The organism is Streptomyces sp. NPDC001480 (genome assembly GCF_042894725.1).
Taxonomy (GTDB): domain Bacteria; phylum Actinomycetota; class Actinomycetes; order Streptomycetales; family Streptomycetaceae; genus Streptomyces.
Genome location: NZ_JBIAVX010000037.1, coordinates 1 through 43,068, shown reverse-complemented (window position 1 = coordinate 43,068; position 43,068 = coordinate 1). Strand labels below are relative to the sequence as shown.

Here is a 43,068-nt window from a genome sequence, read left to right as displayed (position 1 = left end):
GCTCTTCAAGATGCTCGAACACCCCAGTCGCGGCATCGGAGCGAATCCTGACGATCTTCCTCAAGCAGCTTGACGCGATATAGCAGCCTCGGGGAACCACCGATCTGACGAACCGGACGATCACGCCCTCGGCCGATCCCGAGGCGGACTGACCACCAAAATCCACCTCGCCTGCGACGGCAAAGGACGCCCACTCGCCATACTCCTGACACCGGGCCAGCGCCACGACAGCATCTGCGCACGCCCTCTGCTGGAACGGATCCGTGTCCCCCGCATCGGCCCCGGCCGACCGCGAGGGAGCTGCAGCGCCGGATGAACGGCGGTACCTCCTGATCACCGCTCCAGGCCCGTGCCGAACCCATGCCCGCCCCACCGACAAGGATGGCACCGCCAAGTGACCACTCCCGTCTCACGTTCGAATGACGTCGCACCACGTGCCGCCCTGTCCGCAGGGCACCACGCCGTCCCCCGGCACACGGTGTGGGTCGGCTCCGCCGCGCTCGTCACTGACCAAGTCGGCCGCGTCCTGCTCGTTCACCCCACCTACCGCGAGGACGACCGGTGGCTGCTGCCCGGAGGAGTCGTCGAACCGGCGAACACCCGCACGTCGCCTGCCGGCGCGTGATCACCGAGGAACTGGGCCTGACGAGCCTGCCCCTGTCGGGCGTGCTCGCCGTCCACTCCCTCTCTCCGCACCACCCGGACAGCCAGCACAGCACGCGTTTCCCCGGAGAGATCCGGTTCGTTTTCGATGGCGGAACGCTCACTGCTGACCAGGCGGAGGCCATCCGCCTCCCGCGCGAGGAGCTGTCCGAGTATGCCTTCCTGGAGACCCGGGACGCGGTGCAGCAGCTGCGTCCCATGGACGGGCAGATCATGCTCGCCGCCTACCGTGCACGGCTCGGGAACACAGCCACCGCTCACCTCGCGGATGGCCGGCACATCCTCGACGTCCCGGTGCTGGACCGCCATGACGTGCACGTTCGCTACCGGCCTCTGTGGGAGAGCCCCTTCAACCGCGACCCCCTCGCCGAACGGCTCCCCGTTCAGCAAGCCTGGGCGTGGTGCTTCGTCCCCGACCGTCGGGTCATCCTCTTGGCCGACCCCGGCCCGCGAGGCGCGCTGCCGATGCTGCCCGGCGGCACGGTGGAGAAGACCGACGCGACTCCCGAAAAGGTGGAGGAGCGCTGGAGTGCCCGCGCCGCGCAGAGCGGCTGACGGCACAGTGGCCGTCGCCGCGACCCCCGCCTGATCAGTTGTGCTCAAAGTGGCTGGGCCTGCCGTCGCGTTGGATCAGTCGGCCCAGTCGAGCCGCCGTCGCTCGGGGCACAAGCGTCCAGGTGCCGTCGGCGCGGTGGAGTGCGGCGGAGTGCCAGGGGGTGGTCCAGGCGTCGGGGGCGTCGAGGAGGCGGATGCCGAATTTCGGCGCGCCGACGGGTTGCGGGTGGATCGAGAGGCGTACGGCGTTGGGGTGGTACTCAGCGATCAGGTCGCCCCAGGCGCGGCTGCGCTGGATGACGCCGTAGGCGCGTTGCCGGCATTCGCGTTGGAGGGCGGAGCGGGTGCCGGTCCAGTCGGCGGTGTCCTCGACGAGGAAACGCGTGATGCCCCGGTAGAGGGCGAGAGTCTGGTCGTCGGTACGGGCCTCGGCACGCAGTGCGTCCAGGGTGGGGGCGTGGCGGTCGTGGACGTGGGCTCGTTTCGTGTCGTGCGGGAGGTCGCCGAGGATGTCGCGGAGGTCGAAGACGGACAGTCTGTCCAGGCCCAGTCGGGCTATCTGTATGCGCAGGTCGTCGGCGTACAAGTCGATGTGGTGGTCGGGGACGTGGATGAGGTCGCCGAAGACGTGGCCGTCGGAGCAGATGATCACCCGGGCGCCGGGCGGGTAGATCCGCTCGATCTCGGTGCACAGGGTGTTCAGGAAGGTGAGGGAGAGGCGTTCACCTTGGTCGGGGAGGTGGCCGAGGACCTTGGCGGGGTTGGGGGACTTGCAGGGGAAGGCAGGCAGGGTGAAGACGACCGGGGCGCCCTCGTGTACGAAGTCGGCGATGCGGCGCAGCTGATGGGGGAACGCTTCGGCGGGGGCGGGAACGGGAGCGCGATCGGTCGTGCGGTGATACGGCAGGAGCAGGTTGAGGAGCTCGGTGCCGATGCGGGTGGGGAGGGCGTCTGACGCGGTCGTCAGGGGCATGTCGTTCCTCCTGGAGTACGAGGGCGTGTCGACATGGCGCCGTGGCGGGAATGCACGCCAGGCGCCAGTGGTCAGCGGGTTTGGGTCAGCCGGGACCGGTCCGGCCGGTGTGGCCGGACACGGTCAGCGGTACGTCGGTGTCAGCGGCGTCGGTCGTAGCCGACGGGCAGGCTGTTGGTGCCGCGACCGAGGACGGCGGGGATCCACTCGATGTCCTCGACTTTGATGGCGAGTTGCAGGCCGGGCAGCCGGGCGAGCAGGGTGCCCAGGGCGATTTGGAGTTCGGCGCGGGCGAGGGCGGCGCCGGGGCAGAAGTGGATGCCGTGGCCGAAGGCGAGGTGGGGGTTGGGGTTGCGGTCGAGGTCGAGGGTGTCGCGGTCGGGGAAGCGGCGCGGGTCGCGGTTGGCGGCGCACAGTGACACGATCACGGAGTCGCCGGCCGGGACCTCGGTGCCGTGCAGGTCGCTGTCCTTGTCGAAGAAGCGCCAAGTGGTCAGTTCGAAGGCACTGTCGTAACGGAGGAGTTCCTCGACCGCGCGCGGCAGCAGGTCCGGTTCGTCGCGGAGCCGGGCCAGCTGGTCCGGGTTGCGGAAGAGGGCGATCAGGGCCGTGGTGATCTGGTTGGTGACCGGTTCCTGGCCGGCGACGAGGAGCTGGAAGATCATCGAGTCCGACTCTTCCTGGGACAGTTCGCGGCGGTCGCGGGCCACGACGAGGCGGCTGAGCAGGTCGTCGTCCCAGTGTTCGCGCTTGTGGGCGACGACGTCGGCAATGTAGCTCTGCAGGCCGTGCAGCCGCGCCTCATACAGCGGGCGTCCGGGGTCGGTGGGGCCTACCGGCTGGACGACCTTGCCCCAGTCGCGGTCGAAGCGGGCCGCGAGTTCCTGCGGGAGGCCGATGACTTCGGTGAGGACCTGGAAGGGGAAGTGGGCGGCGAAGCCGGTGACGAGGTCGGCGGGGCCGGTTTCGGGCATGGCGTCGATCAGCGCATCCGCCAGTTCTTGGAAGCGGGGGCGCAGGCTCTCGATCCGGCGTGGGGTGAAGGCGTCGGTGACGAAGCGGCGCATGCGCGTGTGCTTGGGCGGGTCCTGGTGGAGGAGGTGGACCTGGAGCTGGGAGTGCTGGGGCTCGGGCATGATCGAGGCGCGGGCGCGCCAGCGGTCGTTGCCGCGGTCGTGGTTCTTGCCCAGGCGCTCGTCGTTCAGCGCGGCGTGGGCGGCGTCATAGCCGGTGACGAGCCAGGCTTGCACTCCGCTGGGGAAGAGGACGCGGTGTACCGGGCCGGCCTCGCGCATCTGCTCGTACAGGGGGTAGGGGTTGGCCTTGTAGGGGCAGCCCATCAGCGGGACCGGATCGGGCAGGACGTCCGGATCGGTGCCGGGCATCGGCTCCTGGATGGTCATGCGAAGGCTCCTCAGAGGGCGAGTTCGGGGCGGTGGTGGTCCAGCCACAGTGCAAGGTCGATGACACGTTCCAGACGCAGGCGGTGGCCCCACTCCAGCCGGTCGGGCAGGGTGTCCAGGCAGGGCTTGATCCGGGTCTCGTCGGCCAGGGCCCGGACCTGTTCGATGGCGAGCGCGTCGCGGGCCATGTCCTGCAGGCCGCGGTTGTAGTCGGGGTGGTGGGTCGCCGGGTAGTGGTTCTTGGGCCGGTACAGCACCGAGTCCGGGGCGAGGCCCGTGCCGGTGGCGCGGAGCAGGCTCTTCTCACGGCCGTCGAAGCTCTTCAGCGCCCAGGGCGTGGAGAATGCGTACTCGACGAGCCGGTGGTCGCAGTACGGTACCCGCACCTCCAGCCCCTGAGCCATGCTCAGCCGGTCCTTGCGGTGCAGGAGCTGGCGCAGCCAGCGGGTGAGGGACAGGTGCTGCATCTCGCGCTGCCGGTGCTCGGCGGGACTCTCGCCGTCGAGGTGCGGTACGGCGGCCAGTGCGCTGCGGTACGTGTCGTCGCGGAACTCGCCGATGCGGAGGTCGAGTTCGGGGTTGAGAGGCATGGCGGCCTCGTCGCCGGTGACCAACAGCCACGGGAAGGTCTGCGCGGCGAGGGCCTTCGGGTTGTGGAACCAGGGGTAGCCGCCGAAGACCTCGTCTGCAGCCTCGCCGGACAGAGCGACAGTGGAGTGCTGCCGTATCTCGCCGAACAGCAGGTACAGCGAGGTGTCCATGTCGCCGACGCCGATCGGCGAGTCGCGGGCGGCGACGACGGCCTTGCGGTGTTCGGGGTCGAGCAGAGCACGCGGGTCGAGGACGACGGTGCTGTGCTCCGTGCCGATGAAGGCGCCGGCCTCGGTGGCGTACGGGGTGTCGTGGCCGGTGCGCAGGACGTCGCCGGTGAACTGTTCGGCCTGGTCGCTGTAGTCGACGGCGTACGAGCGGATCCTCGCTTCCGTCCCCTCTCGCAGCCGTAGTTCGTCGGCGAGCAGGGCGGTGAGGACAGTGGAGTCGATGCCGCCGGAGAGCAGGCTGCAGAGCGGGACGTCGGCCTCCAGCTGGCTGCGGGCCGCCGCGCCGACCAGCGCACGGATCCGCTCCACCGTCACGTCCTGATCGTCGGTGTGGTCCCTGGCCTCAAGCTGCCAGTAGCGGCGTTCGCGGATGCCGTCCCGGTCGAGGACCAGCAGCCCGCCGGGCTCGACCTCCCGTACCCCGGACCACATCGTCGGCCCCGTGTTGAACAGCAGGCTGTACGCCTCCCGCAGCCCGACCGCGTCCACGCGGGGCCGTATCTCGGGGTGGGCGAACAGGGCCTTGGGTTCGGAGGCGAAGGCCGCGCCGCCGTCGACGGCCGCCCAGAACAGCGGCTTCACGCCGAGCCGGTCACGCACCAGCAGCAGCCGCTGTGCCCGCTCGTCCCAGACCGCGAACGCGAACATGCCCTCCAGGTGGTCGGCGACGTCCTCGCCCCACTCCGCGTAGGCGCGCAGCACCACCTCGGTGTCACTGCGGGTGCGGAAGACATGGCCCCTGCCACGCAGCTCGGTCCGCAGTTCGTGGTGGTTGTACACCTCGCCGCTGTAGGTGAGCACGATGTCCGGCTGCTCGGGACGGTCGGCCATCGGCTGCACGCCGCCCTCGAGGTCGATGACGGCCAGGCGGCGATGGCCGATCGCGGCACGCTCGCCCAGCCAGACGCCTCCGGCATCGGGGCCCCGCGGGGTGAGGGTGGCGGTCATGGCCTCGATGACCGGGGCCTCGGTGCGGGCGTCCTGGTGGAAGCTCGCCCAGCCGGTGATTCCGCACATACGGGTGACTCCTTGCTCAACGATGGGCGGCGGACGCCGCGTCGGTGGTCTTGTCCGGCACGGCGGCCGGACGTCGGGCGGGCAGCGCCAGCAGAGGTACGGGGAGACAGGCGGCGGTAGCGGCCACGGCGAGGGCGGCGTGCACGCCGTCGGCAGGTCCGGCAAGGCCCCAGGCGGCGGCGGCCAGGGCCGGGCCCAGGGTGAAACCGAGACTGCGGGCGAACTGGACGGTCGAGCCGACGGTCGCGGTCCACTCCGGCGGGGCGGCACCCATCACCAGGGCCTGGGTCGGACCGCCGTTCAAGCCCATGCCGATGCCAGCCAGCGCCAGCCGCCAGGCGACGTCCACCGGTGACCAGTCGCCGCCCAGAGGAACGAGGAGAACCAGGCCGGCGGCGGTGAAGGCAGCGCCGATAACCGCTATCGGCCGGGCGCCGTACCGATCAGCGAGGCGTCCGCCGAGCGGTCCGGCCAGGCCCATACCGAGCGGGAAGGCGAGCACGGTGAGCCCGGTGGTCGTGGCGCTGACGCCGTCGTCGCGCTGGAGGTGCAGGGCGACGACGTAGTGCATGGCCGCGAAGCCGGCCGCCAGCGCCAGTACCGCCCCGTGTGCCCGGAAGAGTCCCGAGACGCGCAGCACGCCGGTCACCGGACGCCCGCCCGGACGGCGCAGCCACCACCACAGCGGCGGGACTGCCGCGAGCGCAAGTACCAGCCCCGCCGGACGGTCCGAGGCCAGGGTCAGCGCCAGCAGCAGGGCCGCCACACCGGTGGCCACCAGGAGGGCGTCTGCTGCCGAACGCCGCTCGGGCCGGCGTAGGGCGCCGTCCGGCGGCATCGCACGCCAGGCCACGACCAGGGCGAGCACGCAGAAGGGGATCTTGACGAGGAAGACGGCGTGCCAGCCCAGATGGTCCAGGAGCAGCCCGCCCACGGCCGGCCCGGTCACCGCCCCCAGCGGGCCCAAAGTCGCGGGCACGCTCATCGCCCGCCCTCGCTTCTGGGGCCGTACGGAGCGGATCGCGAGGACCGGCATCAGCACGAACAGCACCGCCCCGAACGCGCCCTGCGCGATGCGGGCGACGATCAGCCAGGCAGCCCAGGGAGCGGCGGCTGCCAACGCGCTGCACAGTGCGAAGCCGGCGGTCGCGACGAGTACGACGGAGCGCATTCCCACGCCGTCCAGCCAGCGGCCGACGGGCAACAGCAGTGCAACGACGGCAAGCTGGTAGCCGAGCACGGCCCACTGGGCGGTCGCGGCGGAGACGTGCAGGCCGTCGGCGATGTCCGCGAGAGCCACGTTGACGATGTTCATGTCGAGCATCGCCACGAACGAGAGCATGCCCGCCACGGCCACCAGCAGCCAGCGGTCCTCGCCGGCAGAGCCGTCGGGTATGCGCCCGGGCTGTTCCGAACCGGGTCTGTGGTCTGTCACCTTTCCGCCCCTCACCTTCGTGGGCGGGCTGCCGGAAGGCAGCCTCGTCCCACAAGTCGGGAGGGATCGCACGTGAGTTCCCGGACCTGTCCCAAAAAATGTGGCGGGAAGGCTGGAAGTAGCCCCGCCGGCCAGTTGAGCCCCACGAGGAGCATCGGAATCAGCTTGCTCGCGGCGGAACTTCAGGCTCGGCTCATCCGACTACTGAGGTGACGGCGACAGCCTGAGCATCCGTGTTCACGCGAACGTACGTCATGCCGAACCCCCCATCAGCTTCCAGGAGTTGCGTCATGGCTCAGAAGCAGTACAACGTCACCGGAATGAGCTGCGAGCACTGCGCGGCGAGTATCAGGGAAGAGGTCTCCGAGGTGCCCGGGGTGAGCGAGGTCGTGGTCGACCTCTCCGCCAACGCCGTCACCGTGCACGGCACGGAACTCGAAGACGAACGGCTGCGCGCCGCGATCGTCGAGGCCGGGTACGGCATCGCGGACCCGGCCGCCGCCTGACCGGGACCCGCAAGGCCAGGAAGGACGGCACCACCCCCGCCGTCCTTCCCCACCGTGTTCACGCGCCGGTGTGCGTCTCCACTGCCACAGCCGGCTCCCCGTCGGCGGGTGCCCGGTGGTCGAAGGCGATCAAGGGATCCCCGGTGAGGGGGTGGTGGACCACGGCCGCCCGCACCCCGAAAACCTCCGCCATCAGGGCGGGCGTGAGCACCTCGCGCGGCGGGCCGGAGGCGACGACAGATCCGGCGTGCAGGACGTGGAGGCGGTCGCAGACGGAGGCGGCGGCGTTGAGGTCGTGCAGCGACACCAGCGTCGTACGGCGCTGGGCGCGGAGCAGGGCGAGCAGTTCGACCTGGTGGCGGATGTCGAGGTGGTTGGTCGGCTCGTCGAGGACCAGGACGTCGGGACTCTGGGCGAAGGCACGGGCCAGCAGGACACGTTGGCGTTCCCCGCCGGACAGGGCCGTGAACCGGCGACCCGCCTGTTCGTCCATGCCGACGTCGGTCAACGCGCGGGCGACGCTGTCCCGGTCGGCGGCGTCCTCACCAGCGAAGGCTCGCTTGTAGGGGGTGCGGCCCATGGCGACGACCTCGCGCACACTCAGCTCGAAGTCGCTCCCCCGCTCCTGCGGGAGAGCGGCCACGTGCCGCGCCGACTCGACCGGGCTCAGCTCGCGCAGGTCGGTGCCGGCCAGAAGTACTCGCCCTGCGGTGGGCTTCAGGTGCCGGTAGACGGTGCGGAGGAGCGTGGACTTGCCGCTGCCGTTCGGCCCGACCAGGCCGGTGATCTCACCCTCGGCCGCGACCAGGTGGGCGCCCGCGACGACTGTACGGCCGGCGTAGGCGACGTGCAGGTCATCGATGTCGATCCTCAACTACCGCTCCCCAGGCGCCGGTCCAGCAGATACAGCAGGGCCGGAGCCCCCAGCAGCGAAGTGACCACGCCCACCGGCAGCTCCTGCGTGTCCATGGCCGTACGGCAGACGATGTCGACCACCACCAGCAGCACCGCCCCGAACAGGGCCGAGACCGGCAGCAAGCGCCGGTGGTCGCCGCCGACGACCAGGCGGCAGACGTGCGGCACCATCAGGGCGACGAAGGCGATCGCGCCGGAGACGGCGACCAGGACGCCGGTCAGCACGCTGGTGACGGTGAAGAGTTCGCGGCGCAGGCGGGTGACGTCGATGCCGAGGCCGGCCGCGGTCTCGTCGCCCATCAGCAGGGCGTTCAGTGCGCGGGCGCGCGCCTGCAGCCAGAGCAGAGCGATGGGGACGGCGACGGCGGGGACCGCGAGCATCTGCCAGTTCGCTCCGCTGAGGCTGCCCATGAGCCAGAACAGCACGCTGTGGGTCTGCTGCTCGTCCCCGGCCTGCAACACCAGGTAGCTGGTGAAGCCGGACAGGAACTGGCCGATCGCCACTCCGGCGAGCACCAGCCGCAGCGGTGCGAAGCCCCCGCCGCGCCGGGCCACCGCCCACACCAGTGCAAAGGTGGCCAGCGCACCGGCGAAGGCCGCTCCGGACAGGCCCAGTCCCAGCGCCCCGCCCGCCCCGACCCCGAGCACGATCGCGGCGACCGCACCGAGGGAGGCCCCGTTGGAGATGCCCAGCAGGTAGGGGTCGGCCAGCGGGTTGCGCACCAGCGCCTGTACGGCCGTACCGACGAGACCGAGCCCGGCGCCGACGAGCGCGGCGAGCAGGGCGCGCGGAACGCGAAGTTGCCACACGATCAGGTCGTTCGTGCCGGGCCGTGGTGCCTCGCCGGACAGTCTTCGCCACACCACGCCCCACACCTCGCGGGGCGGGATGGACGTCGAGCCCCAGGCCACCGCGGCCGTCAGCGCGGCCAGCAGCACCACTGCGAGGACTACCGCCAGCGGTGTCGCGGGCAGACTGCGCTCTTCCGAGGCTGAGGCTTTTTGGCGCACCAGCGTGGAGGGCATGGTCAGCCGACCTTGCCCGGGTAGAGGGCCTTGGCGATCTCCTCGACCGTGTCGGCGTTCTCGACTCCCGCGATGGTCGTCTGTTCGGAGCCGACGCGCAGGAGGTGGCCTTCCTTCACTGCCTTGAGGCCCTTGGTCGCCGGATTGGACTTCAGCCACTGTTCGGCCTCGTCGAACGCCTTCTTGTTCGCCGCCTCGCTGCCCCGGTTGCGGATCCCGAGCTGAATCCAGTCGGGGTTCTTGGCGATCACGTCCTCCCAGCCGACCTGCTTGTAGTCGCCGTCGCAGTCGGCGAAGACGTTGCGGGCCCCGGCCAGGGTGATCACCGCGTTGGCGACCTGGCGGTTGCAGGTGACGGAGGGCTGCTTGGTGCCGGCGTCGTAGTCGAAGAAGAAGTACGTCGGCCGCTTGTTCTCCGCTGTGCCGCCGACCGCCTTCTGGACGGCGTCCACCTTCTCCTTCATCCCAGCGACGAGTTCCTTCGCCCGTGCGCTCGTGCCGGTGACCGCGCCGAGGGAGGTGATGTCGGCCTCCACCGCGGACAGGTCGGTCACCGGGCTCTTGCTCTGTGCCGCGCAGGCGGTGGACTTCAGGTAGATGTGCTTGATTCCGGCGGCCTGGAACTCCTCCGCCGTCGGCGCGTCCCCCATTCCTCCGCCGCCCATGCTGCCCATGGAGGCGAAGGTGTCGATGTAGAGGTCGGCACCGGAGCCGAGCAGCTTTTCCTTGGGGATGACGCTCTGGCTGAGCACCTTCACCTTCTGCGCCTGCGTGTCGAGCGTGCCGGGCAGGGTGCCTTTGCCGGGCGGGAAGCCGGTGCCGATCACCTTGTCGCCGGCGCCGAGGCGCAGCAGCAGTTCCAGGCTGGAGGCGTTGCTGGTGACGATCTTCTTCGGGGCGGCGGAGAAGGTGGTTCTGGCGCCCATGCAGTCGGTGACGGACAACGGGTAGGCGCCCGAGACGGAGTCCTTGGCGTTCCCCGCGCTCTCGCTCCCCGAGTTCTTCTCCCCGCCGCCGCAGCCCGCCGTCAGCAAGCCGCCGAGCACGACGGCCGCCGTACCGCCCCACACACGAGAACGCATCGAAAAACTCCCGGATCCACTCGGTACGTGGGCGAACCTCCGTCACCCGCTCCAGAAGTCGGAGCGAACGTCACGCGAGTTCCCGTGAGTTCCCGGAAAGTTGGCGGCACGGCTCAGGAGAGCCGTTCCCCGGTGCTGACGAGGGTGTCGGTGCCGGGGTCTTTCCGGTCGGCACCGACACCCTCCTGGAGCGTCAGGCCGCCAGTGCGGCGGGCCTCTCCGTCTCGTCGAGCAGGTCCATCAGGGCCGCCCGGGCGCGGGCCACGCGGGAGCGGACCGTGCCGACCGGGCAGTCGCTGACCTCGGCGGCCTCGGCGTAGGGCGGGCCGAGCAGCTGCGTGAGGATGAACGCCTCCCGCCGGTCGTCGGGCAGCGAAGCCAGCAGATCGAGCAGTGCGATGCCGTCGTCGAAGCCGGGCAGATCGCACGGCTGAGCCAGCTCGATGGCTGCACGCCAGTCCGGTACGTCCGACTGACGCGGCCGGGCGGCGGCGTACCGGTAGCTGTCGATCACCACGCGGCGGGCGATGGACAGCAGCCAGGCCCGGGGCCGAGGAACGCCCCTCGAACCGGTGCAGGCTGCCGAGTGCCCGCAGGAACGTGTCCTGGGCCAGATCGTCCGCACCCTGGGGATCGCCGCAAAGGTGGGCGGCGTAGCGCTGGACGTCGCGGTGCAGGGCGCCCACGAACAGCTCGACCGCGTCCGCGTCACCGCCTCGGGCGGCCAACGCCCATGCGGTGATCGATTCTTCGGGCGCTGCCGGCTGGTAGCTCTTGGCGCGCGACGTGGGCAGGGCAGAGGTAATCACCTGGTGTCCTTCTCGGGTCAACCGTGATCCGGACCAGGGCGCGTCACAGCGCGCGGTCCGGTGAAAGTGAGAGAGACGGCCCTACGACGTCGCTGTGGCGCGACAGCACCTGTGCGGTCGTACGGCCGTGGCCCGAAGCACACACGGGCAGCTCGGCAGCCTCGGGAAACCAGCTGTCTTCAGACGACAGCCGTTCCCACCGGCGGACCCCGAGAAGTGATCGCGTGGACGAGAAGGAGGAGACACGGCGCCCGGTCCGAGCGTCGGCGCCGCAGGCGGCCGCGCGGGCGGTCCGGGGTGAGGGGCGAGGCGAACAGGAGCCGAAGCGGTGCCGCCAGCCATCCGGCCACCGCCCGCAGGAGCCAGTAGGGCACGGCCTGCCGCGCTGGGCCTGGCCCATACTCACGCTCTGCGCGCTGGCTCTCGTCGTGCCTGGGACCTGCGCACGGACGCGGGTCAGGGCTGGCTCCGCCTACTGAACTTCGCCCAGGCCCTGGACGGTCTGCTCGCTCCGCTGGCCGTCCTGTCCGGAATCATCGCTCTACGCAGCCTGGGCGGCGCTCCGGTGACAAGCACAGGGGGCGTTGCGCCGTCACCTCGTCATGGGCCGGGTGACGGCCTTCCTCGTACCAACGAGCTCGTACACGTTCTTCCACACCGCGTCCGTGTGGGCGCTGGGCGCGGCCGCTGCGAGCGTCTGGATGCTGCTGCCTGCCAACAGTGTTCCCCTCGCCGTTCACGCGCTGGGGCAGGGTACGAATGACCGGCAACGGGCCATGTCCATCACCGTGGCTGCCGGCGCCGCCCGCCGCCAGCTACCGGGGGCCCGCAAGATTCAGCGCGATGCCGCTGCCGGTTCCTCCGTAGCTCCGGGGCCGTGGCGCTCGAGGTGCCGACCGCCGCGCCGAGCAGGCCGGCGGTCAGTGCTGCCGCCGTTACGGCCGATGTGATGGTTCGGAATCCGCGCATGGGCGAGCTCCTCGCGTGGGGGTGTCGGGAATCCCGTGGTCAGTACACAAATCTGATGGTGCATCAACTTGAACCCCCAGAAGGTAGGAGGTATGCAATGGAGGGTCAAGGAGAGATAAAGCCTCAGGTTCATACCTTCGTAGTCAACTTCTGTGAATTCCAGCCTCTCAGCAGGGGCTATGGCCACGGATCCAAACATGATTGACCTTGAGATGTTCGTTTCCAGCCAACGAGAGATCGGATCACTTTCCTGCTGACCCATTGACCGGAAGGCTGCGGCTGGCGATTCTGCAACAGAGCACAACACTCGGCCGTCAGGCACACCAGTCCCCCACGTCGGAAGGCAGGTACGGCGCATGACCGAATCCGCACAGCAGGCGGTGGAATCCCAGGCGCAGCCGCGCGAGGAAGAGGCAGGGGCCTGGCAGACCCCCGGTTACGTGGTCGTCGATACCGCGCTGGAGGTCACCGCGTACTCCTTGAGCGATCGTTAGCCCGCCGCCGTGCTGCTGAAGGTGCTCGGCACCGCGGCGGGCGGTGGCGTACCCCAGTGGAACTGCGCGTGCCCCGGCTGCTCCCGGGCACGCGCACACCCGCACTGGCGCCGCCGCCACGCCTCACTCGCCGTACAGGCGTCCGAGGACCGCTGGTATCTCATCAACGCCACCCCCGACGTCGGCGACCAGATCGAGGACTGCCCGGCCCTGCGTCCCGGTCCCGGTTCGCGGCGGACCCCGATCGCCGGGCTGGTCCTGACCGACGCGGAACTCGACCACACCCTCGGCATCGCCCGGCTCCGCGAAGCCGGTGCCGACGGCCTGGAGTTGCTCACCACCGGTCCCGTGCGCGACGCCCTCACCTCCGGGCTGCGCCTGGAGGCCGTCATCGGCCCGTACACCCCACTCACCTGGCGGGACTTACCCCTCGATCGCGCCGAACCCCTCATCTCGGGCTCGAGGAAGCCCACGGGCTCCCCGGACTCCGCCATCACCATCACCGCGATCCCGATCTCCGCCAAGCGCCCCCGCTACGCGGTCGACTCGGCCGGCCCCGGAGCGGATCCCGTGGGAGGGTCCACGGGATCCGTGGATCCATGGGTCGTGGCGCTACTGCTCACCGACCGCGCCACCGGGGCGACCACCGTCTACGCCCCCGCGCTGGCGGCCTGGCCGGACGCCCTGCAGTCCGCGGTCGCCGAAGCCGACTGTGTGATCGTCGACGGCACGTTCTGGGACGACGAGGAACCCCGGCGTACGGGCATCTCCACACGTACCGCGACCGGCATGGGGCATCTCCCGATCGACGGGCCGGACGGCACGGCGGAGCGACTGGCGCCGCTCGGCGCCCGCTGTCTCTACACCCACCTGAACAACACCAATCCCCTCGTCGATCCGGGCGCGCCGCAGTACAAGCAGCTGGCGGAACGGGGCATCGAGGTGGCCGTCGACGGAATGGTGATCCAACTGTGAGCACAGGCATCGGCACCAGTACCGCAACGGCGTTCGAGGACCGGCTGAGGGCCGTGGCCCGGGACCGCTACCACGACCGCCATCCTTTCAACGTACGTATGCACCAAGGGGAGTTGACGCCCGACGAGGTGCGCCGCTGGATCCTCAACCGGTTCCACTACCAGCGGCACATCCCCGTCAAGGACGCCCTCGTCCTGGCCAAACTGGACAGCTCGCGGCTCCGCCGCATGTGGCTGCGGCGGATCGAGGACCACGACGGCCGGACCGAGGGAGAAGGCGGTATCGAGCGGTGGCTGAGGCTGGGCGAGGCCGCGGGGCTCGACCGGTCCGAGCTGCTGTCCGGCGACGGGGTACTGCCCGGCGTACGGCTGGCGGTGGACGGATATGTCAACTTCTGCCGGCTCCGCTCTCCGCTGGAGGCCGTCGCGGCGTCGCTCACCGAACTGTCCGCCCCGGGCATCATGCGCACGCGGATCGCCGCGTTCGAACGCCACTACCGGTGGATCGACGCCGACGGGCTCGCGTACTTCCGGGTCCGCGAGACCCAGGGCCGCCAGGACAGCGGGGAGGCCCTCGGCCTCGTACTGGACTGGGCACGCACCGAGGCCGACCAGGAACGAGCGGTGGCCGCCCTCGCCTACAAGTGCGACGTGCTGTGGTCGCTGCTCGACGCAATCGACCACGCCGACGGCAAGGAGCGGCCGTGACCGGGTGGCGGCCGGCGCTGACGCGCTCGGTCGTTCTTCGCCACGACTTGGTCCGCCGGACGGACCTACTGGTCCTGCCGGAGCGGGTGGTGGTCCTCAGTGGCCGGGCGGCGGACGTCCTGCGGCTGTGTGACGGCCACCGGCAGGTCGGCGAGATCGTCGACGAGCTGACGGAGCGCTTTCCCGGCGCCCCCGTGGCGGACGAGGTGCCCCGGTTCCTCAACCGGGTACGCGAGGAGGGCTGGCTGCGATGACCAACCCTCCCCCTCCCTGGGCCCTGCTCGCCGAACTCACCCACGCCTGCCCGCTGCACTGTCCCTACTGCTCCAACCCCCTGGAACTGACCCGCCGTTCCCGCGAACTGTCCACCGAGGAATGGTCGGAGGTGCTGCGGCAGGCAGCGGAACTCGGCGTCGTCCACACCCATCTGTCCGGCGGCGAGCCCCTGCTGCGTCCCGACCTGACGTCCATCGTCGCCGCGGCCGAGTCGGTCGGGATATACACCCAACTGGTCACCAGCGGCGTCGGGTTGAGCACGGCGAGGATGTCGGCGCTCACGTCGGCAGGGCTGCGCAGCGTCCAGTTGTCGGTGCAGCACGCGGATCCGGAGGCCTCGGACCGGATCGCCGGGCGGCGGTCCTTCGCGGCCAAGGAGCGGGCCGCCGCCGCGGTACGCGGCGCGGGGCTGCCGTTGGGCCTCAACGTCGTCCTGCACCGCGACAACCTCCACGCGGTCGACCAGCTCGTGGACCTCGGTGTGGCCTGGGGTGCGGAGCGGATCGAACTGGCCAACGTCCAGTTCTACGGATGGGCGCTGCGCAACCGCACCACACTGCTGCCGACCCGCGACCAGCTCTCCCGCGCCCGAGAGACGGTCGAGCGCAGGCGGAAACAACTGGCGGGCACCACCGAGCTGGTGTGGGTGGTGCCGGACTACTTCGACGGCGTGCCGAAGCCGTGCATGGGAGGCTGGGGAGCGGTATCCCTGACCGTCGCCCCGGACGGCAGCGTCCTGCCGTGCCCCGCGTCCGGGGACCTGCTGGGCCCGGACGTGCCGAACGTGCGGGACCGGTCCCTGGAGTGGATCTGGACCACCTCCCCGGCCTTCAACCGTTACCGCGGCACCGAGTGGATGAGCGGACCCTGCGGCGGCTGCCCGCGCCTGGAGACGGACTTCGGCGGCTGCCGCTGTCAGGCCCACGCGCTCACCGGTGACGCCGCCCGCACCGACCCCGCCTGCGCGCTCTCCCCCGACCACGCCCTCGTACGCGCCCTCGCGGAGGCGCCGCGCGCGGAATCCCCGTCCATCGGCCCCTCACGCTACGTCTACCGCAGCCCCGGCCCGGCGGGCACGGGCCAGGAGCTGAAACCCCCGGCTGTGTAGGGCCCTGAAGACAGGTTTGATCGCCACCGCACGGATGTCAGGAGGGGTGTCAAGCGATGAGTAGAACGCATCGTACGCAAGGAGGGATCGCCGCCGGCACGCTCGCGCTGGTGCTCGTCACCAGCGGCTGCGTATCGGGCTCCGACTCTCAGAGGGCGTTTATGCAGGTCAAGCCCTATATGCGGCTCTCGCTCCTGCCTTGCTTTGAGGGTCTTCATCCCGTAGGTAGCGAATGACGCTCTCCAGAGCGGATGTTCGGCTATCCGTCTCGTTCGCTTCTGTACTTGGAAGTCCGTCGCAATTCGGCAGTTGCAACGCGTCGCCGAGCATCCCGTGCGTCTGGGGGCTTGGCGCCGGGAGGCTGCCGCGCGGCTGAAGCCCCAGGCCCGCATGGTGCTGGACCTGATTCCGCCGGTGGGCTGGACGGCCGACTTTCTCACGCCTTCCGGCTCGGGCCCACCAGAGGAGCTCATCGAGCGAGTACGCGCGACGCCGCGCTCCGAACTGCGGATCGGTCTGGAACGTATCGCCGAGCACCGTACGCTGCCGCCCTGGACCCGTCACTTGGCCGACGACCCCCGCATGCTGCGTCTCCTTGGCGACAGCGTCCAACACGTGTACGAGTGTCTGCTGCGACCGCACTGGCGGCAAAACGCCGCCATGGCCACCGCGGACGGCGCGTCACGGTCACGGCACCTCCTGACCGGAGGACTGGAAAGCCTCCTGGCCCAGGTAAACCCCCGCTGGGTGCGATGGAAGCCTCCCATCCTGGAAGTCACGATGGCCTCCGGAATCGATGAGGACCTGTATCTGGAAGGCCGCGGCCTGCTTCTCATGCCGACAGTGTTCGGCAGCGGCCCTTCGGGGGTCGTCCCGAATGCCGAACCTCAGCCTCTCCTCATCTACCCAGTGCATGCCGGCCACGACGCATCCCCGGCAGCGTTCCCGAGCGCTCTTCTCGGATCGCAGCCGGCAGCCTCCCGCTCCCTGGCCTCCCTCCTCGGGCCCACCCGGGCAGCAGTGCTTATGGTCGTGGCCAATCGCCCGGGATGCTCCACCAAAGAGCTTGCGGCAGCCGTGGGCGTCGCACCGGCCAGCGCCAGCGAGCATGCCACCACCCTCCGCACCGCCGGACTCCTCCACACCATCCGCCGCGGCAACACTGCCGCGCACAGCGCCACCGCTGCAGGGCACGTCCTGCTCGAAGCCTCCAGTACCTAGACAAACCGCAGCGCCGGACCCCTCACCCGGCAGCGCCCGAGCACCTCGGGTGCCTGTCGCCGGTCAGGGGATGACCCGAGCACGCTCCACTGCACTCCGCAAGCCAACTGCCAGCCTCAGTGCACCCAGACATCACGCCACCGTGCACGTCGTCCGAATTGGTCAGCACGCAGACGCGTGCCATGTTCGCTCCGAGTATGAGGCCGACGACGCCGACGCGGCCCTCGGCGAACCAGAGCAGCCATTGCGGCGGGAGCCGACGGTGACCTTCCTGACCGCACGCCGGCTGGTACATCTCCGGGGCCAAGAAGGGGATGGTGACCGAGGGCTCGGAGCCGTTTCCTGTGCTGTAACCGCCCGTCGAGCCACCCCGCGCCCAGAGCCAGCCCAAGACCCGCTTGCTCGAGGACGCTGCCGGTGGTGAGCGGACCTTCCGGAGTCCTGTATTGCATCGCCTCGGGTGATCCACCCTGTATGCCGTTGTTCGGTCCAGACCGAATCAGCTCGCTCCGGCACCGTCGAATCCGGACTCTGGAACGCAGAGTAGAGCACGGCGATGGGGAATGGCCGCAACGCATGCTCCATCGTCAACAGATCGTTGACCAATAGAGGTATGGGCATGGCCTCCTCATTCAGCACGCCAGGACAGATCGAGGAGGCCCTGAGACACGGAGCGAACCATGCCGCGTATCAAGTTCCTGCACACCCTTGGTGTGCTCGCCGCCACGGCGGGTCTTCTGGGCGGAGCAGTCACCGCAACCGCGAGCGCCAGCCCAGCGAGCCCCACAACCACCCGTCACGCGGACTTCACCGCCCAGACAAGGGCCGCACACCTGACCAGCGATCAGGCCAGCGCGCTGCAAGGCAAGGTCGACCGCTACCTGAAGACCATGGGCGGCAGCCAGGTCTCGGCCAATGAAATCGACTTCAAGGGCGGGAAGCTGACCGTCGCACTCCCCGGAGAAGCGCACCCACGTGACTTCACCTCCGGAGCAGGGAGTCTGGCGGCCACCGACCACTGCGCGCACTACTACAACGCCAACGGCTACTTCTGCGCCTACGAAGGCTCGAACTTCACAGGCGACGAACTGCAGTGGAGGGCTTGCGGCGTGGTCAAGGACATCAACTTCCACCACGGGGGATCATGGCGCAACAACCAGACCAGGGACCAGGTGGCGACCATGTACGACAAGGACTGGAACGTACTGAAATCCTCGCTCGCCCCTGAGAAGGACGCCAACGGCGACTGGTACCACGTGTGGCACATGCAGTTGTGCTGACCTGCCCGCGACAAGGCCGCAGACGGCGCTGACACCCAACCCGGCCGCCAGCCACCCCTGCCGTTCGCGCACCGGGGCCACGCATTCGTGCGTGGCCCTCAGCGTGCCCATGCGCTACAACCTACAACTCATAGGCGAGGCCTGGACAGGCAGCGCGCCACCCGGTCGCGGATGGCGACGGGAACGGCAAGGACCAGAAGCAGCAACGGATCAAGCTGGGGCCTTCAATCGGCAATCAACGTTCGCGCGCCGCCACGCTCTCCCCCGAGCAGATCGAGCAACTCTCCACCATCGGCGCGATGGACGTAGCGGTTAGGGATCTGGGTACGGCAGCGGCCGCTACGGCTGGAGATACGAAACGGGAGTTTACTGCCCATAGGGCAGCATTCGCCTTCAAGAGAGCGCATTCCCCTTATGGGAAAGACCCACGACTGACATGAATGAAATACATTCGCTCGGATCGAACTGAGCGGCTCCAATCGGAGCCACCAGGCCCGGAGGGGGAGCGTGAGCAGCGAGCGCGAGGACGAGATAGCCCGGGGCGTGGCCCGCGGGATGGCCGAGCATTACCAGCGCCAGGCCGACCAGCAGGGCCGACAGATTCTCAGCTGCGCACTGCTCTTCATCATTGTGGGCGGGGGACTGATCGCGTACATGTGCTGGAAGACCTGACAACGCTCAGGGACTCCGGCACCGCGAGCGCACGTACCGGCTGCGGCACGAGCGGCCCGACCGGGAAGTGGCGGACCGAATGGCGGCCCGGCGCCCGCCCTCATGCTGACCTTCGGGTGGTCGTGTGGCTGGCGCTGTACGCCTTTCTCCAACTCGGACCTGGACTGTTACCGGCGCGGTATCGCAGTAGCCCGTCTGGACTCCGGACATGGCAGGCTCCACCGGTGTCATCTATCGCGACCAATCACACCGGCGCGTAATGGTCCAGCAGGCGACGGCGGCCCTCGCTCAGATCGACGGATGGATCGCGGTGGAAGAGCGGCGCGAGGCGGAACGACGCCCGGGTGAGGAGATGCGGCCGCCTCCGCCTGAGTGGCTGATCCAGCACGGGCTCAACCGCACGAACGTCGACGCCGTGCACCCCGGTGAGTGCCGGGCAGCGGCCAAGAGCGGACGGTGCCGTCCGCTCTCACGGCAGCAGGCGCTGGAGGCGCTATGCCAACAGGTGCCCGCCTACGTCCACTGCCGACCGGACACGGCCCTCGGCATCCTCGACTAAACGACGTCCCGTAAGCGCATGTTGGGCCATGGCTGGGATGGCCTTCGGTCGAGGTGGGTGCTTACCCAGCGAGGGCCAGGTTGTGCAGTCAGGCCACGCCGAGGACGGCGTGGTGGACGCCGTCGCCGCGTAGCCGGCAGTCGCGGAGGATCTTGCAGGTCTTCAGCCGGGAGAAGGCGTGTTCGACACGGGCTCTGGCCCGGCAGTGGACGGTGTTGTCGGCCTGCTGCTCAGGTGTAAGTGGTCTGTCTTTGCGTGGCCAGTGCGGGATGAGGGCAGGGGTGCCGCGATAGCCGCCGTCACCGAGAACGGGCGCGTTCTTCACCGCACGGTCCACGCCGGATTCCCGGTAGGCGCGGGCGTCGTGACGGTTGCCGGTCAGGGGCCGTCCGGCCGCTACGACCAGCCGGGTGTCGGCGTCGATGACGGCCTGGTGGTTGGTGGAGTAGCGGTAGTTCTTGCTGGAGGCGGCCACGCTCCGGTCGCGGGCCGGGACCAGCGTGCCGTCCACGATCAGCACCGTGCCCGCCGGATGCCGGCCCCGGACGGGGGACAGCGCGAGAAGCGGGGCGATGTCGTCGATGACCCGGTCAGCGGCGGATTTCGAGATCCCGAACAAGGGGCCGAGCTGCCGCATCGTGAGGTTCGTCCGCCAGTAAGCCGCCACCAGCAGTATGCGGTCTTCCCATGACAAGGCCCACGGCCGTCCGCCGGTGGGCTTGCCGCCGCCCCGGCGCCGTACGAGTCCCACGAGCCTGCGGAACTGACGTCCGTTCAGTCCGCCGAACAGACCCACCCACTGCGGCTCCGCCGCCGTCACCACCACACCCACGCCAAGATCATCACATGCCTGATCAGGGCTTACGGGACGTCGTTTAGGGCCTCCCGGCGCTGCTCGGTTAGATTCGCATACCCGAGCTACCGAGAAGCCCTGTCTTCATGCGCGCACAACAGGAAGATCACCCCGGCGGAAACAGTGTTCATGGTGGGCGGCGTGGTGGTCATCGCCCTCATCAACTCCTGGTGGTCCAGCGAGTGCGCCTCGTCGATCACGACCGCGGTGCGTCCGCGTTCGTCGACCTCCGCGGCCAGCGGCGGACGCCTGAACTGACGGGCATTCACCTCGCGCGGTTCCTACTGGACCCGTGCGAGGTACCGGTGGAGGTCACGGAGTACCTGGCGGGTCGGCTGGAGATCGCCGACGCCGGAGCATCACCTGCTGAAACTGGAGCTGGCGGCCGCCGCCGAAGTCCGGCAGACGGCGGCGCAGCCGCTGACTGGGGAACGGCTCACTGGATCAGCTCGATGTGCGGATGGTCCGGGGATACCGGGCAGACGTGCAGCTGCAGATCGTAGCCTCGGGCGAGGCCGAGCATGGTCGGGTTGTGCGGTTCGGGATAGGTGGTGGATGACAGAGAGCGGGCTCGGTCCTCGTCGGGAATCCAGTCGGGATAGTTGGAGTTCCATTCGCCCGAGGCGATGGTCAGCAGCGGATCCATCTCGGTGCCGCATGAGGGGCAGAGCCGGGGTAGGGGATCGGTGAGGCCCCAACGGGTCCATCCACCGACCTTCCAGCCGGGAGCGATGGACATCCTGCCCGTGTAGAGCTCGTTGTAGAAATCCTTCGAGTAGGGCGTGTCAGAGCTGTCCAGCGGGTACGGCGTGTTGTCAAAGCTGTCCAGAGCGGCGCCGGCCGTCTGCCACCTGCGCCAGTCCTCCAGCTGCCGCTGGAGCTCCTTGCCCAGTTCCATGATGTTGGGGTATTCGGTGATCTGCTCCGGCGCGAGCAGGCACGGCTCCGGCAGGTAGCCGGGAAACTGGATCGCGGGCGGCTCGGGGGGTGTGTCGAGGATGTCGGTGACTGCGGCGGCGGACCGCCAGAACAGCGCGGTCGCGGGCTGCGCGGGGTGGTCGAAGGGGCACCACAGCACTTGAAGCAGATCTGCCTCGGCCTGCCCGGGCGGGCGCAGCAAGGGGACGTCGCGTACGTACAACTGGGCCACGGGCAGCATGGCGATCGGGCTCTCGGGCCATGGGCGGCCGGCCTTGATCCGCTCCTCGATCGCCAGCTCCTCGGGCGTGTACCGGGTCCCCGGGGGATCGCCGCCCGGCCGGTTCGCCACCGCTGCCCGGATGCGCCGGAGCTGCCGCACGTCCTCGGGCGAGAGGATCTCGTTCCACCCGTCCCACTCGTGCGGTCCCTCGCAGTGCGGCCACGGCTCGTCGGCGGGCCACAGCAGCGGCCCGCCGACGGAGCTGTCGTACGGCGTGGGCGACCCGGGGCGGGGATGCAGCCGGGTCGCCGTGCGTGCCAGCGGGGCCAGTTGCGGAGCGACCGCTGTGACGTCGACCAGCCGCGGCGGGGTGGTGCGGATACGGAGTGCGGCGTCAACGCTCATTGCCCGCTCGGCGCACACCGACCGGATCTCGTCCAGCAGCTCGGGGTAATGCTCGCCGTACGTGTTCAGCGCATGCCACACCGCGTCCAGTGCTGCTATGAGCGGGGCGGGCTTGGCGGCGGCGAGCACAGCCGGAAGAGCGAAGTGCGGCTGTGAGATCCGTCCCGGGGTGCGCGGCGTAACGGCAAGGGGCACCACGACGACCTTGCGCCCTGTGTCCGCGACCGGCGGCGGGACGTACGGCGGCCACTCCGGAGGTATCGCTTCGAGCACCGTCCTGTCCGGTACACGAGGGTCGGAGCGCAGGGCCTTCCACATCCGGGCCGGGTCGTCGAACGGCGGCGGCAGAGGGCGTCCCTCTGCCGATTCCGAGAGCGCTTGGGCGACCCATGGCACATCGGTCAGGCCCGCAGCCTCGCAGGCCCGCCGCGCGGCCAGCAATGCCACTGAACGCTGGACCTCGGGACCCACGACATCGAGGGCGTGCACCAGGTCGCTGTCGAAGCGGAGCAGACCGAGGACGTTGCTCTCGCGGGCACCGCGCAGCCTCTCGCTCGGCAGCCGCCCGCCCCACTCCCACTCCTCGTGGTGCAGGCGGCGCCCCTCGGCGGCTTGTTCGGCCCGCTCCTCGGCCGCCCGTTGGAACACCTGGCGAGTCAGGCGTTCGGCCTCGGCGAGCTGCTCGGGCGTACGCGCCGTCTGGCGCACGTTCCAGTGCAGGTCCCCGGCCATCCGCGAGGTGTGGCGGATCACCTCGTCCGGGCGGGGTGGGGCAGGCCAGAACTGCAGGAGGTAGCTGTCCGCCTGGGGCTCCCCGGCCACTCTGGTGGAGAGTTCCTGTCCCTCGTCCATCCCCCGGGCGCAGTACCGGACCCGGTAGTCGGTTCGGGCGAGACCCAGGTCCCACGCGGCCTCGCCGTCCCCCTGCACCAGCCGTGTGCGTTCCGACTCGGGGCGGAAGGACACCTCCATCACGTCATCCCAGACCGGGTCCAGCACAGGGGCTGCGTCGTGGACTTCCACGACAAAGCCGACGTCACCCGCGTACAGCCCGGTGGACAGGAGGATCACACCTGGGACCGCAGCGCCGCACAACCCCCCGGTCTGGTAGGCGAGCGCCTTGGCGAGGTCAGGTCTGGCGCTGTCCGGATCGCTCTCGACGTAGATCTGACGATCGTGAACACGCACCTCGCCTGCGACCGGCCTACGCACAGCACTCCCCTCGTCGAGGACGGCCGCAAAGCCCCTGTCGGGCAGGCCGTCACGTGCCCCGCATCATGCCGCAGGCCACTGACAACACGGCCGACGACGCCGCGAGGCCGACGGTGACATCGGTGATGCGGCCACTGACGCAAGAGGGTGTCGGTCACGATGTGCCGTTTGCAGCCCGGCACCTTCTTGGTGGGCCGCGATTCCGGCTCCACGCCCAAGGCGTGCGGGAGGGCGCCGGTGCCGCGGCCGGAGCCGCCGAACGGTCCGGGCATGGGATTGCGGGACCGTGCGGCGGCTGCTTGATGACCCGGCTCGAGAGAGAGGGGCAGCGGAGTACAGGTCAGTCGGTGTCGGGGCGGCGGAACACTTCCGTCGGCCGCCAAGATTCCGGCGCCTTGGGGAGCTTGCTGAACGAGGGGAGAGGGACCCGGTACGCCCGAGCCGCTGCACCCTCGCCGGTCTCCTGGGCGGCAGTCGGGAAGTCCTCGGCGACACCCACCGGAACCCACTGGTGCCCGTCTCACTCCTGGATGCCGCGCGGCGCGTCAGGACCGACGTGGGCTCCCTGCTGCGCCTGGCCGCCAAGCGGGGCGACCCTACGCTCCCCGCGGACCGGGCGGCGTTGCTCGCGACGTTTTGCCCACTGCTCCAAAGGCTCGTCGTCCATGCGGTACCCCCTCCTTGTCGACCCGTCCAGTCTGCCGCGTCGGCACGGTGGCGGGGAACCAGCAGCAGGCCTCACAGAGTTGCCGTCCATCCTCCTCTCGTCAGAGTGGTCGTGCCGTCAGTGTTGATGGTGACGTGGGCGCTGTAGACGGGGAGTTCTCCGTGCTGTAGCCACCGCCATCGGATGTCGTCGAGCTCGTCGTACAGGCGGCGCGGGCCGGACTGGTGCACGGTCGTGGTCCGCTCGCCCGGACTGGTGCTCGCCCGCGCCCAGGACCCATCCGCGTGCAGCATCCACGTCATGCGGCTGCCGTCGTCTTCGGTGCCGGTGCGGTGCTCGATGCCGGGGACCTTGAGGGACAGCATCGACCACACCTCCCAGGCCTGCATGACGTCGAGCACGGGGAAGGGCGACGTGGTGACCTCTTCACCTTCCTGTTCGGCGGCCTGGGCGAAGACCTCGTTCAACGCGGGCGGGTAGTCGTCGCCGGATCGGGTGGCCATGAACGAGTCCCACTCGACGCGTCCCTTGGCGCCGCCGTCTTCGGTCTTGTCCGCGGTGACGATCAGGCCGGTCCCCTCGATCGTGGTGACCAGCCGTCCGCCGGGGGTGAGCGCGGCCAGCCAGGACGCGGGGATGCGAGGCATCGAGACCATCGACACGATCCGGTCGAAGGTGCCGGGCAGTTCGTCCGCTGCGGCGTCCACGGTGACGACTGTTGGATGCCAGCCGATCCAGTCGAGCCGTTCGGCTGCGGCTTGGGTCAGGTACGGGTCGACGTCCAGCGTGGTGACCAGGTCGTCGCCGAGGCGCTGGCAGGCGAGGGCGGCGCTGTACCCGGAGCCGGTGGCCAGGTCCAGCAGGCGCACGCCCGGGGTGAGGCGCCCATGTCGGAGCATCGTGACGACCCACAGGCGCGGCGTACGGACGCGGCCGCCGCCAGTACACCGACCGCACCCCACCGAGCGCCGCCACCCGCGTCACCGTCCGTAACTCCCCCGGCGTCCCACCTTGCCTGCCCAGGCTTCCGAAGGTGCTCACCATGACCGGCGTATCTCTGTGCACTGCCCGATGTCGTCAAACCAATTTCGCCTCGGAGGTTCACACAATCGCCGCCAGCACCATGCCTCGCTTGGCATACTCCACGAACCCAGCCCGAGTGGCACATTGGACGGTCATGCTTCCGCCACAGCAGAAGGCTCAGGATGCGACATGCCAACAGGGTAGTAACAAACACTCAGGATTTCCGGCGCATCACACTAAACGACGTCCCGTAAGCCCTGATCAGGCATGTGATGATCTTGGCGTGGGTGTGGTGGTGACGGCGGCGGAGCCGCAGTGGGTGGGTCTGTTCGGCGGACTGAACGGACGTCAGTTCCGCAGGCTCGTGGGACTCGTACGGCGCCGGGGCGGCGGCAAGCCCACCGGCGGACGGCCGTGGGCCTTGTCATGGGAAGACCGCATACTGCTGGTGGCGGCTTACTGGCGGACGAACCTCACGATGCGGCAGCTCGGCCCCTTGTTCGGGATCTCAGAATCCGCCGCTGACCGGGTCATCGACGACATCGCCCCGCTTCTCGCGCTGTCCCCCGTCCGGGGCCGGCACCCGGCGGGCACGGTGCTGATCGTGGACGGCACGCTGGTCCCGGCCCGCGACCGGAGCGTGGCCGCCTCCAGCAAGAACTACCGCTACTCCACCAACCACCAGGTCGTCATCGACGCCGACACCCGGCTGGTCGTAGCGGCCGGACGGCCCCTGACCGGCAACCGTCACGACGCCCGCGCCTACCGGGAATCCGGCGTGGACCGTGCGGTGAAGAACGCGCCCGTTCTCGGTGACGGCGGCTATCGCGGCACCCCTGCCCTCATCCCGCACTGGCCACGCAAAGACAGACCACTTACACCTGAGCAGCAGGCCGACAACACCGTCCACTGCCGGGCCAGAGCCCGTGTCGAACACGCCTTCTCCCGGCTGAAGACCTGCAAGATCCTCCGCGACTGCCGGCTACGCGGCGACGGCGTCCACCACGCCGTCCTCGGCGTGGCCTGACTGCACAACCTGGCCCTCGCTGGGTAAGCACCCACCTCGACCGAAGGCCATCCCAGCCATGGCCCAACATGCGCTTACGGGATGTCGTTTAGTGCTCTGACCGGGAAGGTTCGCCGGCGTTGGCCTTGTTCTAGGATCCTCTGGCTATGGGGGGATTTTTTCGTGACCGGCGGCGCATAACTCGTGCCGTTGCTGTGGCGCTGGCCGCGCTGGCCGTGATCGTGTTACTGGGCGTCGTGCTCCTGGTTCTTCCGGGGCTGATAGTCGACCACGACCTCGCAGGTGGCCACCTAGCTGCAGCGGACCGGTTGAACGCGGTGAACAACGTGCGCACTACGCTTCTGCAGACGGTCGGCGGTGCGGTCGTCCTGTTCGGCGCGTATGCCACATGGCGGCAGTTGCGCGTCAGCCAAGACGGGCTGAGCGCAACCCGAGAGGGGAACATCACCGATCGCTTCAGCCGGGCCGTGGATCAGCTCGGCAGTGACAAGCTGGACGTGCGGATCGGGGGCATCTACGCACTGTGGCGGATTGCGGATCACTCCGACCGCGACCGCGAGGCGGTCGTCTCCATCATGGCGGCGTATCTGCGGACACACCTTCCCTGGCCGCCGCAGGAACCCGCGGTTCCGGCGGCGGAGGTGTCCATTAACGCGGTGCCCCCGTTGGAGACCCGCGCCGCTGACGCTCAGACGGCGTTGACCTGCCTCGGGGTCCTGTACCAGGAACGCCGTCCGGAGTGGCTCAACGTCAGTTTGACCGACCTGCGCCGAGCCGACTGTGATGGACTGTGGCTGCACGGAGTCAACTTCGACGGCGCATGCCTGGAAGCGGCGAGCGTCTATCAGGTCAACCTGAGCAAGGCGTCGCTGATCGCCGCCAACCTGCGGCATGCCGAACTCGGCACTTCCATTCTCCACCAGGTCCGCTGTCTGCAGGCCGATCTGCGCGGCGCACGCCTGGTCAAAGCCGACTTGAGGTCGGCGGATTTCTCCGGTGCGGACCTGCGGGAGGCGAACCTGCGCAAGGCTCGTGCCCAGGGTGCCGTGTTCGCCGGCGCGGACCTGCGGTTGACCGATCTCCGGGGCTGCGACCTCACCGAGACCGACCTTATAGAGGCGAGGCTGGAAGGCGCGCTGGCGAGTGACCTTACGATCTGGCCGACCGGCTTCGACGCTCAAGCAGCTGGCGTCGTTGTCACGGCGGACCCTGGCATCGAACCGGACAATCTGCTTCCGGCTGCAGCGCTCACGAGGCGAGTCCCGCTGCTGCAATCGGAGCCGATGCATGGTCCGTCAGCGTCGGCGAATTGAGCAATCAGGCAGCGCAGTCGATGGGCCGTCCGCCCCAGCGGACGCCCTTCTCGCTGCGGATGCGGGCGCGTTCCCTGCGCTGGGCGGCGAGTACGTCGGGGTGACGGGCGTTGGCGTTGCGCCAGCGCAGGTAGCGGTGCAGGGCCTGAGTCTGCGCGGGGTGGCTTCAGTGGTGTGAGTTGGCCAGGGTGAACTGCCGCAGCGGGCCGAAGAGCGCCTCGATCGGGTTGGCCCAGGAGGCGTAGGTCGGGGTGAAGCACAGTTCGACCTTGTTCTTCTTCGCCCAGCGGCGGATGTCCGCGCCGGTGTGGGCGGAGAGGTTGTCCAGAATGAGGTAGATCGGGGCGCCGTCGGCTCGGGCGGCACGGATGGACTTCAAGGCGGCGAGGCTGTTGGCGGTGCCTTTGCGGCGACGATTGACTCCCCACAGCCGGTCGTCGCCGACGGAGTAGCAGCCGTGGAAGTAGGTGACGCCGTGGGTGCGGTGGTAGGTGGCCGGCAGGCGGTTGGGCTTGCCCTGTTCGGCCCAGCAGGAACCGCCGGTGGGTCGGATCCCGAGCGGGCCGAACTCGTCGAAGGCGAAGACCCGATCCGGGAAGCGTTCCAGCACCTGCTCGATACGGTCGAGCTTGGCGTCGCGGTTTGGGTCGGGTGACCCCTTCCATGTCTTGGTGCGCTGGAAGGTGATGCCACGGCGCCGGAGCAGGCACCGTAAGGCTTCACGGCTGATGCGGATGACGCGTCCATGCACGCGGCGCAGGTAGGCGGCGAGTTTGCGGATCGACCAGCGGGTGAAGGGCTGGCCGAGTTTGGTGGGGCGGGTGATGGCCGTCTGGACGACGAAGCCCTCGTCGTCAGGCTTGAGCAGGCGGGGACGGCCTCCCGCCCAGCGAGGGTCCAGGCAGGCCAGGCCGATCTCGTTGAACCGGTGGATCACCTCCCGCACCGTGTCCTCGTCGGCCTGGACCAGCTGGGCGATCACCGGGACGCGGTTTCCGCCGGCGGACGCCAGCAGCATCATCGCCCGGCGATAGCGCACTGAGCTGGTACTGCCCCGGCGCACGATCTGCTGCAGTTTCTGCCCTTCCTGGTCGGTCAACCTGCGCACGCGGACAGGCTCGGCCACTACACCCCCAACGGTCGGACGGACGTCATCGACATCCGACCGCCACAACAGCCAACCCGGCGAACCTTCCCGGTCAGCGCACTAGCCACAGATGGCCGGCGGACCGGTCGTGGGTGGAGAGCTTCACCAGCGGCTTCGCGAACATCGCGTCGGCGAGGATCGCTCCGCCGATAGCCCCCGCGATCTGGGCGGGCACGTAGGCGGCGACGTCTCGCAGGGTGAGGCCGTTCCCGAGGCGGCGGCCGGTGAACCAGGCCGCGAGGGTCACGGCGGGGTTGAAGTGCGTGCCGGAGACCGGCCCGAGGAGCAGGACAGTCTCGAACCACTGGTACTGGCCTTCCACCTGCGCGTCGGCGTACCAGAGGGAGTGGCTGCCCGGATCTCGTCCGGGCTGGTCAGGGTGGCAGTAGCGGGGTCTTACGCCACCCATGGTCGATCAGATGTCTCTCGGGCAGACGACACTCCAGTTGCTTGCACACCAGACGCATCACACGGATGTAATAGCCCTTCGACCACGGCGACACGACGATGCCCCTTGATGATCTCTGCCTTGTAGCCGTCCGGCACGTTCAGTTCATCGAGGAGATCCAGCATCGCCTCGAAGCTGTCGGAGCCGGTGCCGCTTACCGTCGGTCGCTCTGTCGTCAACGTCATGATGCGGCCTCCGCCCTCGCAGACCAGCCACCACTCAGAGTAGCCGCTCGCCTACTGCTTCTTGATCGCTTTCGTCCTTCAGTCCCACCCCGGTGATCCCCAGCTCCCGCCCCCTCCCCATCAACCCCGCCAACTTCCCCGCTGCCAGCTCATACGTCAGGCCCAGGGGCGGCCGGATGTTGCTCAGGCAGTTGCGGTCCGCGTCCGTCGTCTCCCCCGGCTTCGGCCGGTACGTCAGGTACGCGCCCAGCGAGTCCGCCGCAGACATCCCCGGTCGTTCGCCCACCAACACGACCACCATCGCCGCTCCCATCGCGGACGCGATGTCGTCGCCGAGGGCCACCCGGGCCTGTTCGGCCAGTACCACCGGCGCCACCCGCCATCCCACGAGCCGCGCTACCGTGCCCCGTACCATCGCCGCCGCGTGCTCGTGCACGGCCCGGCTGGACAACCCGTCCGCGACCACGAACACCACGTCCCAGTCGCCGACGGGCAGATGCGCGCGGTCCATCGGGTTCAACCGGCGGCCCAGATCGGGGCGTTGGAGGTACGTGAGGCGGTCACCCGCCGCGCTGCGGACCCGTACCGTCTCCCTCCCCGCGAGCCCCGCCGCCACCACCTCCGGCTCGAACGGCGAGTGCACCGCGTCCCGTGCCGCCGCGTGCGCGGACTGGAGTTCCAGCCGGTGCCGCGTCGGCAGCGAGGTGCCCGCGCGGCCGAGGCCGATGCGGGCCTGGGTGTGCCGGCGCAGCGCGGACCAGAGGGACAGGTCCCCGACGGTGAGATCGACTTGGCCGTTCGTCATGCCGCCAGTTCCCTTCCGATCGCCGTCAGGGGATGCGCCGAGTCCGACGGCACCTCCCTGATCGAACCCGCCTCGTCCAGCAGACCGATCGACCCCAGCCATGCCTCGAACTCCGGTGCCGGGCGCAGACCGAGGACCTCACGGAGGTACAACGCGTCGTGGTAGGAGGCCGATTGGTAGTTGAGCATGATGTCGTCGCCGCCCGGCGTGCAGATCACGAACGACGCGCCCGCGACGCCGAGCATGGTCAGCATGGTCGCCACGTCGTCGTCATCGGCGTCGGCGTGGTTCGTGTAGCAGATGTCCAGGCCCATGGGGAGGCCGAGGAGTTTGCCGCAGAAGTGGTCCTCCAGGGCGGCGCGGAGGATCTGGCGGCCGTCGTAGAGGTACTCCGGGCCGATGAAGCCGACGACCGTGTTCACCAGCAGGGGCTCGTAGCGCCGGGCCACCGCGTACGCCCTCGCCTCCACCGTCTGCTGGTCCACACCGTGGTGCGCGTCGGCGGACAGGGCGCTGCCCTGGCCGGTCTCGAAGTACATGACGTTGTCGCCGACCGTCCCCCGGCCGAGCCCGCGCGCCGCCTCGTGCGCCTCGTCGAGGAGGCCGAGCGTGACACCGAAGGAGGCGTTCGCCGTCTGGGTGCCAGCGATGGACTGGAAGACCAGGTCGACGGGGGCGCCCTGCTCCATCAGCTGCACGCTCGTCGACACATGGCACAGCACTGAGGACTGGGTCGGGATCGAGTACCGGCCGATCACACCGTCCAGCAGCTCCAGCAGTGCCCTCGTCGCCTTCGGGCTGTCCGTCGCCGGGTTGATACCGATCACCGCGTCGCCGGAGCCGAGCAGCAGGCCGTCCAGCAGGGCCGCCGCCACTCCCGCCGGGTCGTCCGTCGGGTGGTTGGGCTGGAGGCGGGTGGCCAGCCGCCCCGGCAGTCCGATCGTCGAGCGGAACGCCGTCACGACCCGGACCTTGCGGGCCGCGGCGACGAGATCGGCGTTGCCCATCAGCTTCGAGACCGCCGCGACCATCTCCGGGGTCAGCCCGGGCGCCACCGCCGACAGCGCCTCGCTCCCTGCCGCCAGCAGCCATTCCCTCAGCTCGCCGACCGTCATCCCGCCCACGGGCGCGAAGGCCGCCGCGTCATGCGTGTCGAGGATCAACCGGGTCACGTCGTCGGTCTCGTACGGGATCACCGGCTCGGTCAGGAAGGTCGCGAGCGGCACCTCGGCGAGGGCCCAGCGCGCGGCGACCCGTTCCCGGGCGCTCGCGGCGGCGAGGCCGGCGAGCCGGTCGCCGGAGCGCTCGGGGCTCGCGGCGGCGAGGAGGTGCGCAAGGGAGCCGAAGCGGAAGCGCTCGACGCCGAGAGTGGACGTGTAGACGGTCATGGCGGTGACCGTACGAGCCGTGTGTTGCCTACAGGTTGCGCCAAGTTTCTAAAGGTCTGGTTGACAAACATTTAACGCCCCGAGACCCTTGCCCGACTCATTCGGTCTACAGAGTTCCGGTCCAGTGCAAGCAGCGAGCAGCAGGAGAGGGGCCACCGGCGATGGCAGTGGACGAGGGAGTCGCTCCGGCGACGGAATCGGGCGACGAAAGCACGGTTCACCGGCTTAAGCCCAACGCGATCGGCCTGCTGGGCGTGGTCTTCATGGCCGTCGCGACCGCCGCCCCGATCACCGCGATGACCGGCAACGTGCCCTTCATGGTGTCATCGGGCAACGGCATAGGCGCCCCGGCGAGCTATCTCGTCGCAATGGTCGTCCTGGCAATCTTTTCGGTCGGCTTCACGTCGATGGCGAAGCACATCACGTCCACCGGCGCCTTCTACGGCTTCATCTCCTACGGCCTCGGCCGCACCGCGGGCCTCGCCTCCGGCCTCCTCGCGACCTTCGCGTACGTCGTCTTCGAGCCGGCGCTGATCGGCATCTTCTCGGTCTTCGCCAACACAACGCTCAAGGACCAGACGGGCGTTGACGTCCCGTGGTGGGCGTTCGCGATCCTGATGCTCGCCGTCAACGCGACCGGCACCTGGTTCGGCGTCAGCGTCGCCGAGAAGCTGCTCGTCGTGCTCCTCGGCACCGAGGTCACCGTCCTCGCGGCCATGGCCATCTCGGTCGCCCTGCACGGAGGCGGCCCGCACGGCTTCACCTTCGGCCCGGTCAACCCGGTCAACGCCTTCAAGGGCACCTCCGCCGGCCTCGGCCTCTTCTTCGCCTTCTGGTCCTGGGTGGGCTTCGAGTCGACGGCGATGTACGGCGAGGAGTCCCGCGACCCGAAGAAGATCATCCCCAAAGCGACGATGATCAGCGTCCTCGGCGTCGGCGTCTTCTACGTCTTCGTCTCCTGGATGGCCATCACCGGCAACGGCGAGGCGGAGGCCGTGAAGGCGGCCTCCTCCGCGAACCCCCTCGCCCTCTTCTTCAACCCCACGGAGCGGTACGTCGGCCACTGGGCCGTCGACGTCATGCAGTGGCTGATGATCACCGGCTCGCTGGCCTGCGGCATGGCCTTCCACAACTGCGCCGCCCGCTACATGTACGCGCTGGGCCGCGAGGGCGTCCTGCCGTCCCTCAAGCGCACGGTCGGCCGCACCCACGCCAGGCACGGCTCCCCGCACATCGCGGGCCTGGTCCAGACGGCCGTGTCCGCCGTCCTCATCGGCGCGTTCTGGGCGGCCGGCAAGGACCCGTACAACGCGCTGTACGTCCTCCTCGCGATCCTCGGCACGATGGCGATCCTGGTCGTCCAGGCCGTCTGCTCCTTCGCGGTGCTGGTCTACTTCCGCAGGAACCACCCCGAGAGCCGCCACTGGTTCAGGACCTTCGCCGCCCCGCTCATCGGCGGCATCGCGATGCTCGGCGTGGTCGTCCTGCTGGTGTCCAACATGGGCGTCGCGGCGGGCACGGAGTCCGGCTCGCTGCTGCTGAAGGCGACCCCGTGGCTGGTGGCCCTGGTCGCGGCGACGGGCATCGGCTACGCCCAGTACCTCAAGCACCGCTCCCCCGAGCGGTACGCCCTGCTGGGCAGGACGGTGCTGGAGGAGACCAAGGAGCGGTAGGGGCATGAACGGTGTCAGGGGTACGGGGTGTGGGGTCACCCCGTACCCACCGTCCAGACCGAGGTTGACCGTGGCGCGAGGCGACGGCCCGCAGCAGCCCCCAGTGGCTGCGCCGAGACCTGCGTGGGCGTCGGCGTCGCCGCGAAACTGCCGCTCGCGCCCGCCAGGGCCCAGGGGACGGCACGGAGCAGCACTTCGAGGTCTGGCCCGCGGGCGTCTCCCAGACATGTCGTGAGCCGGGTGGTCCCGCGACGGCGACCAGGTCCGTGTAGACGAAGCCCGTGGCGTCGCTCGGGCGGGCGACCGTAACGCTCTGTTTCGGCCGCCCGGGGGCCCGTGAAGCCGAGGGTGTTCCTGACGGCCGTGTGTCCCCCGCATCGGCCCCGGCCGACCACGCTGCAAGCCCGACCAGGTCGTTGCCGACAAGACACCCCATGCGGCTATCGGGTCAAGCGGCCGCCGTGAGTAGGGAACGCGCCGGCTGGTTGAAGGCGAGGGCTTCGTCGTACTTCTGGTGGTTGGTCAGGCAGTGGTGAAGCTGGCCAAGCAGGCGGTTGAACAGGTTGCGGAGGGCTGCGTGGTAGCGATCGCCGGTGCTGCGTCGGCGGTTGTAGTGAGCGTGGGCTCCCGGAGAGGCGGTCAGCACGGCGAATGCCCAGTGTCGGCCGGTCGCGGCCAGGCGGCTGTTCTTGATCCGGCGGTGGCTGACGCGGCGGCTCTTGCCGGATTCCCTCGTCACCGGGGCGCTTCCGGCGTAAGCCTTCAGGTCGCAGGCCCGTTCAAACCGGGTGCGGTCGTCGCCGATCTCGGCGAGGATCCGTGCGCCGGTGAGGGTGGCCAGGCCGGGGAAGCTCGTGATGATCTCGGCGTCGGGATGGTGAAGGAACAGCTCCTCGGTGTCGCGTGCCAGGTCGTCGCATGCCTGGCAGGCTGCATCGAGCTGGGCGAGGAGAGCGAGCGTCTGTCGTCCCATTGCTTTCTCGACCACGGAGGGCTGGCGGAGCCAGGTCCGGCGGAAGACCTCAAGAAGCCGGTCGGTCTCGGCTTCGATGCGGCGTTGACGTCCGGCCTGTGTGACGGCATTCCTCAGCCGGGTTCGGGTCAGCCGGGCGGCCTGAGGCGGAGTGGGCGCGATCGCGAGGATCGCGCGGGCCTCCCGGGCCAGCAGCCGCTCGCGCTTGTCGGCGAACGCTTCGAGGATCGCGGGATAGTACTCCCGTAGGTGTGAGCGCAGCCGATTGTGGGCGCGGGTGCGGTCCCAGACTGCGTCCTGCTGGGCCCTGGCGAGGACGGCGATCGCCTTGACCAGGTCGGAGTCGCTCGGCAGCGGGCGGTGTAATGCGGCGTCAGTCCGTAGGATGTTGGCCAGTACGACGGCGTCTTGGTGGTCGGACTTCTTCCGGGAGACCGCGTGCCGGTCGCGGTAGCGGGCGACGGCCATCGGATTGATCGCGTAGACCCGGCGTCCGGAGGTCCTCAGGCAGGCCACCAGCAGTCCCCGAGAGGTCTCGATCGCGACCGGGATCGGATCGTCCGGGCTGTCGCCGTGCTCGGTGAGCAGGTGCAGCAGGTCCTGGAAGCCCGCCGCGTCATCGCTGATCCTGAGCTTACCGAGCAGGCGGGCGTCGGAGTCAACCACCGCCACATCGTGGTGGTCCTCGGCCCAATCGATTCCACAGGTTGCGTGCACCACACGCTCCTTTCGAGGCTTCGCTGTCCGTAGGCATCAAGCCGCGGCAGGGGCCACCCGGCGACCTAATAGAAGCGCTCTCGGGCGCACCACCCCATCAGCCGTCCGTGGCCCCAGCCCTGCTCAGGGGCCTCACTCTCGTGAAGAACTCGATGGCTCCGGCTGATCGGGAGGTAGCCCTGGGCATGGCTCGAACCACGGAACGGTACGGCGGCTGGGTGCGACACGGCACGGGCTGGAACAGCATCCCTCTTGTCGAAGCACTCTGTGCGCTGCTTACAGCCCAGACGTCTTGTCCAGTCCCTGCCAGGAACGGCCCAACGGCCAACCCACGTGCCTATTAGGCCTACAGCTCTCGCGGCTTCCGCGCCTACCTGCGTAAACGCGGCATCGCGGTTGGCACCCGGGACGGCAGTGATCGCTGGCGTGCACTCGCCCTGTCCGGGTCGGCGGAGGCCGGCTCGGTGACGGGATTTTCGGCCGCCTCCGGGTGGTAGCCCGGACAGGACGGCGCCGTCCGGGGCGGTCAGGGCTTTGCCAGGGCAGTTCGCAGAGCGTCGAGGGCGGCAGTGCGGAAAGCGGTCATTGAAGGTGCTTTGCCGTCGAGCAAGGCATCAGCACCGTGGTACATGCCTGATTCGAGCCGCAGCTCGCAGGCGACGCCTGCCTCGCTCAGGCGTCGGGCGTAGTCAACATCTTCGTCGTGGAACAGGTCGATGTCGCCCACACCGATCCACGCGGGCGGCAGCCCGTCGAGGTTCCTGCGCCTTGCCGCCGCAATATAGGGGCGATCGTCGCGGTCCTGTGGCGGGCGGCCGAGGTAGGAGGTCCACGCGAAGCGGTTGGAGTCCGGGGTCCACGTATAGATGGCGCTGTTGGGAGGGTCGACGCGTAGAGCCGTGCGGTCGTCGAGCATGGGGTAGAGGAGGAGTTGGAACCGGACCGGCACTCCTGAATCGTGGGCGCGCTGGACTACGGCGGCGGCGAGTCCGCCTCCGGCGCTTTCGCCGCCGACGGCGATGCGGGCGGGATCGATGCCGAGGGCGGCGGCGTTGGCCTGAAGCCAGCGGAGCGCCCCGAAGCAATCGTCCAAAGCTGCGGGGTACGGATTTTCGGGTGCGAGGCGGTAGTCGACGCTGACGACCAGAGCGCCGAGTTCGTCGGCAACGCGGCTGCACCAGGTGTTCTCCTGCCGAGCGGCACCCATGACGGTTCCTCCGCCGTGGATCCAAAGCAGCGCTGCGCGCGGCGCTTGGCCTGATGCCTGGTAGGTGAGCACCTCGACGGGGAGGTCGTCGGTCATGGCCGACAGCGTGCGCCGCTCGACGCGGACGCCGGGCCTGGAGGCGGCTCCCACCAAGGGCACGAGGCGGCGAGCGATGGCCAGAGTGACCGGGTTGCCGAAGTTCAGCGGGAGGAAGAGCACTGGGTGCCGCAGCTCGTGGGGGACTGCCGCCAGAGCGCGGCGACGTGTGCTGATCGCCGCAGCAGCGCCGAGGGTTGCTGCGGCGCTCAGCCCGCTGAGGACACCTCGGAGTGTCATGTACTGCGCACCTTTCGTTCGGATGGTCGCGGTTCTCGGCTGCAAGGGGTGGTGCCTTGCCGGTCGCGGCCGCGGTTTCCAGGTCGGGCAGTGGCTGCCGGCAGATCTCGTGGGCCTCGTCGACGGGAAGGCCAGACATACGCAGCAGCTCCTCGGTTGCCTGGTCGGCCGCTTCGGCGTCGTCGCGTTCAGGGTTGTCGTGCAGGAGGTGGCCGAGGCAGGGCGCCGCGCCCACGAAAGGGGCTTCCTCTTGACACGACCACCTTATCGGCAACAGTGTATCCATTATGAGTACCTGGTCTGAGCCCCAGCCCGATTCCCGGTTTGTCGAGGTGGACGGTCTGCGGATCCACTACAAGCGCGCCGGGCACGGCCCGGCGCTCTTGCTGCTGCACGGCAGTGCCTCGTCCCTGCAGCACTTCGACCGCGTGACGGATCTGCTGTCGGATTCGTTCGATGTCATCCGTCCCGACCTGCCGGCGTTCGGACTGACGGGCCCGCGCAAGGACCGCGACTACCGCATCCCGGCGTACGCCGCGACGGTGGCGGGCTTCGCGGAGGCGCTGGGCGTGCCGCGCTACGCATTGGCCGGCAATTCCCTGGGCGGCAACATCGCCTGGAACGTCGCGCTGGATCATCCGGAGCGGCTGACCGGCCTGGTGCTGGTCAATGCCACCGGCTACCCGGAGAAGACGGTGCCTGCGGGGATGCGCCTGGCCCGCAACCCGCTGGTGCGGCCCCTGCTGAGGCGGGTGATGCCGCGCGGGGCAGTCGAACGCAACCTGCGCGAGGCCGTCGGGCCGCATTCGCAGATCGTGGACGAGGTCATGGCGGACCGCGCCTATCAGCTCATGAGCCGCCCCGGTAACCGCTCGGCCTTCGTCGACTTCTGCAACACCGACCAGCCGGATCGCAGCGCGCAGATCCCCCGCATCACGGTGTCCACGCTGGTGCTGCGCAGCGCGAGCATCGACGGCCAGCACTTCACCCGCGACATCCCCGGCGCCCAGGAGCTCGTCCACCCCCACGGCGGACATCTGCTGCCGGAGGAGGAACCGCAGTGGGTCGCGGACGCGATCGCGAAGTTCCTCGGCTCCTGCGCCGACACCCCCGCGAACTGAGGGCAAGGAGGCCCGTTCCATGAAGTACTTCGTCGCCCCGGGCGAGGACCGCAAGCTCACCGCCGACTCACGCAAGGCGCTGCGCGGCAGTTTCGTCGAGCTGTCCGACGGCGTCACCCACTACGAGTTGACGGGGCCCGAGGACGGGGATGTGGTCCTGATGGCGGGCGGTCTGACCATCCCGCTGTTCTACTGGGACGGCCTGGTCAGCGAGCTGCACGCCCGCGGACTGCGCACTCTGGCCTGCAGCGCCTATGGCCGCGGCTACTCCGACCGGGTGCAGGCGCGGTACGACGAGATGCTGTTCACGCGGCAGCTGGCCGAGCTGACGGACCGGCTCGGCCTGGCGGCGCGGCCCCTGCACCTGGTCGGCACCTCCATGGGCGCGCTGGTCAGCATGACGTACGCCGCCCAGTACCGCTCGTCGGTGTCCACGCTCACCATCGTGGGCCCTGCCGGTCTTGCGAAACCTCAGCTGACCTCCCCCCACCGACTGCTGTGCAACGACTGGCTGGCCGGCCTCATCGCCCGGCGGCGCGGCCGACAGATACTTCAAGGACACCTGGGGCACAACGTCCGCGACCCCGAACTCGGCGCGAAACTGACCGAGATGGTCCTCGACGCCTTCCGCTTCGAGGGCTCGCTGTACGCGGTCTTCGACACGCTGCAGCACCTGCCTTTGACCGGCCGGGACGACCTCTTCCGGCGGACGGGGGCACTGGGCATTCCGACGCTGCTGCTGTGGGGCGACGAGGACACCGTTACGCGGCTGGTGCACTTCGACACGGCTCGCGCCCTGCTGAAGCCCCAGAAACATCACGTAATTAACAAATGCGGGCATATGGCCCCATTCGAACGGCCTCGCGACGTCGCCGATCAGCTCGTCCCGTTCGTGTCCGCACGCACCGAAAGGCTCGACTCATGAACAACCCGCAGGCCATCGACGTACTGATCATTGGCGCCGGCCCATCTGGCTCCGCCTTGGCGATCGACCTCGTACGCCGCGGACTCGACGTCCGGATCGTCGACAGGTCCCCCCACGCTTTCGACGGCTCGCGCGCCAAGGGCATCCAGCCCCGCAGCCTCGAAGTCCTCGAAGACCTCGGCGCTCTCGACGACGTGCTGGCCGGCGGCGACATCTATCCCAAGCTCGGGCTCCATGCAGGACCCATCGGTGTGCCGTGGAAGATGTTCCCCCACAAGGAGGCGACCCCGGACGTCCCGTACCCGAACACCTGGCTGATCCCGCAGTTCCGCACGGACCGCGCCCTGCACGCCCGGCTCAGTGAGCTCGGCCGCGAGATCGAGTTCGGCAAGGAACTGACCGAGCTGATGCAGGACGAGGACGCGGTGGCCGCCAAGGTGGTGGGCGCGGACGGGGTCGAGGAGATCGTCGCCCGCTATGCCGTGGGGGCCGACGGCGGCTCCAGTGCGGTGCGCAAGCAGCTCGACATCGGTTTCGTGGGGACGACGGACGAGTCCGACCGCGTGCTGATCGTGGATGCCTCCGTAAGTGGCCTGACCCGCAACCGGTGGCACATGTGGCCCGGCCTCGGCGGCAAGCTCATCGGCGCCTGCCCGATCCCCGACAGCGACATGTTCCAGTGGATGATCCGGCTCACGCCCGACGAGAAGCCGCCCCAGGAGATCGGCGCCATCATCGACCGGATCCACTCCCACACCCGCAACCGGCACATCCAGCTGCACGAGATCCACTGGAAGTCCGTGTTCCGGCCCAACATCCGTCTTGCGAAGCACTACGGCCGCGGACGTGTCTTCATCGTCGGCGACGCCGCGCACGTCCACACCCCGGCCGGTGCCCAGGGCCTGAACACCGGTATGCAGGACGGCTACAACCTCGGCTGGAAGCTCGGCCAGGTCCTAGCCGGAGCCCACCCGGCCCTGCTGAGCACCTACGAGGCCGAGCGGCAACCGATCGCCGCCGGGGTCCTGGGCCTGTCCACGGAGAAATGGGGCGGCATCGCCAAGCTCGACCCCTCCAGCATGAAGCGCGGCAAGGACGAGCAGCAGCTCTCCCTGACCTACTACGGCGGCCCGCTCGCCCCCGCCGACGGCGACAGCAGCGACACCAGCACGCTGCACGTGGGCGACCGCGCCCCGGACGCCCAACTGCTCGGCGCCGACGGCGCCGAGACCCGCCTTTTCAACCTCTTCCAGGGACCGCACTTCACCGCCATCGCCTACGGCCCCGGCGCCGCCCGGGACCTCGAACTCCTCGACTGGCCAACGACAGGCGCCCAACTCAAGCGGATCACCGTTGGATCAGCCGCGGGCGACGGCCGCGCCTTCTCCGACCACAAGACCACGTTGCAGAGTGCCTACGGCCTGACCGGCGACACTCTGCTGCTGATCCGTCCCGACGGCTACATCGGGCACATCGCCACTCGGGATTTCCTCACCACCACACAAACCGCCGTGCAGGCAATGACGCCCCAGGCAAGGACCCGCACCATGTCCCAGCAGAGCCACACCTCCCCCGGTTCGGGGGCCACTGAATGAGCCGCATACTGCTGTGCGGGGCGCAAGTCATCACGATGACGCCGGACCGACCGGACGCCGAGCATGTCGACATCCTCGTCAACGGCGAGACCATCGCGGCCGTCGGCGAACCCATCGAGGCGCCCGACGCCGAGATCGTCGACTTCTCCGGCCGCCTCATCATCCCCGGCCTGGTCAACGCCCACCCGGACACCCGCGAGTCCGGAGAACGGCTGCTGCGCAGCATCCGGCCCGCGGGCTCTCCCGGCTGACACACCGCAACGGCCCCCACGCATGAACCGCGCGCCGACGCGCACGACACCCCGTCCTCGTCGGCGCGATGGCCACGCGCCCTCAGAGCCGCACACCGCGGCCTCGTTCCCACAGCAAGAAAGTGCCGTGAGCAGCCCCATCCCGACTACCGCGAGGATGCCCCGCGACGCTCTGCACCAGGAGCAGATCATCCAGGCGGCCATCGCCCTTCTGGACGAGGGCGGCATCGAGAGTCTGACCATGCGAAGACTCGGCAGCCGTCTCGGCATCACCGCGGCGGCACTCTACTGGCACATCAAAAGCCGACACGATCTGCTCCTGCTGGCCGCCGACACCGTCTGGGGGCAGACACCTCTCCCCGCTCTCGAAGGCCTCGAATGGCGTCCGGCCCTCCTGGCCATGGCCGACAACCTGCGTTCGATGCTTCTCAGGCACCCCTGGCTGCTGGCCGCCATGACCATCCAGCCTCTCGACGGCCCGGCCAGGGACCGCCATGACGAGCACCTGCTCGCGGTCTGCGAGGCGTCCGGCCTCACCAGGCGGGATGCCGAGCAAGCGGCCCAGAGCGTCGTCACGTTCGCGATCGGCGCCGTCCTCGCAGCCACCCTCGCCCGTATGTGTCCTTCGGACTGCAGTCGCTTCTCGACGGCGTCGAAGCCCGGCTTGTCGCCCGTACCTGACCCGACACAGCAGAAGACTCGTCATCGACGATCAGCAGGGTGGTCATGGTGCTGGTTCAGCCTGCAGGCCAATACCAAGACCCTTGAGGGAACCCAACACCCCGACCACGACGCGCATTTCTGACCGGCGAACCCGTGCGGGCGACGTCCATGACTTCCTCGGCAGCTCGCTGGGCAAGAGCCTGCCCTCAGGACCATCTACTACCTGGCGACGGGCACCAGCTGCGTGACGTCGTTACGCCCACGACACCGCGAACTCACCCCGAGGCCGACCATCATAACGGTTACAGCGTTTCCGTTATTGCGCTAGATTGAGCTGCTGATCGATCGACCAAATCGCCCGTCTGGGCGCCGAGCGATGCACCCGGCCGGCAACTCGACCGCGCCCGACACATCCCATAACCGTCTCGTGACGCCCCCCGCCATCAGGCCTTCGCCCTTGACGCCCACGCCGCCACGACGCCGGCACCCTGGAGATACCTCATGATCCTCACCATCACCCTCGCCTGCGCCATCGCCTTGATCTTCGGGGCGATCGGAGTGCTCAATGCACTCGCATTGCCGAAGGCACGCGAGCTAGCCGCCGAGACCGGCTTCTCCGTCGCCGCCTACCGCCGCATTGGCGTGCTGCAACTGGCAGGAGTCGCCGGCGTGGCGCTCGGCCCCGCCATGCCGCCGCTCGGCGGCCTCGCGGGAGCCGGGCTTCTCCTACTGCTCGCCGGAGCTGCGGTCGTACACCTGCGCAAGGGCGACCCGGTTGCCAAATTCGCGCCCGCCGCCGTGTGCGCAGTGCTTGTCGCCTCATATCTCGCGGCCTTGTTCGCCTGAAGCGCCGCGGATCGAGTCCACGCCTCCACGGATGGGCAGCTCCGGCAGTTTCGCCCTGAAAGCAATGCTGCCCCGAGCCGTGACTTCACCTCGAAGAGCCGGCCGACGGGGATGGCTCGGACCGCCACGCTGACCGCGGGACCCTGACCGAGACCGAGCCAGGCTTGTTCACCCAGCCCTAGGCCGTAGACGACCGACGTCGCCACGACTTGCCCACTTGTCCCGCACGAAACGAAGAATCGGGCATAAGGTCTTATACCGCCCTCTGAGGTGGTCCGGGCCCCAGACCATCGACAGGCTTTCGCCACCGCAACGACTGCTCTGCTGGCCGAGTTCACCGCCTATCTCGACCGCGAGGGAGCTGGCCCCGTGGCCGACTACGTGGACTCGCCAGCCAGCCGAGCCCCGTGCGAGCGCAATACCGGCTCAGTCCCACCCGCTTCCCGACGGAAACCCCTCAGGTGGAACCCGAGCGGCTGACGACGAGAACCGAGCAGGAGCCAGAGGACCTGATCGGCCGGACAGTTCCCGGACCACACTGCCCTCGGTGACTGGATGAGCCTCCCGCCGGGACACCGTGACAGCTGAGTACGCGTACTCATGCGACCTCTCGCGCCGCCGTGCACAGTGGTCATGGACACGGAAAGGGGCGACCGTGGTGGGGTATCGACGTCATACCAGAACAATTCTGGGCATGGTGTGCAGCGTGGCGTTGCTGTCCGTATCCGCCTGTTCGCAGGACGGCGCCACCGGCGCGAAGACTGTTCGCCAACTCGCCGGCAGTGCCGAGGCGGTCAGGGTCCGCAAGCAGGTGGAACAACGGCTCCGGGAGACCATCGCCCATTGGGATGCCCACACCGCGCTCACGCTTGGTCTGGTCACCATGGACGACATGTGCATGGGCGGGAAAGCGAAAGAGTACTTTTTCCAAGACGGGGACGACCGGTACAAGATCCGCTGCATGATGCGGGTCAACGCCTTTTTCGGCGCCAGCCCCCACCATGCGGCCGACACGATCGACAGTATCCTCACCGCAGGCGACCCCGATGGCTCCCCGATTCCCTTCAACCACGACTTCTTCTACGCGACCAAGGTCGTTGACTACTACCGGGGCAAGACAGGCGACCCACAGGGCCCCGGCACAGGTGAGCCGCACGATCTATCTGCTGGTACGGTCACGCTCGCCTGGGATCAGGTCCACCAAAGAGGAAAGCGTCAGATGATCGAAGAGCTAGCGATATGCTCCCCCAGCGATCCACCCGTCCACCGGTGCCTGCGCGAGCCAGCCTCCACCAGCGTCACGAGCCTGCGCCGCAAGTACGGCATGGTGTTCAATCTCAGCTTCTCCACCGAGGACTACTTCACCGTGTACAAGAGCGGCCAGACAGTCACGTAGTGATGCGGAATCCGATCGGGTGGATCTCAAGCGGGCAGCTCCTCACGGCTGAGTTGCTCTCCAACTCTTCACCGTCGACTTGCGCGGTGCTGGTCGGGCTCATGGTCGGGGCGGGCGCGCCGGGTGCCTGACCGAGGGACCCTCTTGACGTCTTAGAAGTCATCTCATTTGGTGAGCCGGCGGTAGCAGATGAGGGTGCAGGCGAGGCTCGTGAAGGCGAGGAAGTGCTCGGCTTTGCGCTCGTAGCGACGGTGGAGGCGACGGCATCCAGCGAGCCATGCCATG

The 43,068-nt window shown here is 69.1% G+C and carries 40 protein-coding genes and 7 pseudogenes; 24 read left to right on the top strand and 23 right to left on the bottom strand.

Annotation, left to right across the window (positions count from 1 at the left end):
- Positions 1-109: 109 nt before the first annotated feature.
- The 3 genes and pseudogenes from ACFY01_RS44495 to ACFY01_RS44485 form a co-directional block, all read left to right on the top strand.
- Positions 110-295: pseudogene (locus ACFY01_RS44495) on the top strand (transposase); the annotation flags it as partial.
- A gap of 99 nt (positions 296-394) precedes the next feature.
- Positions 395-625 (top strand): hypothetical protein, encoded by a 231-nt coding sequence (locus ACFY01_RS44490; protein ID WP_390741489.1) that lies wholly within the window; start codon positions 395-397, stop codon positions 623-625.
- A complete protein-coding gene (locus tag ACFY01_RS44485; RefSeq protein ID WP_390741488.1) occupies positions 622-1,218 on the top strand; it encodes a hypothetical protein in 597 nt (198 codons plus the stop codon). The genes ACFY01_RS44490 and ACFY01_RS44485 overlap by 4 nt, the downstream gene beginning before the upstream one ends.
- A gap of 34 nt (positions 1,219-1,252) precedes the next feature.
- Here the strand turns inward: ACFY01_RS44485 and ACFY01_RS44480 are convergent, their stop codons facing one another.
- The 4 genes from ACFY01_RS44480 to ACFY01_RS44465 form a co-directional block, all read right to left on the bottom strand.
- Positions 1,253-2,191: an L-tyrosine/L-tryptophan isonitrile synthase family protein gene (locus ACFY01_RS44480; RefSeq protein WP_390741487.1), complete on the bottom strand. Its 939-nt coding sequence runs from the start codon at positions 2,189-2,191 to the stop codon at positions 1,253-1,255.
- A gap of 140 nt (positions 2,192-2,331) precedes the next feature.
- Positions 2,332-3,594, bottom strand: coding sequence for a cytochrome P450 (locus ACFY01_RS44475; protein WP_390741486.1), 1,263 nt, complete (start codon positions 3,592-3,594; stop codon positions 2,332-2,334).
- 11 nt (positions 3,595-3,605) lie between these two features.
- The gene (asnB, locus tag ACFY01_RS44470; RefSeq protein WP_390741485.1) at positions 3,606-5,432 is read right to left on the bottom strand and encodes an asparagine synthase (glutamine-hydrolyzing); all 1,827 of its coding nucleotides are present in this window, start codon (positions 5,430-5,432) and stop codon (positions 3,606-3,608) included.
- A gap of 16 nt (positions 5,433-5,448) precedes the next feature.
- Positions 5,449-6,867, bottom strand: coding sequence for an MFS transporter (locus tag ACFY01_RS44465; RefSeq protein ID WP_390741484.1), 1,419 nt, complete (start codon positions 6,865-6,867; stop codon positions 5,449-5,451).
- 290 nt (positions 6,868-7,157) lie between these two features.
- Here ACFY01_RS44465 and ACFY01_RS44460 point away from each other — a divergent pair, with 290 nt between their 5' ends.
- Positions 7,158-7,373 (top strand): heavy-metal-associated domain-containing protein, encoded by a 216-nt coding sequence (locus ACFY01_RS44460; RefSeq protein WP_311695737.1) that lies wholly within the window; start codon positions 7,158-7,160, stop codon positions 7,371-7,373.
- A 58-nt stretch (positions 7,374-7,431) separates the two neighbouring features.
- Here ACFY01_RS44460 and ACFY01_RS44455 read toward each other — a convergent pair whose 3' ends face one another.
- The 6 genes and pseudogenes from ACFY01_RS44455 to ACFY01_RS44430 form a co-directional block, all read right to left on the bottom strand.
- Complete coding sequence (locus tag ACFY01_RS44455) at positions 7,432-8,247, bottom strand: ABC transporter ATP-binding protein (protein ID WP_390741483.1); 816 nt, start codon at positions 8,245-8,247, stop codon at positions 7,432-7,434.
- Complete coding sequence (locus tag ACFY01_RS44450; protein WP_390741482.1) at positions 8,244-9,314, bottom strand: FecCD family ABC transporter permease; 1,071 nt, start codon at positions 9,312-9,314, stop codon at positions 8,244-8,246. Before ACFY01_RS44450 ends, ACFY01_RS44455 begins: the two co-directional genes overlap by 4 nt.
- Before the next feature lie 2 nt (positions 9,315-9,316).
- Positions 9,317-10,396 (bottom strand): ABC transporter substrate-binding protein, encoded by a 1,080-nt coding sequence (locus tag ACFY01_RS44445; protein ID WP_390741481.1) that lies wholly within the window; start codon positions 10,394-10,396, stop codon positions 9,317-9,319.
- A 193-nt stretch (positions 10,397-10,589) separates the two neighbouring features.
- A pseudogene (locus ACFY01_RS44440) lies at positions 10,590-11,205 on the bottom strand (sigma-70 family RNA polymerase sigma factor).
- 179 nt (positions 11,206-11,384) lie between these two features.
- Positions 11,385-11,567 (bottom strand): annotated as a pseudogene (locus ACFY01_RS44435) (hypothetical protein); the annotation flags it as partial.
- A gap of 230 nt (positions 11,568-11,797) precedes the next feature.
- Positions 11,798-11,923, bottom strand: coding sequence for a hypothetical protein (locus tag ACFY01_RS44430; protein WP_390741480.1), 126 nt, complete (start codon positions 11,921-11,923; stop codon positions 11,798-11,800).
- 607 nt (positions 11,924-12,530) lie between these two features.
- On the opposite strand from ACFY01_RS44430, the gene pqqA reads away from it, so the two are divergent.
- The 9 genes from pqqA (at position 12,531) to ACFY01_RS44385 (ending at position 19,466) form a co-directional block, all read left to right on the top strand.
- Entirely contained in the window at positions 12,531-12,668 is a 138-nt protein-coding gene (gene pqqA / locus ACFY01_RS44425) for a pyrroloquinoline quinone precursor peptide PqqA (RefSeq protein WP_390741479.1), read from the top strand.
- 9 nt (positions 12,669-12,677) lie between these two features.
- A complete protein-coding gene (gene pqqB / locus ACFY01_RS44420) occupies positions 12,678-13,643 on the top strand; it encodes a pyrroloquinoline quinone biosynthesis protein PqqB (protein WP_390741478.1) in 966 nt (321 codons plus the stop codon).
- Positions 13,640-14,350 carry a pyrroloquinoline-quinone synthase PqqC gene (gene pqqC / locus ACFY01_RS44415; protein WP_390741477.1) on the top strand — a complete coding sequence of 237 codons (711 nt, stop codon included), beginning with the start codon at positions 13,640-13,642 and terminating at the stop codon, positions 14,348-14,350. The genes pqqB and pqqC overlap by 4 nt, the downstream gene beginning before the upstream one ends.
- Entirely contained in the window at positions 14,347-14,604 is a 258-nt protein-coding gene (gene pqqD / locus ACFY01_RS44410) for a pyrroloquinoline quinone biosynthesis peptide chaperone PqqD (RefSeq protein ID WP_390741476.1), read from the top strand. The genes pqqC and pqqD overlap by 4 nt, the downstream gene beginning before the upstream one ends.
- Positions 14,601-15,734, top strand: a complete 1,134-nt coding sequence (pqqE, locus tag ACFY01_RS44405; RefSeq protein WP_390741475.1) for a pyrroloquinoline quinone biosynthesis protein PqqE — start codon at positions 14,601-14,603, stop codon at positions 15,732-15,734. Before pqqD ends, pqqE begins: the two co-directional genes overlap by 4 nt.
- A gap of 309 nt (positions 15,735-16,043) precedes the next feature.
- Positions 16,044-16,955, top strand: coding sequence for an ArsR/SmtB family transcription factor (locus ACFY01_RS44400; RefSeq protein ID WP_390741474.1), 912 nt, complete (start codon positions 16,044-16,046; stop codon positions 16,953-16,955).
- Between the two features lie 680 nt (positions 16,956-17,635).
- On the top strand, positions 17,636-18,235 hold the full coding sequence (locus ACFY01_RS44395) for a hypothetical protein (RefSeq protein WP_390741473.1): 600 nt from the start codon (positions 17,636-17,638) through the stop codon (positions 18,233-18,235).
- Positions 18,236-18,742: 507 nt separating this feature from the next.
- Positions 18,743-18,907 carry a hypothetical protein gene (locus ACFY01_RS44390; protein ID WP_390741472.1) on the top strand — a complete coding sequence of 55 codons (165 nt, stop codon included), beginning with the start codon at positions 18,743-18,745 and terminating at the stop codon, positions 18,905-18,907.
- A gap of 208 nt (positions 18,908-19,115) precedes the next feature.
- Positions 19,116-19,466 carry a DUF6233 domain-containing protein gene (locus ACFY01_RS44385; protein ID WP_390741471.1) on the top strand — a complete coding sequence of 117 codons (351 nt, stop codon included), beginning with the start codon at positions 19,116-19,118 and terminating at the stop codon, positions 19,464-19,466.
- Between the two features lie 88 nt (positions 19,467-19,554).
- On the opposite strand, the gene ACFY01_RS44380 is transcribed toward ACFY01_RS44385, so the two are convergent.
- From ACFY01_RS44380 to ACFY01_RS44360, 5 genes and pseudogenes are all read right to left on the bottom strand, one after another.
- On the bottom strand, positions 19,555-20,298 hold the full coding sequence (locus tag ACFY01_RS44380; RefSeq protein WP_390741470.1) for a transposase: 744 nt from the start codon (positions 20,296-20,298) through the stop codon (positions 19,555-19,557).
- 86 nt (positions 20,299-20,384) lie between these two features.
- Complete coding sequence (locus ACFY01_RS44375; RefSeq protein ID WP_390741469.1) at positions 20,385-20,588, bottom strand: hypothetical protein; 204 nt, start codon at positions 20,586-20,588, stop codon at positions 20,385-20,387.
- A gap of 167 nt (positions 20,589-20,755) precedes the next feature.
- Positions 20,756-21,865, bottom strand: a complete 1,110-nt coding sequence (locus tag ACFY01_RS44370; protein ID WP_390741490.1) for a hypothetical protein — start codon at positions 21,863-21,865, stop codon at positions 20,756-20,758.
- 1,552 nt (positions 21,866-23,417) lie between these two features.
- Positions 23,418-23,744 (bottom strand): annotated as a pseudogene (locus ACFY01_RS44365) (DUF6087 family protein).
- A gap of 71 nt (positions 23,745-23,815) precedes the next feature.
- Positions 23,816-24,643, bottom strand: a complete 828-nt coding sequence (locus tag ACFY01_RS44360) for a protein-L-isoaspartate O-methyltransferase (protein ID WP_390741468.1) — start codon at positions 24,641-24,643, stop codon at positions 23,816-23,818.
- A 407-nt stretch (positions 24,644-25,050) separates the two neighbouring features.
- Between ACFY01_RS44360 and ACFY01_RS44355 the strand changes: the two genes are divergently transcribed.
- On the top strand, positions 25,051-25,794 hold the full coding sequence (locus ACFY01_RS44355; protein ID WP_390741467.1) for a transposase: 744 nt from the start codon (positions 25,051-25,053) through the stop codon (positions 25,792-25,794).
- Between the two features lie 146 nt (positions 25,795-25,940).
- Positions 25,941-27,107 (top strand): pentapeptide repeat-containing protein, encoded by a 1,167-nt coding sequence (locus tag ACFY01_RS44350; protein ID WP_390741466.1) that lies wholly within the window; start codon positions 25,941-25,943, stop codon positions 27,105-27,107.
- Between the two features lie 4 nt (positions 27,108-27,111).
- Here the strand turns inward: ACFY01_RS44350 and ACFY01_RS44345 are convergent.
- The 5 genes and pseudogenes from ACFY01_RS44345 to ACFY01_RS44325 form a co-directional block, all read right to left on the bottom strand.
- Positions 27,112-28,233: pseudogene (locus ACFY01_RS44345) on the bottom strand (IS630 family transposase).
- An 82-nt stretch (positions 28,234-28,315) separates the two neighbouring features.
- A pseudogene (locus tag ACFY01_RS44340) lies at positions 28,316-28,576 on the bottom strand (aquaporin); the annotation flags it as partial.
- Between the two features lie 74 nt (positions 28,577-28,650).
- Positions 28,651-28,887 carry a hypothetical protein gene (locus ACFY01_RS44335; protein ID WP_390741465.1) on the bottom strand — a complete coding sequence of 79 codons (237 nt, stop codon included), beginning with the start codon at positions 28,885-28,887 and terminating at the stop codon, positions 28,651-28,653.
- Positions 28,888-28,921: 34 nt separating this feature from the next.
- Positions 28,922-29,692, bottom strand: coding sequence for an ethanolamine ammonia-lyase subunit EutC (gene eutC / locus ACFY01_RS44330; RefSeq protein ID WP_390741464.1), 771 nt, complete (start codon positions 29,690-29,692; stop codon positions 28,922-28,924).
- Positions 29,689-31,080 (bottom strand): ethanolamine ammonia-lyase subunit EutB, encoded by a 1,392-nt coding sequence (locus ACFY01_RS44325; protein WP_390741463.1) that lies wholly within the window; start codon positions 31,078-31,080, stop codon positions 29,689-29,691. The genes eutC and ACFY01_RS44325 overlap by 4 nt, the downstream gene beginning before the upstream one ends.
- Positions 31,081-31,241: 161 nt before the next feature.
- On the opposite strand from ACFY01_RS44325, the gene ACFY01_RS44320 reads away from it, so the two are divergent.
- Positions 31,242-32,753 carry an APC family permease gene (locus ACFY01_RS44320; protein ID WP_390741462.1) on the top strand — a complete coding sequence of 504 codons (1,512 nt, stop codon included), beginning with the start codon at positions 31,242-31,244 and terminating at the stop codon, positions 32,751-32,753.
- Positions 32,754-33,201: 448 nt separating this feature from the next.
- Here ACFY01_RS44320 and ACFY01_RS44315 read toward each other — a convergent pair whose 3' ends face one another.
- Both ACFY01_RS44315 and ACFY01_RS44310 read right to left on the bottom strand, forming a co-directional pair.
- Positions 33,202-34,443, bottom strand: a complete 1,242-nt coding sequence (locus ACFY01_RS44315) for an IS110 family transposase (RefSeq protein ID WP_390741461.1) — start codon at positions 34,441-34,443, stop codon at positions 33,202-33,204.
- A gap of 526 nt (positions 34,444-34,969) precedes the next feature.
- Positions 34,970-35,746 carry an alpha/beta hydrolase gene (locus tag ACFY01_RS44310; RefSeq protein WP_390741460.1) on the bottom strand — a complete coding sequence of 259 codons (777 nt, stop codon included), beginning with the start codon at positions 35,744-35,746 and terminating at the stop codon, positions 34,970-34,972.
- Between the two features lie 262 nt (positions 35,747-36,008).
- Here ACFY01_RS44310 and ACFY01_RS44305 point away from each other — a divergent pair, with 262 nt between their 5' ends.
- From ACFY01_RS44305 to ACFY01_RS44270, 8 genes are all read left to right on the top strand, one after another.
- Positions 36,009-36,290, top strand: coding sequence for a hypothetical protein (locus ACFY01_RS44305; RefSeq protein WP_390741459.1), 282 nt, complete (start codon positions 36,009-36,011; stop codon positions 36,288-36,290).
- Positions 36,274-37,107 carry an alpha/beta fold hydrolase gene (locus ACFY01_RS44300; protein ID WP_390741458.1) on the top strand — a complete coding sequence of 278 codons (834 nt, stop codon included), beginning with the start codon at positions 36,274-36,276 and terminating at the stop codon, positions 37,105-37,107. Before ACFY01_RS44305 ends, ACFY01_RS44300 begins: the two co-directional genes overlap by 17 nt.
- A 19-nt stretch (positions 37,108-37,126) precedes the next feature.
- On the top strand, positions 37,127-38,032 hold the full coding sequence (locus ACFY01_RS44295; RefSeq protein WP_390741457.1) for an alpha/beta fold hydrolase: 906 nt from the start codon (positions 37,127-37,129) through the stop codon (positions 38,030-38,032).
- On the top strand, positions 38,029-39,627 hold the full coding sequence (locus tag ACFY01_RS44290) for an FAD-dependent oxidoreductase (RefSeq protein WP_390741456.1): 1,599 nt from the start codon (positions 38,029-38,031) through the stop codon (positions 39,625-39,627). Before ACFY01_RS44295 ends, ACFY01_RS44290 begins: the two co-directional genes overlap by 4 nt.
- Positions 39,624-39,878: a hypothetical protein gene (locus tag ACFY01_RS44285; protein WP_390741455.1), complete on the top strand. Its 255-nt coding sequence runs from the start codon at positions 39,624-39,626 to the stop codon at positions 39,876-39,878. The genes ACFY01_RS44290 and ACFY01_RS44285 overlap by 4 nt, the downstream gene beginning before the upstream one ends.
- 127 nt (positions 39,879-40,005) lie before the next feature.
- Entirely contained in the window at positions 40,006-40,683 is a 678-nt protein-coding gene (locus ACFY01_RS44280) for a TetR/AcrR family transcriptional regulator C-terminal domain-containing protein (RefSeq protein WP_390741454.1), read from the top strand.
- Between the two features lie 359 nt (positions 40,684-41,042).
- The gene (locus ACFY01_RS44275) at positions 41,043-41,387 is read left to right on the top strand and encodes a DoxX family protein (RefSeq protein WP_390741453.1); all 345 of its coding nucleotides are present in this window, start codon (positions 41,043-41,045) and stop codon (positions 41,385-41,387) included.
- Between the two features lie 694 nt (positions 41,388-42,081).
- Positions 42,082-42,783 carry a hypothetical protein gene (locus tag ACFY01_RS44270; RefSeq protein ID WP_390741452.1) on the top strand — a complete coding sequence of 234 codons (702 nt, stop codon included), beginning with the start codon at positions 42,082-42,084 and terminating at the stop codon, positions 42,781-42,783.
- Positions 42,784-42,947: 164 nt separating this feature from the next.
- Here the strand turns inward: ACFY01_RS44270 and ACFY01_RS44265 are convergent.
- Positions 42,948-43,068, bottom strand: a pseudogene (locus ACFY01_RS44265) (IS5/IS1182 family transposase); the annotation flags it as partial.

Coding starts and splice junctions, on each gene's coding strand:
- pqqA (WP_390741479.1), top strand. CDS start 12,531: ATGACCGAATCCGCACAGCAGGCGGTGGAATCCCAGGCGCAGCCGCGC.
- ACFY01_RS44305 (WP_390741459.1), top strand. CDS start 36,009: ATGGTCGCGGTTCTCGGCTGCAAGGGGTGGTGCCTTGCCGGTCGCGGC.
- eutC (WP_390741464.1), bottom strand. CDS start 29,692: ATGACGAACGGCCAAGTCGATCTCACCGTCGGGGACCTGTCCCTCTGG.
- ACFY01_RS44450 (WP_390741482.1), bottom strand. CDS start 9,314: ATGCCCTCCACGCTGGTGCGCCAAAAAGCCTCAGCCTCGGAAGAGCGC.
- ACFY01_RS44445 (WP_390741481.1), bottom strand. CDS start 10,396: ATGCGTTCTCGTGTGTGGGGCGGTACGGCGGCCGTCGTGCTCGGCGGC.
- ACFY01_RS44385 (WP_390741471.1), top strand. CDS start 19,116: ATGGCAGGCTCCACCGGTGTCATCTATCGCGACCAATCACACCGGCGC.
- ACFY01_RS44275 (WP_390741453.1), top strand. CDS start 41,043: ATGATCCTCACCATCACCCTCGCCTGCGCCATCGCCTTGATCTTCGGG.
- ACFY01_RS44395 (WP_390741473.1), top strand. CDS start 17,636: ATGCCGCGTATCAAGTTCCTGCACACCCTTGGTGTGCTCGCCGCCACG.
- ACFY01_RS44335 (WP_390741465.1), bottom strand. CDS start 28,887: ATGACGTTGACGACAGAGCGACCGACGGTAAGCGGCACCGGCTCCGAC.
- asnB (WP_390741485.1), bottom strand. CDS start 5,432: ATGTGCGGAATCACCGGCTGGGCGAGCTTCCACCAGGACGCCCGCACC.
- ACFY01_RS44370 (WP_390741490.1), bottom strand. CDS start 21,865: ATGAGCGTTGACGCCGCACTCCGTATCCGCACCACCCCGCCGCGGCTG.
- ACFY01_RS44310 (WP_390741460.1), bottom strand. CDS start 35,746: ATGACCGACGACCTCCCCGTCGAGGTGCTCACCTACCAGGCATCAGGC.
- ACFY01_RS44285 (WP_390741455.1), top strand. CDS start 39,624: ATGAGCCGCATACTGCTGTGCGGGGCGCAAGTCATCACGATGACGCCG.
- pqqE (WP_390741475.1), top strand. CDS start 14,601: ATGACCAACCCTCCCCCTCCCTGGGCCCTGCTCGCCGAACTCACCCAC.
- ACFY01_RS44460 (WP_311695737.1), top strand. CDS start 7,158: ATGGCTCAGAAGCAGTACAACGTCACCGGAATGAGCTGCGAGCACTGC.
- ACFY01_RS44300 (WP_390741458.1), top strand. CDS start 36,274: ATGAGTACCTGGTCTGAGCCCCAGCCCGATTCCCGGTTTGTCGAGGTG.
- ACFY01_RS44290 (WP_390741456.1), top strand. CDS start 38,029: ATGAACAACCCGCAGGCCATCGACGTACTGATCATTGGCGCCGGCCCA.
- ACFY01_RS44360 (WP_390741468.1), bottom strand. CDS start 24,643: ATGCTCCGACATGGGCGCCTCACCCCGGGCGTGCGCCTGCTGGACCTG.
- ACFY01_RS44325 (WP_390741463.1), bottom strand. CDS start 31,080: ATGACCGTCTACACGTCCACTCTCGGCGTCGAGCGCTTCCGCTTCGGC.
- ACFY01_RS44350 (WP_390741466.1), top strand. CDS start 25,941: ATGGGGGGATTTTTTCGTGACCGGCGGCGCATAACTCGTGCCGTTGCT.
- ACFY01_RS44480 (WP_390741487.1), bottom strand. CDS start 2,191: ATGCCCCTGACGACCGCGTCAGACGCCCTCCCCACCCGCATCGGCACC.
- ACFY01_RS44270 (WP_390741452.1), top strand. CDS start 42,082: ATGGTGTGCAGCGTGGCGTTGCTGTCCGTATCCGCCTGTTCGCAGGAC.
- ACFY01_RS44475 (WP_390741486.1), bottom strand. CDS start 3,594: ATGACCATCCAGGAGCCGATGCCCGGCACCGATCCGGACGTCCTGCCC.
- ACFY01_RS44320 (WP_390741462.1), top strand. CDS start 31,242: ATGGCAGTGGACGAGGGAGTCGCTCCGGCGACGGAATCGGGCGACGAA.
- ACFY01_RS44295 (WP_390741457.1), top strand. CDS start 37,127: ATGAAGTACTTCGTCGCCCCGGGCGAGGACCGCAAGCTCACCGCCGAC.